Annotated in this window: 57 protein-coding genes, 1 tRNA gene and 1 pseudogene (1 of these 59 running past the window's edge); 44 read left to right on the top strand and 15 right to left on the bottom strand. The window is 38.8% G+C overall.

The window, feature by feature from the left end:
• The 4 genes in view from FKZ43_RS07635 to FKZ43_RS07620 are tightly spaced (at most 19 nt apart) and all read left to right on the top strand, a layout consistent with a single transcriptional unit that may run on beyond the window.
• Positions 1-631 carry the 3' portion of a DUF2279 domain-containing protein gene (locus FKZ43_RS07635; protein ID WP_140945289.1) on the top strand. 221 nt of this gene lie to the left of the window's left edge, so only the last 631 of its 852 coding nucleotides appear in the window; its start codon lies off the left edge, out of view; its stop codon occupies positions 629-631.
• Positions 632-638: 7 nt separating this feature from the next.
• Positions 639-1,385, top strand: coding sequence for a sulfite exporter TauE/SafE family protein (locus tag FKZ43_RS07630; RefSeq protein ID WP_140945288.1), 747 nt, complete (start codon positions 639-641; stop codon positions 1,383-1,385).
• A gap of 19 nt (positions 1,386-1,404) precedes the next feature.
• On the top strand, positions 1,405-2,208 hold the full coding sequence (locus FKZ43_RS07625) for a PorV/PorQ family protein (RefSeq protein WP_140945287.1): 804 nt from the start codon (positions 1,405-1,407) through the stop codon (positions 2,206-2,208).
• Complete coding sequence (locus tag FKZ43_RS07620) at positions 2,205-4,061, top strand: ComEA family DNA-binding protein (RefSeq protein WP_140945286.1); 1,857 nt, start codon at positions 2,205-2,207, stop codon at positions 4,059-4,061. The genes FKZ43_RS07625 and FKZ43_RS07620 overlap by 4 nt, the downstream gene beginning before the upstream one ends.
• Here the strand turns inward: FKZ43_RS07620 and FKZ43_RS07615 are convergent.
• The 4 genes from FKZ43_RS07615 to FKZ43_RS07600 form a co-directional block, all read right to left on the bottom strand.
• Positions 4,058-4,651: a D-sedoheptulose-7-phosphate isomerase gene (locus tag FKZ43_RS07615; protein ID WP_140945285.1), complete on the bottom strand. Its 594-nt coding sequence runs from the start codon at positions 4,649-4,651 to the stop codon at positions 4,058-4,060. The genes FKZ43_RS07620 and FKZ43_RS07615 overlap by 4 nt on opposite strands.
• Before the next feature lie 13 nt (positions 4,652-4,664).
• Positions 4,665-5,450 carry a phosphoglycerol geranylgeranyltransferase gene (locus FKZ43_RS07610; RefSeq protein WP_235894719.1) on the bottom strand — a complete coding sequence of 262 codons (786 nt, stop codon included), beginning with the start codon at positions 5,448-5,450 and terminating at the stop codon, positions 4,665-4,667.
• A 13-nt stretch (positions 5,451-5,463) separates the two neighbouring features.
• A complete protein-coding gene (gene alaS, locus FKZ43_RS07605; protein WP_140945284.1) occupies positions 5,464-8,124 on the bottom strand; it encodes an alanine--tRNA ligase in 2,661 nt (886 codons plus the stop codon).
• Positions 8,125-8,196: 72 nt separating this feature from the next.
• Positions 8,197-8,274, bottom strand: a tRNA-Val gene (locus FKZ43_RS07600).
• Between the two features lie 128 nt (positions 8,275-8,402).
• Here FKZ43_RS07600 and FKZ43_RS07595 point away from each other — a divergent pair.
• The 15 genes from FKZ43_RS07595 (at position 8,403) to FKZ43_RS07525 (ending at position 21,370) form a co-directional block, all read left to right on the top strand.
• Positions 8,403-8,894 (top strand): cytochrome P460 family protein, encoded by a 492-nt coding sequence (locus tag FKZ43_RS07595; protein ID WP_140945283.1) that lies wholly within the window; start codon positions 8,403-8,405, stop codon positions 8,892-8,894.
• Between the two features lie 62 nt (positions 8,895-8,956).
• Positions 8,957-9,583 (top strand): MarR family winged helix-turn-helix transcriptional regulator, encoded by a 627-nt coding sequence (locus tag FKZ43_RS07590; RefSeq protein WP_140945282.1) that lies wholly within the window; start codon positions 8,957-8,959, stop codon positions 9,581-9,583.
• A gap of 59 nt (positions 9,584-9,642) precedes the next feature.
• The gene (locus FKZ43_RS07585; RefSeq protein WP_140945281.1) at positions 9,643-11,814 is read left to right on the top strand and encodes a S9 family peptidase; all 2,172 of its coding nucleotides are present in this window, start codon (positions 9,643-9,645) and stop codon (positions 11,812-11,814) included.
• 62 nt (positions 11,815-11,876) lie between these two features.
• Positions 11,877-12,986: a CAF17-like 4Fe-4S cluster assembly/insertion protein YgfZ gene (gene ygfZ, locus FKZ43_RS07580; RefSeq protein WP_140945280.1), complete on the top strand. Its 1,110-nt coding sequence runs from the start codon at positions 11,877-11,879 to the stop codon at positions 12,984-12,986.
• Positions 12,987-13,007: 21 nt separating this feature from the next.
• Positions 13,008-13,487, top strand: coding sequence for a free L-methionine (R)-S-oxide reductase MsrC (gene msrC / locus FKZ43_RS07575; protein WP_140945279.1), 480 nt, complete (start codon positions 13,008-13,010; stop codon positions 13,485-13,487).
• An 18-nt stretch (positions 13,488-13,505) separates the two neighbouring features.
• A complete protein-coding gene (locus FKZ43_RS07570; protein WP_140945278.1) occupies positions 13,506-14,237 on the top strand; it encodes an SDR family NAD(P)-dependent oxidoreductase in 732 nt (243 codons plus the stop codon).
• Entirely contained in the window at positions 14,234-15,124 is an 891-nt protein-coding gene (locus FKZ43_RS07565; protein WP_235894718.1) for an LOG family protein, read from the top strand. The genes FKZ43_RS07570 and FKZ43_RS07565 overlap by 4 nt, the downstream gene beginning before the upstream one ends.
• Entirely contained in the window at positions 15,121-15,981 is an 861-nt protein-coding gene (locus FKZ43_RS07560; protein WP_140945277.1) for a SirB1 family protein, read from the top strand. The genes FKZ43_RS07565 and FKZ43_RS07560 overlap by 4 nt, the downstream gene beginning before the upstream one ends.
• Positions 15,956-16,498, top strand: coding sequence for a cob(I)yrinic acid a,c-diamide adenosyltransferase (locus FKZ43_RS07555; RefSeq protein ID WP_140945276.1), 543 nt, complete (start codon positions 15,956-15,958; stop codon positions 16,496-16,498). Before FKZ43_RS07560 ends, FKZ43_RS07555 begins: the two co-directional genes overlap by 26 nt.
• Before the next feature lie 3 nt (positions 16,499-16,501).
• Positions 16,502-17,335 carry a 4-(cytidine 5'-diphospho)-2-C-methyl-D-erythritol kinase gene (gene ispE / locus FKZ43_RS07550; RefSeq protein WP_140945275.1) on the top strand — a complete coding sequence of 278 codons (834 nt, stop codon included), beginning with the start codon at positions 16,502-16,504 and terminating at the stop codon, positions 17,333-17,335.
• Between the two features lie 71 nt (positions 17,336-17,406).
• Entirely contained in the window at positions 17,407-17,982 is a 576-nt protein-coding gene (gene amrA / locus FKZ43_RS07545; protein WP_140945274.1) for an AmmeMemoRadiSam system protein A, read from the top strand.
• A complete protein-coding gene (amrB, locus tag FKZ43_RS07540; RefSeq protein ID WP_140945273.1) occupies positions 17,979-18,836 on the top strand; it encodes an AmmeMemoRadiSam system protein B in 858 nt (285 codons plus the stop codon). Before amrA ends, amrB begins: the two co-directional genes overlap by 4 nt.
• Positions 18,833-19,735, top strand: coding sequence for a Rossmann-like and DUF2520 domain-containing protein (locus FKZ43_RS07535; protein ID WP_140945272.1), 903 nt, complete (start codon positions 18,833-18,835; stop codon positions 19,733-19,735). The genes amrB and FKZ43_RS07535 overlap by 4 nt, the downstream gene beginning before the upstream one ends.
• 5 nt (positions 19,736-19,740) lie before the next feature.
• The gene (locus FKZ43_RS07530; protein ID WP_140945271.1) at positions 19,741-20,535 is read left to right on the top strand and encodes a histidinol-phosphatase; all 795 of its coding nucleotides are present in this window, start codon (positions 19,741-19,743) and stop codon (positions 20,533-20,535) included.
• A gap of 4 nt (positions 20,536-20,539) precedes the next feature.
• On the top strand, positions 20,540-21,370 hold the full coding sequence (locus FKZ43_RS07525; protein WP_140945270.1) for an ABC transporter substrate-binding protein: 831 nt from the start codon (positions 20,540-20,542) through the stop codon (positions 21,368-21,370).
• Here the strand turns inward: FKZ43_RS07525 and uvrA are convergent.
• From uvrA to kdsA, 3 genes and pseudogenes are all read right to left on the bottom strand, one after another.
• Positions 21,367-24,194 (bottom strand): annotated as a pseudogene (gene uvrA / locus FKZ43_RS07520) (excinuclease ABC subunit UvrA). The gene FKZ43_RS07525 and the pseudogene uvrA sit on opposite strands and share 4 nt — an antisense overlap.
• 16 nt (positions 24,195-24,210) lie before the next feature.
• Positions 24,211-24,717, bottom strand: coding sequence for a KdsC family phosphatase (locus FKZ43_RS07515; protein ID WP_235894717.1), 507 nt, complete (start codon positions 24,715-24,717; stop codon positions 24,211-24,213).
• Complete coding sequence (gene kdsA, locus FKZ43_RS07510; protein ID WP_140945269.1) at positions 24,714-25,565, bottom strand: 3-deoxy-8-phosphooctulonate synthase; 852 nt, start codon at positions 25,563-25,565, stop codon at positions 24,714-24,716. The genes FKZ43_RS07515 and kdsA overlap by 4 nt, the downstream gene beginning before the upstream one ends.
• 139 nt (positions 25,566-25,704) lie before the next feature.
• Here kdsA and FKZ43_RS07505 point away from each other — a divergent pair, with 139 nt between their 5' ends.
• Genes FKZ43_RS07505 through FKZ43_RS07495 form a run of 3 tightly spaced genes read left to right on the top strand, consistent with a single transcriptional unit; the run spans position 25,705 to position 29,066 of the window.
• Positions 25,705-27,471 carry a two-component system sensor histidine kinase NtrB gene (locus FKZ43_RS07505; protein ID WP_140945268.1) on the top strand — a complete coding sequence of 589 codons (1,767 nt, stop codon included), beginning with the start codon at positions 25,705-25,707 and terminating at the stop codon, positions 27,469-27,471.
• Complete coding sequence (locus FKZ43_RS07500) at positions 27,449-27,997, top strand: hypothetical protein (protein WP_140945267.1); 549 nt, start codon at positions 27,449-27,451, stop codon at positions 27,995-27,997. The genes FKZ43_RS07505 and FKZ43_RS07500 overlap by 23 nt, the downstream gene beginning before the upstream one ends.
• 4 nt (positions 27,998-28,001) lie before the next feature.
• Entirely contained in the window at positions 28,002-29,066 is a 1,065-nt protein-coding gene (locus FKZ43_RS07495; RefSeq protein ID WP_140945266.1) for an ATP-binding response regulator, read from the top strand.
• Here FKZ43_RS07495 and FKZ43_RS07490 read toward each other — a convergent pair.
• From FKZ43_RS07490 to FKZ43_RS07465, 6 genes are read right to left on the bottom strand one after another with little or no spacing between them, the layout of a single operon-like run.
• Positions 29,053-30,207 (bottom strand): MFS transporter, encoded by a 1,155-nt coding sequence (locus tag FKZ43_RS07490; RefSeq protein WP_140945265.1) that lies wholly within the window; start codon positions 30,205-30,207, stop codon positions 29,053-29,055. The two genes, FKZ43_RS07495 and FKZ43_RS07490, sit on opposite strands and share 14 nt — an antisense overlap.
• Positions 30,194-31,210 (bottom strand): DUF1028 domain-containing protein, encoded by a 1,017-nt coding sequence (locus tag FKZ43_RS07485; protein WP_235894716.1) that lies wholly within the window; start codon positions 31,208-31,210, stop codon positions 30,194-30,196. The genes FKZ43_RS07490 and FKZ43_RS07485 overlap by 14 nt, the downstream gene beginning before the upstream one ends.
• Positions 31,211-31,212: 2 nt before the next feature.
• Positions 31,213-32,799 carry a M14 family metallopeptidase gene (locus FKZ43_RS07480; protein ID WP_140945264.1) on the bottom strand — a complete coding sequence of 529 codons (1,587 nt, stop codon included), beginning with the start codon at positions 32,797-32,799 and terminating at the stop codon, positions 31,213-31,215.
• A gap of 16 nt (positions 32,800-32,815) precedes the next feature.
• Positions 32,816-33,742 (bottom strand): CdaR family protein, encoded by a 927-nt coding sequence (locus FKZ43_RS07475; RefSeq protein ID WP_140945263.1) that lies wholly within the window; start codon positions 33,740-33,742, stop codon positions 32,816-32,818.
• Positions 33,743-33,747: 5 nt separating this feature from the next.
• Positions 33,748-34,242 carry a BMC domain-containing protein gene (locus FKZ43_RS11690; protein WP_140945262.1) on the bottom strand — a complete coding sequence of 165 codons (495 nt, stop codon included), beginning with the start codon at positions 34,240-34,242 and terminating at the stop codon, positions 33,748-33,750.
• Between the two features lie 19 nt (positions 34,243-34,261).
• Entirely contained in the window at positions 34,262-34,555 is a 294-nt protein-coding gene (locus FKZ43_RS07465) for a BMC domain-containing protein (protein WP_047134258.1), read from the bottom strand.
• 148 nt (positions 34,556-34,703) lie between these two features.
• Between FKZ43_RS07465 and FKZ43_RS07460 the strand changes: the two genes are divergently transcribed.
• The 6 genes from FKZ43_RS07460 to hypF are packed head-to-tail and all read left to right on the top strand — an operon-like array spanning position 34,704 to position 41,539.
• A complete protein-coding gene (locus tag FKZ43_RS07460) occupies positions 34,704-35,978 on the top strand; it encodes a two-component system sensor histidine kinase NtrB (RefSeq protein ID WP_140945261.1) in 1,275 nt (424 codons plus the stop codon).
• Positions 35,953-37,359 carry a sigma-54-dependent transcriptional regulator gene (locus FKZ43_RS07455; RefSeq protein ID WP_140945260.1) on the top strand — a complete coding sequence of 469 codons (1,407 nt, stop codon included), beginning with the start codon at positions 35,953-35,955 and terminating at the stop codon, positions 37,357-37,359. Before FKZ43_RS07460 ends, FKZ43_RS07455 begins: the two co-directional genes overlap by 26 nt.
• Entirely contained in the window at positions 37,349-38,218 is an 870-nt protein-coding gene (locus FKZ43_RS07450) for a UbiA-like polyprenyltransferase (RefSeq protein ID WP_140945259.1), read from the top strand. Before FKZ43_RS07455 ends, FKZ43_RS07450 begins: the two co-directional genes overlap by 11 nt.
• Positions 38,219-38,250: 32 nt before the next feature.
• Positions 38,251-38,583, top strand: a complete 333-nt coding sequence (gene hypA / locus FKZ43_RS07445) for a hydrogenase maturation nickel metallochaperone HypA (RefSeq protein WP_181180305.1) — start codon at positions 38,251-38,253, stop codon at positions 38,581-38,583.
• Between the two features lie 18 nt (positions 38,584-38,601).
• Entirely contained in the window at positions 38,602-39,288 is a 687-nt protein-coding gene (gene hypB / locus FKZ43_RS07440; protein ID WP_140945257.1) for a hydrogenase nickel incorporation protein HypB, read from the top strand.
• Positions 39,260-41,539 carry a carbamoyltransferase HypF gene (gene hypF, locus FKZ43_RS07435; RefSeq protein ID WP_140945256.1) on the top strand — a complete coding sequence of 760 codons (2,280 nt, stop codon included), beginning with the start codon at positions 39,260-39,262 and terminating at the stop codon, positions 41,537-41,539. The genes hypB and hypF overlap by 29 nt, the downstream gene beginning before the upstream one ends.
• Here the strand turns inward: hypF and FKZ43_RS07430 are convergent.
• Both FKZ43_RS07430 and FKZ43_RS07425 read right to left on the bottom strand, forming a co-directional pair.
• Positions 41,536-42,294: a c-type cytochrome gene (locus tag FKZ43_RS07430; protein ID WP_140945255.1), complete on the bottom strand. Its 759-nt coding sequence runs from the start codon at positions 42,292-42,294 to the stop codon at positions 41,536-41,538. The genes hypF and FKZ43_RS07430 overlap by 4 nt on opposite strands.
• A 59-nt stretch (positions 42,295-42,353) precedes the next feature.
• Complete coding sequence (locus FKZ43_RS07425) at positions 42,354-42,737, bottom strand: hypothetical protein (protein ID WP_140945254.1); 384 nt, start codon at positions 42,735-42,737, stop codon at positions 42,354-42,356.
• Positions 42,738-42,975: 238 nt separating this feature from the next.
• Between FKZ43_RS07425 and FKZ43_RS07420 the strand changes: the two genes are divergently transcribed.
• The 16 genes from FKZ43_RS07420 to FKZ43_RS07345 all read left to right on the top strand — a co-directional run.
• Positions 42,976-43,353 (top strand): response regulator, encoded by a 378-nt coding sequence (locus tag FKZ43_RS07420; protein WP_140945253.1) that lies wholly within the window; start codon positions 42,976-42,978, stop codon positions 43,351-43,353.
• 9 nt (positions 43,354-43,362) lie between these two features.
• Positions 43,363-43,881, top strand: coding sequence for a type 1 periplasmic-binding domain-containing protein (locus FKZ43_RS07415; RefSeq protein WP_140945252.1), 519 nt, complete (start codon positions 43,363-43,365; stop codon positions 43,879-43,881).
• Complete coding sequence (locus FKZ43_RS07410) at positions 43,868-45,745, top strand: methyl-accepting chemotaxis protein (RefSeq protein WP_140945251.1); 1,878 nt, start codon at positions 43,868-43,870, stop codon at positions 45,743-45,745. The genes FKZ43_RS07415 and FKZ43_RS07410 overlap by 14 nt, the downstream gene beginning before the upstream one ends.
• 48 nt (positions 45,746-45,793) lie before the next feature.
• Complete coding sequence (locus FKZ43_RS07405) at positions 45,794-46,300, top strand: chemotaxis protein CheW (RefSeq protein WP_140945250.1); 507 nt, start codon at positions 45,794-45,796, stop codon at positions 46,298-46,300.
• Positions 46,290-47,615 carry a flagellar assembly protein A gene (locus tag FKZ43_RS07400; RefSeq protein WP_140945249.1) on the top strand — a complete coding sequence of 442 codons (1,326 nt, stop codon included), beginning with the start codon at positions 46,290-46,292 and terminating at the stop codon, positions 47,613-47,615. The genes FKZ43_RS07405 and FKZ43_RS07400 overlap by 11 nt, the downstream gene beginning before the upstream one ends.
• Entirely contained in the window at positions 47,612-48,907 is a 1,296-nt protein-coding gene (locus FKZ43_RS07395) for a HEAT repeat domain-containing protein (protein ID WP_140945248.1), read from the top strand. Before FKZ43_RS07400 ends, FKZ43_RS07395 begins: the two co-directional genes overlap by 4 nt.
• Positions 48,907-49,797: a CheR family methyltransferase gene (locus FKZ43_RS07390; protein ID WP_140945247.1), complete on the top strand. Its 891-nt coding sequence runs from the start codon at positions 48,907-48,909 to the stop codon at positions 49,795-49,797. The genes FKZ43_RS07395 and FKZ43_RS07390 overlap by 1 nt, the downstream gene beginning before the upstream one ends.
• 10 nt (positions 49,798-49,807) lie before the next feature.
• Complete coding sequence (locus FKZ43_RS07385) at positions 49,808-50,176, top strand: response regulator (protein ID WP_140945246.1); 369 nt, start codon at positions 49,808-49,810, stop codon at positions 50,174-50,176.
• Between the two features lie 16 nt (positions 50,177-50,192).
• The gene (locus tag FKZ43_RS07380; RefSeq protein WP_181180304.1) at positions 50,193-50,576 is read left to right on the top strand and encodes a chemotaxis response regulator CheY; all 384 of its coding nucleotides are present in this window, start codon (positions 50,193-50,195) and stop codon (positions 50,574-50,576) included.
• A gap of 13 nt (positions 50,577-50,589) precedes the next feature.
• Positions 50,590-51,429, top strand: a complete 840-nt coding sequence (locus FKZ43_RS07375; protein WP_140945245.1) for a protein phosphatase CheZ — start codon at positions 50,590-50,592, stop codon at positions 51,427-51,429.
• Positions 51,407-53,086: a chemotaxis protein CheA gene (locus tag FKZ43_RS07370; protein ID WP_140945244.1), complete on the top strand. Its 1,680-nt coding sequence runs from the start codon at positions 51,407-51,409 to the stop codon at positions 53,084-53,086. The genes FKZ43_RS07375 and FKZ43_RS07370 overlap by 23 nt, the downstream gene beginning before the upstream one ends.
• Before the next feature lie 12 nt (positions 53,087-53,098).
• Entirely contained in the window at positions 53,099-54,157 is a 1,059-nt protein-coding gene (locus tag FKZ43_RS07365) for a protein-glutamate methylesterase/protein-glutamine glutaminase (protein WP_140945243.1), read from the top strand.
• A 67-nt stretch (positions 54,158-54,224) separates the two neighbouring features.
• A complete protein-coding gene (asnS, locus tag FKZ43_RS07360) occupies positions 54,225-55,523 on the top strand; it encodes an asparagine--tRNA ligase (protein ID WP_140945242.1) in 1,299 nt (432 codons plus the stop codon).
• A 7-nt stretch (positions 55,524-55,530) separates the two neighbouring features.
• Entirely contained in the window at positions 55,531-56,439 is a 909-nt protein-coding gene (locus FKZ43_RS07355) for an ABC transporter ATP-binding protein (RefSeq protein ID WP_140945241.1), read from the top strand.
• Between the two features lie 84 nt (positions 56,440-56,523).
• Complete coding sequence (gene htpX / locus FKZ43_RS07350) at positions 56,524-57,387, top strand: zinc metalloprotease HtpX (RefSeq protein ID WP_140945240.1); 864 nt, start codon at positions 56,524-56,526, stop codon at positions 57,385-57,387.
• Positions 57,388-57,401: 14 nt separating this feature from the next.
• The coding region (locus FKZ43_RS07345) for a hypothetical protein (protein WP_140945239.1) at positions 57,402-57,671 on the top strand (270 nt) is incomplete at its 3' end.

The raw sequence follows: 57,671 nt of genomic DNA, 5'->3' as shown, positions 1-57,671 counted from the left end.
CATTGACAAGATTGGACATTTTTATGGGGCGAATTTGATTTCAAATTTGTTTTCGTCTTCCCTCCAATGGGCTGGGGTTGAAAAAGGGAAGTCAATGATTTATGGTGCTTTGCTTGGTTCAATTTTTGGATTATATGTTGAATTTGAAGATGGCTTTGCAACGGACTGGGGATTTAGCCCAGGAGATGCAGGAGCAAATATATTGGGGGCTTGGTATCCAGTTGCGCAGAGTTATTTCCCGGTCTTGAAAAATTTTAATTTCAAGTGGAGCTATATCCCAACAAGTCAACTTAAAAGTGGACAAAAGAAAATTTTCATTGACGACCACGAGGGACAAACTATGTGGCTTTCTATATCAGTTGTTAATTTCTTGCCCGAGAAAATTAAAAAATCTTATCCCAGTTTTTTAAACCTAGCTGTTGGATATGGTGTAAGGGACCTTGATGGAAGGGGAGGCGGAATAAGGGAATTTTATATTTCACTTGACTATGACCTTGAAAAATTACCCGGGGATGGATGGCTGTGGGGATTGATAAAGAAAAATTTGAATTACATTCACCTACCAGCTCCTGCAGTTAGATTGACACCAAGGTTTGCCTTTTTCGGACTTTTCTTTTCAAAGAAAATTTGACATTTAAATGTTTAACTTGTTAGAGGAAGTTTTAACGGGGATTCTTATCGGTTTTCTCTCCGGGATGTTCGGTCTTGGTGGGAGTAGTATCGCAACCCCTCTCCTTAGAACGATTATCGGGGTCAAACCAACATTTGCGCTCGCAACACCACTACCAGTTGTTATACCCTCAGCGGTTTCTGCTTCGCTTGTTTATCATAAGAGGGGTTTAATAAACTTCAATGTAGCAAAAGTTACGATAATTTTCGGTTTCCCTTTCGTTCTCATTGGCGCAATTTTAACCAGGTTGGTCAGTGGTAAATTTTTGATGCTTTCAACAGCTGTTTTTGTTTTTACAGTTGGTTTGAGTTTTCTTTTTAGGAAGGATGTGTTTAAAACGGAAGCGGAGGGGAAGGTTAATAGATTTGTTTTAATCTCTCTTAGTGGGCTTATTGGGTTGATTTCTGGTTTCCTTGCAAATGGTGGTGGAGTTATGCTTGTCCCATTCTATGTTAAAGCTTTAAAGATGGATATCAAAAGCGCATTTGCGACTTCTCTTTTCGTGATTCCATTTTTTGCGATACCTGGAACTGTGGTTCATTTTTTGCTCGGACATATTGATTTAAAGCTTCTTTTGGTGCTTGTTTTAACTTCAATCCCATTTGCAAATTTTGGAGCAAAGCTGGCAGTTAGGCTAAAGAACGAAACACTTGAAATTGCTTATGGTATTTTCCTTGTCGTGTTTTCAATTTTTTTCTTTGTTAGGGAAGTTTAAAATCAAAATTCGTTTATTTATGAGATTGAAAATTTTGATTGTGTTTTTTCTATTCCAAGGGCTTTCTCTTTCACAAGAAATTATCGGCGCGAGGGCTTTCGCTTTGAAAAGCTATGTCGCTGTCGCAAACGACCCATGGACGATTTTCTATAACCCAGCTGGTATATCAAGTTTAAGAACAAGGGAAGTAGCATTTTCGTATATACCTGCACAATTTGAGCTTGCTGAACTTTCACAAAAAGGTATAGCCTATTATGAACCCTTGCTTCCCGTCAAATTCGGTTTGGGGGCAAGAATTTTTGGGTTTGAACTTTATCGCGAATTCATCCTTAAATTGGCATTCGCAAGGGAGTTTAAGTTTTTCTCCATCGGTGGAAGTTTGAGCTACAATTTAATATCAATAAAAAATTATGGGGGTGACGGTGGGCTTGGTTTTGATTTAGGTCTTATATCAAACCCAGTAAAGTTTCTACGTTTCGGTTTTGTGTTAAGAAATGTGATCTCCGAAAGGATTGGCAAAGCAAAAGAAAAATTGCCGAGCGTTCTTGAAATAGGATTGGCGTTTGTTCCTTACGAAAATTTGACCGTTTCTTCATCCGTTGAAAAGGTATTTGCGTTGCGTGAAAGCTTTAAATATGGCGTTGAATATATAGTGGAGAAATGGCTTTGTTTGAGAATCGGTCTTTTGAATTTCCCAACAAGGTTTTCAGCTGGGATCGGGATAAAATACTTTATCTTTAACCTTGACTATTCAATTGACAAACATCAAATACTTGGATTAACACATCAAATTACAATTGCATTAAGATTGGGTGAAAAATGAAATGGGCGGTTTTAATCCTCATTTTAAATACGGCATTTCTTTTTTCACAAGAGGCTAAAATTGACACGCTTGAAGATGTTGGAGAAGGGCTTTTTGAAAATGTTGAAGAAGATTCACAACTTGATGAAATAATTGAACAAATTGAATTTATCAGAATTGAACTTAACAGAGCTGAGGTTGACGATCTAACTGAAATACCGTTTATATCAAGAGAGGATGCTTTAAAGATAGTTGAGTATAGAGATAAAATTGGCGGGTTTAAGAGAAAAGAGCAGGTCTTTGATATACCGGGGATTGACGAGAGGGTGAAATTTTTGCTTTACAGAAACAGTCACATTCAAAGGGAAAGGTTTGGTGTTCGCTTAAGGGGCAGGGTCGTGAACAAAGGCGGATTTAGAAATGTCAAGGGGAATTTTATCAACGATTTTAAAACATATCAACTTGGCTTTCTTGCATATTCAAATTTTTCCAGTGGATTTGTGATTGAGAAGGATTATGGGGAGAGAAGGATAGATGAACTTGTGAACTTTTATTTTGATTACAAGGGGGGAAGGATTTTGAGAAGGTTTATAGTTGGAAATTACATTCTTCAATTTGGGCAGGGGATTTTATTTTGGCGACCTGTTGGGCTCGGAAAGGGAACAGATGCGATTTCACCAGTTCAAAGAAGCGTTGAAAACTACGCAGAAAGGTATATATCAACCGATGAGGTTAAACCGTTCCTCGGAGCGGTGGCTGTAACCAAGTTTAAAAATTTTGACTTAACGGTTTTTTATTCAAGTAGAAAAATACCCGCTTCACTTGACTCAACTGGACTTGTTAGATACATTGATTTTTCAGGCATAAACAAGGGGCAAAGGGATATTTTGAAAAGGGATGTCTATGGCTTTTTCGGTGTGTATGGTAGGAGAAATTTCGTAACGGGTGTTTCTTTCGCTTACCAAAAATTTGATAAAGATTTCTCAAGTTCAATATCAAGACCATATGGTGGAGGGGGAATTTATTCAAGTTTTATGTGGGATTTCTTGTTTAAGAGATTGAACTTTTTCGGCGAGTTTGCGACACTATCCGGGCTTTACTTCAGCGCCGTCTCTGGAGTTGCCTTTGACTTTGAAAATTTAAAACTCGCCTTTCAATATAGAAATTTGAACCCTAATTTCACCTCAATAAATGGAAACACATTTGGCGAGAGATATGGCGAGTCGTGGAACGAAGAAGGATTTTATTCAAGTGTTAAGTTTAAGTTAAGCCGTTTTTACATTTGGGGTTATTATGATATTTTTACATTTCCTGTGACAGAGATTGACGACGCAAAAAAAGGATATGACTATAGACTTGAACTTGGCATTTTTGTTTCAAGAAATATGAGAGCAAAGATTCTAATCCGAGAGAAATCTGTTTCAAAAGGGATCAAGGTTTATGATGAGTTTGAGAGGAGAATTTTGAGCGAAGGGAATGAAAGGAGAAAAAACTTCAGGATTGAGATTGAGAACAAATTTCAGAGTATTACATTCAGAAGTCGGATTGAAGTTTTAAAGATGAGTTTTACCAGTGAGGGGACGGGCTTTGTTATTTATCAGGGAGTTAAGGTGAAAGTTTTCAATGGATTGACATTTTATGCTCGGATAGCGCATTTCAGAAGCAATTCTTATTCATCAAGAATTTATGTATATGAAGATGATCTTGATGGTGTTGTTTCTTTGATTCCGCTTTACGGTCAAGGATTGAGGTGGTATTTCGTTTTGAAATATAGTTATTGGAAGTTTCTTTCAATTCAGCTTAAATACGCAGAGTCGTTGTTTTTTGAGAATGTGAAAGCCAGCGCTGGTTTACAAGTTGAGATAAAGATTTAATCCTTCGGCTCGCCATAAAGTTCAATTTCAACAAGCTCGCTTATTATGTGTCCGATTGTTATGTGTCCTTCTTGGATTCTCTGCGTGTTGTTTGAAGGAACGACTATCGCTATATCGCAAAGTTCTTTCATTCTTCCACCGTCTTTACCAAGTAATCCAATAACTGTCATGTTTTTTTCTTTTGCTGTTTTGATGGCTCTTATCACATTTTCCGAGTTTCCGCTTGTACTTATCCCGATTAGCACATCTCCTTCATTACCGAGCGCTTCAACAGTTCTTGCGAATGTATTTTCAAAGCCGATATCGTTTCCGCCAGCTGTTAAATTAGATGTATCTGTTGTGATTGCAATTGCTGGCAACCCTGGGCGCTTTATTTTGGGGTTTAATCTTATCACAAATTCAGTTGCGATATGTTGTGAATCAGCAGCGCTACCACCATTTCCACAAAGCAAAACCTTTTTCCCATTTTTAAAGGCAGTTGAGATAACCTCAACAGCTTTTAGAATTTGCTCAGTGCAGTGAGAAAGAATTTTTTTCTTTACCTCAGCGCTTTCGTTTAACGATGATTCTATGAATTTAATCTTGTCCATTTCTTGATGTTTTTTATTTTCTATGTATTGCTCTCACAAAATCCGATATCAAACCTTTTATCTTTGTGGGCGGTGTGTCCTCAAGTATGTTTCCTGTTACTATTATCCCCGCTCCTGAATTGGCTTTTTCATAGGCGTTTTCCGGATTTTTTATCCCACCGCCGACGATTAATGGGGTTTCAACAGTTGACTTTATCGCTTTTATCAGTTCGTTCGGAACGCTGTTGTCAGCTCCACTGCCTGCTTCAAGGTAAATCAATTTCATCCCGAGATATTGGGCTGTTAATGCATAAGCGATTGCAATTTCTGGCTTATCTCTTGGTATTGGCTTGCTTTGACTTATAAAAGTGGCTGATGTCATCTTGCCTGATTCAATTAAAAGGTAAGCTGTTGAAATCGGTTCAATGCGATATTTGAAAATTATGGGGGAGGCGATCGTTTGTTGTCCAATGATAAATTCGGTGTTTGTGCTCGTTAAAACCGAAAGGAAAAGAATCGCATCGGCAAATTTTGAAATCTGATAAATGCTCCCTGGGAAGATGATGACCGGCTTATCGGTATTTTCTTTTGTGATTTTAACGCATCTTTCAAAATTTTGGGATAGCAACAGGCTACTTCCGATGAAAAAACCATCAACCCCGCATTCCGTCGCAATGCGTACAAATTTTTTTAAATTTGAATTGGTTTTGTCCGGGTCAATCAAAATAAAATATAAAGACCCGTGCTGGGCAATTTGATTTAGGATGTAGTCGTATGTCTTGCCCAGCCGAGCCGAGCTATCTTTGCGTTCCTTTTCCAAATTTTGCCCCTTTTTATTGTGTTAATTCTTTAATTATCTTCGGGAAAATTTTCAGTACCTCGTCAAGCTTTGAAATGTCCTTTCCACCAGCGGTTGCCATATTGGGTTTTCCACCGCCACCGCCTCCGGTTATCTTTGCGACCTCTCGCACGATTTTCCCAGCGTCAAGCCCTTTTTCCTTAACAAGGTCATCCGTTACAATGCAAACGAAATTAATTTTATTCTCGCTGATGCTTGCAAGAAGCCCAACCCCTCTGCCGATCTTACCCCTCAAAACATCCCCAAGCTGTTTTAATTGTTCAATATCGCTTGCTTCAACTTTCATCGCAACGACTTTGAATCCATCAATCTTGGGAACATCTGAAGAATTCACGACTTTTTCAATTTCATCCGAGATTAATTTCATCTTCACCCTTGCGAGTTCCCTTTCAAGTTTTTGCTTCTCTTCAAGGATTTGATCAACCTTTTCATTCAATCTCAAAATTTCTTCTTCTTTCTCCTTCAGGTATTTCTCAAGCGCTTTTCCAGTTATCGCCTCAACCCTTCTTATCCCGCTTGCTATGCTTCCCTCGTAAATTATCTTAAAGTATCCCGTTTCAATTGTCCTGTCAAGATGAGTTCCTCCACAAAGTTCGTAGCTGAAATCGCCAATTCTTACAGTTCTGACTATATCACCGTATTTATCTCCGAAAAATGCAAGTGCGCCTTCTTCAAGCGCCTGCTTTAACGGTTTGTATTCCTTTACAAGTTCAATGTCTTCAAAAATTACGGAGTTTACAAGGTGTTCAATCTTTTCAATTTCTTCTTTGCTTAATTTCTTCGGATGAGTGAAATCAAACCTTAATCTATCTGGCGCAACAAGTGAACCGGCTTGTTGGACATGCGTGCCGAGGATTTTCCTCAAAGCCGAATGTAAAAGATGCGTCGCAGAGTGATTTTTCATTATTGACTTTCGCCTTTCAACATCTATTCTCGCAACGAATTTCCCACCACTTTTGATGAACTTTTCAATCTCTTTGGCTTCTTTGCTATCTTTTTTCATTTTTGGGATGAAATGAACGATCAAGTCGTCTATCCTTTGCGTATCAATTATTTCAATTTCGCCATCAGGATAAATTAACTTCCCAGTATCGCCGACTTGTCCACCCGATTCGGGATAAAATATCGTTTTCTTTGAGAATAGGATTTGATCAATATTTTCATCGTCGCTTGAAAGTAAAATCACTTTGTTTGTTTCGTCGTTGACCTCCATTTCGTATTGTTTAAGGTCAGGGTTGAATTCTGTCTTCAGAACATCACCTTTTCTTAAAAGAACCTCAACTTTGTCAGCAATGCCGATTTTACCCTCCGTGAAAATCTTTTTCGTTGCCTCCCTTGATCTTGTCCTTTGTTTTTCCATTAGCTTTTCAAATTCAGCGATGTCAACTTTAAGTCCTCTTTCCTCAGCCATTAAATTTGTCAAATCAATTGGAAAACCATAGGTATCGTAGAGTTTGAAGGCTTCTTTCCCAGGGAAAATTTTGCTTCCGCTTGCCTCAAGCTTTGAGGCAACTTCTTCAAAAATTTCAATCCCACGGTCAAGTGTCTGATTAAAGTTTTCTTCCTCTGATTTTATCACATCTTTGACATATTCTTTTTTAGGTTCAATCTCAGGGTAAGCATCGCCCATAATTTCAACAACTTTATCAACAAGTTTATAGATGAACGGTTCGTGCATGTCAAGATTTCTCGCATACCTTGAAGCTCGCCTCAAAATTCTTCTCAAAACATAACCTCTTCCCTCATTTGATGGGACAGCACCGTCTGTTATGGCAAATGTCAACATCCTAATATGGTCTGCGATGACCCTCATTGCGATTTGATTTTTATCACCGACGTATTCTTTCCCAGTAAGGTTTGATATTTCATCAATTATCGGCTTGAAAAGATCAGTATCGTAATTTGAATTTTTCCCTTGAAGAACAGCGACGATTCTTTCAAGACCCATCCCGGTGTCAACATGCTTTGCAGGTAGTGGTTCAAGCACCCCTTTTTCATTTCTATTAAACTGAATAAAAACGAGGTTCCAAAGTTCAATAAATCTTGAACAGCCGTCAACATTGACGCCACAGATATGATTTTTATTGCATGTTCCCTCGCCGAGGTCAATGTGAATTTCAGAGCACGGACCGCACGGACCTGTTTCACCCATTTCCCAGAAATTTGATTTCTCGTCAAAGCGTAAAATTCTATTGTGCGATATGTCTGTCACTTTTTTCCAGAGTTCTTCCGCTTCGTCATCATCTTTGAAGACAGTCGCATATAATTTATCTTTTGGCAATCCCCATTCCTTTGTAAGGAGTTCCCAAGCCCATTCAATCGCCTCTTTTTTATAATAGTCGCCGAATGACCAATTGCCAAGCATTTCAAAAAATGTATGGTGATAAGTGTCTTTTCCGACTTCTTCAAGGTCATTATGTTTTCCACTTACGCGAATACATTTTTGATAATTGACAGCTCTTTTGTATGGTCTTGTTCCAGTGCCTAGGAATACATCCTTAAATTGGTTCATCCCGGCGTTTGTGAAAAGTAATGTTGGATCATCAAAAGGTATAACCGGGGAGCTCGGAACGAATGTATGTCCTTTTTGTTCAAAGAATTTAACAAAAGAAGTCCTTACATCTTGCGCTTTCATTTTTCTATGTGAGAAATTTTGTTTTCCTTGGTAAAAATCTAATAAAAGGGTTAAACTCTTGCAAATAAAACATGGTGGGCGCTGCAGGATTCGAACCTGCGACCTCTACCGTGTGAAGGTAGCGCTCTGGACCAACTGAGCTAAGCGCCCGTTTTCCGGTTTAAATTTAAGAATCAAAGTTGTCAAATTCAAGCAAGGGGGTATTGACTTTTTTGTTTTGATTTATTATATTAGTTAGGAATCCTAACATATTTTAAAACAAAATCAAAGGTGCCATCATGGTTAAAAAATCTGTCATCTTTTTCGGGATTATCTCTATCGCTTTAGCACTATTTGTTTTAAGTTTATCCGGTCAGGGGAAGTCACAAGTTCCGTATCCCGAAGGATACAGAAATTGGGTTCATGTTAAGTCAATGCTTATACTCCCAGGGCATCCGCTTTATGAGGCGTTTGGTGGAATTCATCATATTTATGCAAACGATAAAGCCCTGCGTGGGTATAGAACGGGTAAATTCCCGGATGGCTCGGTTATCATATTTGATTTGCTCGAGGCAAAGGAAGAAAACAATACATATGTTGAGGGTCCAAGGAAGGTTGTTGGCGTGATGTATAAAGATTCAAAGAAGTTCAAAGATACCGGTGGCTGGGGATTTGAAGCTTTTAAAGGCGATACCAAAGAGAGGGTCGTGAAAGATGCAGAGCAAGAATGTTTCTCTTGTCATGCGTCTCAGGAGAAGGAGGATTTTGTTTTTAGCAAGTTCAGGAAGTAAATTTATTTGAGAAGGCGGGGGGATTATTTCCCCCGCAAGTTAAAATTTTATCTTTTCTTTTTATGTCATCAATCTTTGATCCAAAGGAACAAGAGAGAAATATAGATGCTAAAATTGTCGCAGGGCTTGAGAGAATATCAAGGGTTTTCAAACTTTTGCTATGGGATGTTGCAAAAGAGGAAAATTTAAGCCCGATTCAAATTCAATTTCTCGTTTATCTTGCCTATAACCGAGCTTCAAGGTCTCGTATAACTGATATCGCAAATGAGTTTGCTCTGACGAAGGCAACTGTGAGCGATGCTATCTCATCCCTTGAGGAGAAAGGACTTGTCAAAAGGGTTGAAAATAGAGAGGATAGAAGAAATTACTTTCTAAAATTGACTCAAAAAGGGAAAAAAGTAGCCGAAGATGTTTCAAATTGGGCGGATGTTTTAAAAAGCGAGTTAAAAAATTTTAGCGTTAAAGAAAAGGAGATGTTTCTTTCTTTTATTTTGAATTTAATAGGTGCGCTTTACGATGCGGGAATTATAACTATTCAAAGGATGTGTTTTTCCTGCATTTACTTTCAAAAAAATGTCCATCCCGATTCAAAATCACCACACCATTGTGGACTTCTTGATAAGCCACTTTCAATCGTTGAGATACGACTTGATTGTGAGGACTATGAACCCGCCGTAAAATCCGCTTGAACTTTTCAAAATTTTCAATTAACATATTAACGAGATTTAAAAACAAAAATTTTTCTGCTATGAGAAAGGCGAAAGCATACTTCTTTTTGATCATTTTATTTACCTTCACAGTTTATGGACAAAAGAAACTAACACTTGATGACATCTTTAGGTCCGCGAAGTTTAGGATCAATTTTCTCTCAATGCAATGGTTACCTGGTGAGGATGCTTATACGACGATTAAATATGATTCGCTTTCCCGGTCAATGGCGATTTACAGATACGATTTGAGAACAGGTAAAGAAACGCTTATAGTCAATTATGCTCGTCTTGATTCTCAAGTTTCAGGTTTTTCAAAGGATGTAAGTGCCTATTTCTTTTCGCCGGATAAGAGGTATATACTTTTCACTGGTAGTTTGCCAGCAAGGAAATTGAAGACGGGTGGGAATTTTTACCTGTATGATATCAAGACGGGGACGCTTAAGAAGATAACGGATACAGAAGAAACGCAAGCGATAATTAAATTTTCACCAAACGGTAGATTTATAAGTTTTGTCAGAAGCAACAATATATATGTTTATGAAATTGCGACGGGAAATTTCAAACAGCTTACATTTGATGGTTCGGAGACGATAATCAATGGGAATTTTGATTGGGTTTATGAAGAGGAGTTCAGCATAATAGATGGATATGAGTGGTCTCCGGATGGGAAATTTATTGCTTTTTGGCGACTTGATCAGTCGGATGTTCCTGTTTTTAAGTTGATTGATTATGAACCGACATATTTGAAAGTCGTTGATCAGCGTTATCCATATGCTGGTTATCCAAATTCAAAAGTAAAGATAGGTGTCGTTGATGTTGAAACGGGTGAGACGAAGTGGATTGATTTTGGGGAAGAAGATATTTACATTCCGAGGATTAACTGGACGAAGACGCCTGGTGTTTTATCGTATCAGAAGTTGAATCGGCTTCAAAATCAGCTTGAACTTATATTTTATGATGTTAAAACAAGTGAGCAGAAAGTTATACTTAAAGAGGTTTCAAAGACCTGGATTGATGTCCATGACTATTTGACCTTTTTGAACGATGGAAAGCATTTCATTTGGGCGAGTGAAAGGGATGGTTGGTTGCATTTATATCTTTATAGGATTGATGGGAAACTTGTTAATCAGATAACTGTTGGGGAATTTGAGGTTGATCAACTCTGTTTTGTTGATGAGAGAAACAGGAAGGTCTATTATACATCTACTGAGGTATCGCCACTTGAGAGACATCTATATGTAATTGATTTTAACGGTCGCAATAAGAGAAAATTGACCGCTGAATCCGGTTGGCATAGTGTTAATTTTTCACCTACTGGTGTTTATTACATTGACAATCATTCAACTATTTCAAAACCGCCTAAGTGGAAACTCTTTGATTATCGTGGTAGATTTATACGAACGCTTGTTGACAATCCAGATGATGTCCTCGCTGGTTATGAAAAAGGGGAAATAACTTTTGAAGTTGTTGAGACATCTGATGGCGTTAAGTTAAATGCCTGGATGTTGAAACCGGCAAATTTTGATTCAACAAAGAAATATCCTGTTCTCTTTTATGTTTATGGAGGTCCGGGAAGCCAAACAGTTAGGAATGCGTATCTTGGGAATTATCTTTGGTATCAATATCTGGCGCAGAACGGATATATAATTTTCAGCGTTGACGGGCGTGGGACTGGCGCAAGGGGTAAAGCGTTTAAAGATGTGATTTACAAAAATTTGGGTTATTATGAGTCAAAAGACCAGGCAGAAGCAGCTCTTTACCTTGTGAGAAAATACAGGTTTGTTGATAGCGCTCGCATAGGCATCTGGGGTTGGAGCTACGGTGGTTATATGTCAAGTTTAACTCTATTCAAATTCGGTGATATTTTTAAGCTTGCAGTTGCGGTAGCTCCTGTTACGACCTGGCGACTTTACGATACCATATACACCGAAAGGTATATGCAAACCCCGGAATTAAATCCAGAGGGATACGAGAATAGTTCGGTTTTAAAGTATGTTGATGGTTTGAAGGGGAAATATCTCGTCATTCACGGGACAACAGATGATAATGTTCATTGGCAAAACACAATACAACTTGTTGATAAGTTGCAAAAAGCGGGGAAACAATTTTGGACGATGTTCTATCCAAACAAGGATCATAGCATCGCTGGGCGTGACACAAGGTATCATCTTTTTACGCTTATAACGAATTTTATCCTTGAGAATCTGTAATTTGACTGAATTTCTCAAAATTGTTATTTTTCTCTAAATTTTAAAAACAAGAGTTTCGCTTTGTGAAAAAGTCGCCTTTATATGAAATACACCTTGACCTTGGAGCGGTTTTCGGCGATTATTTCGGTTGGATGATGCCAAAGCATTATGTGAATCCGATTGAGGAATATAAGTTCGCTAAAACATCAAGCGTAATGATTGACAGGGCTAATGTTGGGAAGTTACGCCTTTGGGGTAAGGATGTAATTGATTTTATGAATAGAATTTCAACAAACGATTTAAGGGGATTGACACCAGGGACAGGGGCTGTCACTGTCTTAACAGATGAGAAGGGGAAGATGATTGATGTTGTTAACCTTTGCCTTTTGAAAGTTGAAAATGGTCATCAAGAAGCAATTTTATTTTTAAGCCCCGGGTCGGTTGAAGATGTTAAATCCTGGTTTGATAAATTGATAATTATTGACGATGTAAAATACGAAGACATAACCGACGATTATGTAATCATCTCCGTCTACGGATATGGTGCGAATGAGGTTATCTCCTCTGAATTTAAAGTTGATCACAAGCATTTCCTTGACATTTCAAAGATGCCTCTTTATAACTTCGTCCGTGGTTTTATAATTGGAAATGAAGTTTTCATAGTGAGGGTTGATGAATTTTCATCTTTGGGATATAATCTTGTTTGCAGGCGCGATGACGCTGTTGCAATTTGGAAATTGTTGCAAAGCAAAGGTTTAATGGCGGTTGGACACGAGGTTTTTAATGTGTTAAGGGTTGAAGCTGGTATTCCATCTTTCGGTAGGGAGATAACCAAGGATTACAATCCTCTTGAAGCAAACCTGATCAAATTCGTTAGTTTTTCAAAGGGATGTTACATCGGGCAGGAAGTTTTGGCAAGGATTGATTCATATAATAAATTGCAGAAACGCCTTGTTGGCTTTATAATTGAAGATAAGAAAGGAAAGTTAAAATTTGACAAAGATGCGATCGTTTTTTCAGATGATGAAGAAGTTGGAAAGGTGACAAGCGTTGTGTATTCGTATGGTTTTCAAAAGTATATTGCTTTGGGATATTTAAAGGTAAAGTTTGCAGTTCAAGGGGAGAAAGTTAAGATTGAGTTTGGAGGCGATAGATATGATGCGGTTGTAATATTACCTCCGTTTTCAGTTTAAAACTAAGGGAATTAATTGGCAATGGAGCAGATAATTGTAAAAGGGCAGACAAAGGACGAAATATATACTGAACTTTTACCGCAGATAAAATCACTTGTTGAGGATGAGAGCGATTTAATTGCCAATCTTGCCAATGTGACATCTGCTTTAAAGCAAGCGTTTCCATCTTTTTCATGGGTTGGCTTTTATTTGATGAAAGATGGTGAGCTTGTCCTTGGACCATTTCAGGGGAAACTTGCGTGCACGCGGATTAAAGTTGGAAGCGGTGTTTGTGGGACAGCCGTTTTAAGAAAGGAAACGATAATTGTCCCTGATGTTGAAAAATTCCCTGGGCATATTTATTGCGACCCCGATTCAAGGTCTGAGATAGTTGTCCCGATAATAAAGGATGGAGAGGTTCTTGGAGTTCTTGACATTGACAGTTATGAATTGGATAATTTTGACGAGGTGGATAAGTTTTATCTTGAAAAGCTTGTTGAAATTCTTTTGGAGAAATTTTAAAGAAAATTTTTTAGGAGGATGGGAAAGAAAGTTGCGCTTGTTACTGGTTCTGGGAGACGGCTTGGGCGTCAGATTGCGATTGCTTTAGCTGAGGCTGGATTTGATATAGTTGTGAATTATAATCAGTCAAAGGATGAAGCGAAAAAAACACTGCGGAAGATAGAAGAATTCGGTCGTGAGGCGATAGCCATAAAGGCGGATATAACCAACAGCGGGCAAGTCAAGAAGATGGTTGAAAAGGCGATTGAAAAGTTTGGTCAAATAGATGTCCTTGTGAATAATGCAGCAATTTTCCCAAAGCCAGTTAAATTTTGGGAGATAACAGATGAGTTATGGGATCGTGTGATTGATACTAATTTAAAAGGTCAGTTTCTTTGTTCAAGGGAAGTTGTTAAGTATATGTTGGAAAGGAAGAAAGGCAAGATTATAAACATCGCTTCGCTTGGTGGTTTACAGGTTTGGACGGAGCACATCGCATATAATGTTGCTAAGGCGGGTTTGATAATGTTGACGAAGGCAATGGCTAAGGCACTTGCTCCTTATATCACTGTTAACGCAATTGCCCCAGGGACTATAATAATTCCGGGTGAGGAAACGGGTGAAATAAAGCATATACCTGAGCGTAAAATTCCGCTTAAAAGATATGGCAAGCCGTCAGATATAACTGATGTTGTTGTTTTTTTGGCGACGAAAGGGGATTACATAACTGGTCAAGTTATAGCTGTTGACGGTGGGAGGTCAATTTTATGATAAACAAAAATTTGAACGAGATGTCAAAAGAGGAAGTCAAGGAAGCATTAAATTCAAACAAACAACCGATCAAGGCGTATAAGAATTTAAAATTTTTAAACAGCCCTGATGCAAGGGCTTTGAGGATTTTGGCTGAGTATCTTGAGCCACTCTCAAGGTTTAAGAGATATCAAATTGTTGATACGATTGTTTTCTTTGGTTCGGCAAGAACGAAACCGATGAAAGAGGTGAGAGCAAAACTTAAAGAGATTGAAAACAGGATAAAAGAATTTGAGACAAAGGGAAAGGATGTTCCTCTGTCGTTGCTTGAAGAGAGAAAGAAAGCAGAAGTTGAACTTTATATGTCAAGGTATTATGAAGATGCTGTTGAACTTGCCAGATTGATAACCGAGTGGTCAAAAGGACTTGGCGATGCAAACGGTCGGCGTTTTGTGGTCTGTTCTGGTGGTGGTCCAGGGATTATGGAAGCAGCAAATAGGGGGGCAGCAAAGGCAAAGGGTATAAGTATAGGTCTTAACATAAGTTTGCCATATGAGCAAAAGATAAACCCGTATATCACGAATGAATTGATCTTTGAGTTTCATTATTTCTTTATGAGAAAATTCTGGTTTGTTTATCTTGCAAAGGCGCTTGTTATTTTCCCTGGCGGATATGGAACGCTTGATGAATTATTTGAGGTTTTGACACTTCTTCAGACGGGCAAGATAAAGAAAAAACTTCTTGTTTTAGTTTACGGGACAGAGTATTGGCGTAAAATTGTAAATTTTGATGCGATGGTTGAATATGGTGTCATTGATAAGGATGATTTGAAACTTTTTAAATTCGTTGATTCGCCAGTTGAAGCTTTTGAATATCTTAAAAATGAATTGACGAAGCATTATCTTTGATCTCTGAAAGATACATAGTTTCGCTTATAAAACTCCTTGATGATGAAGATTCTTTCGTCGCAAAAACGGCTTATGAAAAATTGATGTGTCTTGACCCCAGCCATGCCCAGTTGATAAGCAAGTATAGGGAAAATGCAAATCCGAGGTTGAAGATTTTACTTGATGAAGTTATTGATTCGTTGCGTTATAAAGGATACATTGATGCGGTTGTGGATTATTTTAAAAATGATGGTGAAGATTTTGAACGGGGTGCTTTTCTTGTCGCAAAGTTTGCGTATCCGGATGTGAATTTCAAAAGTTATTCTGAAATTCTTGACCTTATGGCCGTTGATTTGAGAAAGCGACTTTATACAAAGGAAGATGTGCTTGATGTGATTGATGCTGTAAATAAGTTTTTCTTTTTTGAGAAAGGTTTCAGGGGCAATTTTGAAAATTATTATGAGCCGGATAACTCTTACATAAATCGTGTCATTGACAGGAAAATAGGCATACCGATCACATTATCGCTTGTTTACATTCTTGTTGGCAGAAGGATTAACCTGCCTGTTTATGGAATTGGAATGCCAGGGCATTTTATAGTGAAGTATGAGTCAAATGGTTTTGAAATTTTCATTGATCCATTTAACGGTGGGAGGTTGATGTCAAGGTTGGAATGTGAGAGGTTGCTTTCTCAACTCGGGTATGTTCCAAAGGATGATTACTTTAGGCGGGCAACCGCAAGGGAAGTGGTGAAAAGGATGTTTGGAAATCTCGTTCTCGCTTATAGAAACAATGGTTATGTTGAGAAGGCGAACAAATTGATTGAGATAATAAAATTGGTTGAAAGTTTTGATGAAAATCTACACGCGCACAGGTGATGATGGCACAACATCACTGTTCGGTGGAGCAAGGGTGAAGAAAAACAATGTTAGAGTTGAAGCTTACGGGACGGTTGATGAACTTAACGCTGTGCTTGGTATTGTGAGATCTATTTCAAGGGATGAAAAGATAAATGAGATAGTTCAAACGGTTCAAAATCTTTTGTTTACGCTTGGAGCTGACCTTGCCACCCCATTTGATGTTAAGAGCCCGAAGTTGAAAAGGATAGGCGAAGAAGATGTTAAACTTGTTGAGAATTTTATTGATGAACTGGAAGCAGAGCTTGAACAGTTAAAAAATTTTATACTTCCTGGTGGGAGTTTTCTCTCATCCGTTTTGCACCTCGCAAGGGCTGTTTGTAGGAGAGCTGAAAGGAGGATAATTTCTCTTTCTGAAGTTGAAAAGATAAATGAAAAAGTAATCCCTTTTGTGAATCGCCTATCTGATTTATTTTTTGTCCTTGCAAGATATGCGAATAAAATTGAAGGTGTTGATGATATAAAATGGGGTGTTTGAGATATGGAAAGTGTCAAGGTTTTATCGCCCGCAAAGATAAACATTGGGTTGAGGGTTCTGAGAAAACGTCCAGACGGGTATCACGATATTGAGACGATTTTTCACGAGGTCAAGCTTTTTGATGAGATTGAAGTTGAAGTTTCAGATAGGATTGAGTTTGAGACAGATTCAAGCGAAGTCCCGTTGGATTTTGAAAATTTGTGTTTGAGGTCAGCGAGGATTTTTATTGAAAGTTTTGGGATACATTCTGGGGTGAGGATTTTTTTGAAGAAGGTAATTCCAGTTGGAGCTGGGCTTGGGGGTGGGAGTAGTGATGCTGCCGGTGTTTTGAAAGCACTTAACATTCTGTTTGAGACAGGAGCTGATGGGGATTTCCTCTGCGAGCTTGCTGGATTGATCGGTTCTGATGTTCCTTTCTTCATAAGGGGAGGGACGGCTTATGCCACCGGTCGTGGTGAGGTGATTGAACCGCTACAAGTTGATTTCCCTTATAAAATTGTTTTAGTGTATCCGAACATAAAAATTTCAACCGCCTGGGCTTATGGAAATTTGAAACTGCGAGACCATGCCGGAAAGAGAAGTTTGAAGGAAATTTTCATTCAGTATATCAATTCGCCTGAAAATTTGAAGATGGAGATTGAGAACGATTTTGAGGAGCTTGTTTTTTCGCACTATCCTGAGGTAGGGAAGATAAAGGCAAAACTTTATGAGCTTGGGGCTTTGTTCTCGCTTATGTCGGGGAGCGGTTCAACTGTATTTGGCTTTTTTGATGAGATAAGGAATGAGGAGGAAATTCTTTCGGCGTTTGGCGGTTATCGTGTTTTCATTTTGAGGTGATGTTTGTTGGACTTGAAAAATTTTGTAATTTTAATTAGTTTATTGTTGGAAAATTTAATTTTGAGGATCCGATGAACCTCACCGATGAAGAGAAAATTGAACTTTTGCGGATTGCCCGCCGATCAATAACAAGCGTCGTAAATGGGGGAGAACTTCCCGAAGTTATGCCGAGCACTGAAAATTTGAAAACACCATGTGGTGCTTTCGTGACGATAACCATTAACGATAATTTGCGTGGTTGTATTGGATATGTTGAGGCTGTAAAACCACTAGCTGAGACGGTCAACGAAGTTGCAGCAAAAGCAGCTCTTGAGGACCCGCGATTTCCACCGGTTGAACCGTATGAGGTTGAAAATCTTGAGATAGAGATTTCGGTTTTGTCGCCATTGAGACCTGTTAAGTCGGTTGATGAGATAAAAATTGGTGAGCATGGGATAATGATAAAGAAGGGGTGGAGGCGTGGGCTTCTTTTACCTCAGGTTGCAATTGAGCATAACTTAACAAGAGATGAATTCCTTGAGCACACCTGTTTGAAGGCGGGCTTACCTCCGGATTGTTGGAAAAGCGAAGGGACGGAAATTTATATTTTCTCTGCGATAATTTTCAAAGAGAGCGATTTCAAACAAAAAATGAGCGAAAAATTATGATCAAAGAAAAAGTCAGACCACCAGCTGTTGCTGGATTATTCTACCCGGATGTCCCATCAATTTTAAACGCAGAAATTGAAAAGATGTTTGAAAGGTCGGTTGATATAGTAGGTGATAAGAAAATCAACGGTGAAATTAAAGGTATAATAGCACCTCATGCAGGCTATATGTATTCGGGTCAAACAGCCGCTGTTGCTTATTCTTTGCTTCGTGGTAAAAGTTTTGATACTGTCGTCGTTGTTTCGCCAAGTCATAGGGAATATTTTGATGGCATTTCGGTTTATGATGGAAGGGCATACAAAACACCACTAGGGGAAATAGAAATTGATGTTGATTTAGCCGAATTGATAGTTGAAAGGGGCAATGGTTTGATTGAATTTTCAGCTTACGGGCACAGACAAGAACACGCCATAGAAGTTCATTTGCCATTTCTTCAGAAGTCGCTTGGATATTTTAAACTAATTCCAATTGTTATGGGTGATCAAAAAGCGGATTATTGTTTTCGGCTTGGCGATATACTTGGAGAGGTTTTGAAAGATAGAAATGTCCTTCTTGTTGCGAGCACAGATCTATCACATTATTATCCTTATGATATCGCATTGAAGTTTGATAAGATCGTGATTGATGATGTCGCGGAATTTAGCCCCGAGAAACTTATGGACGACCTTGAACAGCAAAGATGTGAAGCATGTGGTGGTGGACCAACGGTTGCTGTTATGAGTGCAGCTAAAAAACTCGGCGCTGATAAATCTGAAATACTTCATTATTGTAACTCTGGCGATGTCACGGGAGATAGAACTGGCGTTGTGGGTTATCTTTCAGCTGTCTTATTTAAACAGGTTGGTGTGAATTGACTTTCAAGGTCTTCAACATAGCGATTTTAGGTGCTGGGAGAGTTGGGACTTTGATTGGGAAATTTTTATCTGAGATAATCGGACACAAAATTGTAGCTGTTATCAGCAGAAGCGATGAATCGTTGAGAAGGTTTCAAGAAAGGGTTAAAGTTGAATTTTCAGGGAAATTTATCGGTGATTTGCCAGGAAGTGTTGAAGTTGTGTTTATAACAACGCCAGATTCAGCAATTGAAAGTGTCGCTTGTGAAATCTCAGAATTAAAAAACTTAAACTTTAAAAATCTCGTCGTTTATCATACTTCCGGGGTTATGTCAAGTGATGTCCTTTATAAAGTTAGGAACCGAGGTGCTGAGGTTGGCTCCTTGCATCCAATTTACTCTGTTTCCCATTTTGACCACTCTTTGGATGAAATAAAAAAGATAAGGTTTACGCTTGAGGGTAGCGAGAGAATTTATGACATAACAAGGTGGATTTTTTACGGCTTTGATAAGAACATAGTTTTGATAGAGAAATCGCAAAAGGTTCTTTATCATATCGCTTGTGTTTTCGCTTCAAATTATTTGGTGTCTTTGTTAAATGCCGTTGATGAAATTTTTGAAAGGGCTGGTATAGGTTTTGACCATAAATTTTTATTCCCTTTGATTGATGCATCGTTGAAAAACGCAGGTGCATTTGGACCGATTAAGGCGCTAACTGGACCTATTGAAAGGGGTGACATTGAGACAGTGAAATCGCATCTTGAAGAATTAAAAAGTAGGTTCCCGGAAATCCTTCCGCTTTATTCGTCGCTTGCGATTGAGACGATAAGAGTTGCTTTTAAGAAGGGTAGTATATCGGCTAAACGGGCGTCCGAATTTCTTGACCTTGTAAGTTCATATATCGGAAAGAAAGTATTTTGAGCGCTATGGTAGATTACCATACTCATACAAAACTTTGCAACCACGCAAAAGGTGAACCAAGGGATTATGTTTTAAGCGCGATTTCAAAAAATTTATCCGAGATTGGGCTTTCTGATCATATGCCTTTACCTGGCGATTTTGACCCTGACCATAGGATGAAGGTTGAGGAATTTGAAATTTACAGAAGCTGGTACCGAGAAGTCGTTGAGGAGTTTGGGGATAAAATTAAAATCAGGTTTGGGATTGAGGCGGAGTTCATTGAGAGTGAAATTAGCTTCATCAGCGATTTTATTAAGTATGGGGATTTTGATTATGTCATCGGTTCTATTCATTTCATCGGTGAATGGAACATAGCAAGTCACAAGCAGTCGTGGAAATGGGAGGGGCAGGATGTCAACGCTGTGTATGAAAGTTATTATCAAATTATGAAAAAGCTTGTTAGTTCGGGGTTGTTTGATGTGATTGGTCATTTTGATTTGATAAAGAAGTTCGGGCATAAGGCGAACGATGATTTTGAGGATTTGATCAGGGAGATTTTTTCTATGATAAAGCGAAATGGTTTGTGCGTTGAGATTAACATATCGGGGTTAAGACATAAGGTTGCAGAAATTTATCCATCGTTTAAGATACTTGAACTTGTCAAAGAGTATGGTATTCCGATTACGCTTGGTTCCGATGCGCACGACCCAGGGGATGTTGGGCGCGATTTCAGCATGGCTTATGAGTTGGTTGAAAGATATGCGGATGGGAAGATTTCGGTTTTTGATAAGAGGGAAAGGAAGGAAATAAAAATCAGGTAAATGTTTGAGAAAGGTTTATTGCGAGTTAACACATAAAGAACTTTTTCTCCCCGAGAGATGCGAAAGGATAGTTAGTTTCAGCCCAGCTGTCACGGAGGCGCTTTTTCAAATGGGTCTTGGGGATTTTGTCGTTGGAGTGAGCGTTTATTGCGTAAGACCGGAATCAGCAAGAAAGAAAAACATTGTTGGAAGCTATAACTCGTTCAAGGAAGATAAACTAAAAGAACTTATGCCAGATATAATTTTCACTACGACCGGGTATCAACTTGAACTCATTGAGAAGCTGAACGATAAGTTCAATGTTTATCCCGTTCGTCTTCCGCCATCTGTTTCTGAGATAATCGCTACCTGTTTTGAAGTTGGAGCTGTCACCGGCTATGTTTCAAGGGCAAGGGAAATTGAGAGAAAATTGACAACGGAGCTTGGTAATTTGATTTCAAGTGCGAGAAAGGAAGTTAAACCGAGGGTTTATGTTGAAATTGACCTCGGAGGACCTGTGACATTTGGTGCTTATAGTTATATAACTGATGCAATTGAACTTCTTGGAGGCGTAAATATATTTGGGGAATTCCCTGCAGAATGGCTTAAGTCCGATGATGAAAAGGTTAAGGATTTGAACCCCGATTTGATTATTTATGAGCCGAAGATGTTTTCAAAGCGAAGGGAGAGAGAAAGGATTTTAAGTATGTTCAATGCGAGGTTTGGAGATATCAAGGCAGTGAAGGAGGGCAAGATTTTTATAACACCTGGGATTTACGATTTCCTTGCACATCATGGTCCGAGCTTCATAACGGAAGCAATGCCTTGGCTTAAGAGTATAATTGATTCATTTTAAATTCCAAGTTCCTTCTTTAAGAATTTTCCTGTATAGGACTTTGGATTTAGGCGATTTCCTCAGGAGTTCCTTCAGCGACGATATAACCACCGTCATCACCGCCTTCGGGACCAAGGTCAATTATCCAGTCAGCAACTTTAATAACTTCAAGGTTATGTTCAATCACTATAACCGTGTTCCCTTTATCAACAAGTTTATTCAGGACATCAAGTAGCATTTTCACATCTTCAAAGTGAAGACCTGTTGTTGGTTCGTCAAGTATGTAAAGTGTTTTACCTGTTGCAACTTTTGAAAGTTCTGTTGCAAGTTTAACCCTTTGTGCTTCACCACCTGAGAGGGTTGTGGCTGGCTGACCAAGTTTTATGTACCCAAGTCCGACATCGTAGAGAGTTTGGAGTTTCCTTTTTATGTTCGGGATATCCTTAAAAAATTCAAGCGCTTCGGAGACAGTCATATTAAGGACATCGCTTATTGATTTCCCCTTGTATTTAATTTCAAGTGTTTCCTTGTTGTATCTCTTTCCCTTGCAGACATCGCAAGTCACATAAACATCTGGTAGGAAGTGCATTTCTATCTTTTTTACCCCTGAACCCTCACAAGCATCGCATCTACCACCCTTGACATTGAAGCTAAACCTGCCTGGTTTATAACCGCGAAGGCGAGATTCCGGAAGCTGTGAAAAAAGTTCTCTTATAAATGTGAAAACCCCGGTGTATGTGGCCGGGTTTGAGCGCGGAGTTCTTCCAATTGGCGATTGATCTATTTCAATCACCTTGTCTATGTTTTCAATCCCCTCAATTGAGGTGTAAGGTAATGGTTCTTCATTTGAATTGTAGAAGTGTTTGGCAAGTATTCTGTAGAGCGTTTCATTTATCAGCGTTGATTTACCAGAGCCACTTACGCCAGTCACGCAGATGAATTTTCCAAGTGGAAATTTCACATTTATATTTTTCAGGTTATTTCCACGAGCTCCCCTCAAAATAAGGTATTTGCCATTTCCTTCCCTCCTTTTTTTCGGGACTTCAATTTTCTTTTTTCCTTTAAGGTATTGTGCTGTTATAGAGTTGTTGTCAAGTTCGTTTGGTTTTCCCATGGCTATGACATATCCGCCATGTTCACCAGCCCCAGGTCCAAGGTCAATGACAAAGTCAGCGTTTTCTATGGTTTCTTTGTCATGTTCAACGACTATCACTGTGTTCCCGAGGTCTCTCAAATTTTTCAATGATTGGATCAAACGCAGGTTATCCCTTTGGTGTAAACCTATGCTTGGTTCGTCAAGGACATAAAGTACACCGGAAAGTTGTGAGCCAATTTGCGTAGCAAGACGAATCCGTTGCGATTCACCTCCAGAAAGTGTTCTTGCAGGTCTGTTAAGCGTTAAATAGTCAAGTCCAACATCAAGTAAAAATTTCAACCTTGATTTTATCTCTTTAAGGATTTGATTCGCTATTAAAAATTCCCTCTCCGAAAGATTTAAGTTCTCAAAAAAATCATACGCAGATTTAATTGACATTTCAACGATCTCATCTATCCCGGTTTTTTCACCGGTTTTGGCGTCAACGAGTTTTACCGCAAGTGATGATTTTTTGAGTCGCTTGCCGTTGCATAACTTACACGGTTGAGCTCTCATAAAACTTTCCACCCATTCACGAATGCTTTCAGATGTCGTATTGTAGTATATTTGCTTGAGGTTATTTATCACGCCTTCAAATTTATGTAAATATGTCGCTACATATCCATCTGAGTAGGTGTATTTCACCTGAAATTTTTCATCCCCTGCGCCATAAAGTAGGATGTTAAGTTTCTCCTTTGAAAGTTCTTTTATGGGCTTGTTGAGATCAATTTTGTATTTTTTTGCGACGGATTTTAAAAGTGACCATTCCCAAGTATCCCTTTCTTTTCCATATGGCGCTATAGCTCCGTCGGAAATTGAAATTGAATCATCTGGAATTATCAATTTCACATCAATTTCCATTTTTTCTCCGAGCCCATCGCATTCGGGACAAGCGCCGTAAGGTGAATTAAAAGAAAATGAATTCGGGGAAAGTTCCTCATAACTTATTCCACAATCAACACAAGCGAGATGCTTGCTGAAAAATAAATCTTCAGAACCATCATTGACTATTACTGAATCATTCCCATAATCAAGGGCGAGTTCAACCGCCTCATAAATCCTTCTCCTTGCGTTTTCGGAAACCGTCAGTTTGTCTATTAAAATTTCAATGTTGTGCGTTTTATATCTATCAACTTGCATCCCAGGGGTTATCTCAAGCACCTTCCCGTCAACCCTTACTCTCAGAAAACCGTCTTTTAATATTTTTTCAAATAGTTCCCTGTAATGACCTTTTCTACCTCTTACGACAGGCGCAAAAATTTCAATCCTTTTCCCATTGCCTATTTTCAAGATGTTTTCAACGATTTGATCTGTTGATTGCTTTTGAACCCTTTTCCCACAGTTATAACAAAATTGGATACCTACCCTTGCGAAGAGAAGACGCAGATAATCATAAATTTCTGTCACCGTTCCAACAGTTGACCTCGGATTGTGGCTTACTGATTTTTGGTCAATTGAAATCGCTGGACTTAGACCATCAATCAAATCAACATCTGGTTTTTCCATTATATCAAGAAATTGTCTCGCATAGGACGAAAGCGACTCAACATATCTTCTTTGTCCCTCGGCGTAGATGGTGTCAAAAGCAAGTGAAGATTTTCCCGAACCGGATACACCTGTGATGACGATTAATTTTTCCCTTGGGATTTCAAGATTTATGTTTTTTAAGTTGTGTTGTCTTGCTCCGCGGATTATTATCTTTTCAAGCATCTTAGATTTAAGGGACTCAAATTTTTTTCTGCGCTTTCAGGATGAAGTCAATTATTTCCCTTACAGCGCCATTTCCTCCAGAAGATGAGGCGATATAGTCAACAATTCTTTTAACCTCGGTCCTTGCGTTTGAAGGAGCTGCGCTGAATCCAACCTTTTTTAAAAGTGGGATGTCAAGTATATCATCCCCAACATAGCAAAACTCTTCTTTGTCAAGTCCATATTTTTTTGATAGCTCTTCAAACGGTTTGACCTTGTCAATCGCATTTTGAATTAAATCAGATATTCCAAGTTCGTTTGCTCTTCTTTTTATTATCTCAGATTCACGCCCAGTTATAATGCCAACTTTCAATCCAAGTTCAATCGCCCTGACAATCCCGTAGCCATCTTGAGCATTGAAGACTTTAATCTCGCCACAATTTGATGAATAAATTATGCTTCCATTTGTTAGGACACCGTCAACATCAAGCAAAATCATTTTAACTTTCTTTGCTTTTTCAAGTGCGTTTTTTCTTACTTTCACCGCACATCCTGATTTATTGTGAATTCGTCAAACTTTTTCACAAGTTCATCAATCTGTTTTACCTGATAAAGGAGTTCATATAAAAAGTCCAATTTGAGTTGACTTGCTGAATCGCTCAATGCTTTTGACGGTTCAGGATGTGTTTCAAGGAAAATTGCATCAACACCAACAGCAACAGCTGCCCTTGCTATATGGAAAATGAATTCCGGTCTACCTCCTGATTTTTCCCCAACACTTGGGAGTTGTAAAGAGTGGGTTGCATCTATTACCACTGGATAGCCAGTTGACCTCATTATTGGAATTGAACGCATATCAACGACGAGATTGTGATATCCAAATGTGGTTCCTCTTTCTGTAAGCAAAATTTTTTCATTTCCTGTTGAGGCGACCTTTTCAGCAGCGTATTTCATATCTTCTGGAGCCATGAATTGACCTTTTTTTATATTAACAGCTTTTCCTGTCCTTCCAGCAGCTATTAAAAGTTCAGTTTGTCTGCAAAGGAAAGCAGGTATTTGAAGGACATCAACATATTCAGCAGCCATTTCCGCCTCTGGTTCGGAGTGTATGTCAGTTAAAACTGGGATATCAAGTTCTTTTCTTATTTGCGCCAAAATTTCAAGGGCTAACTTTTCCCCAATCGTTGAAAAACCCTTTAAACTTGTTCGGTTTGCCTTTTTATAGCTTGACTTGAAAATAAATGGCATCCCAAGTTCAGTTGTTATCTCCTTTGCCCTTTTTGCCGTTTGATATGTGATTTCATAATTTTCAACGACGCACGGACCGGCTATCACAGCGATTGGATTTCCACCGCCGATTTTTATCCCTTTAACTTCAACTATTTTCGTCATAAAAGTCACCACATTTTTTATCAAAATTAAAAAACAAGCAATTTAATTCAAAATGAGCACTTTGAAAGCCCTCGGTTTGATTAATTCTTAAAAATTGTTAATTTTAAATGTTAAAATTTATAAAAAAGTGAGGTGTCTAGTGCACTCACTTGGAGAAGTTAATTTCCTCATTGAGTTAGTGGGTTTCACAGTTGATTTGGTCATTCTTGGCATAATTCTTTATGCTTACCTCAGGGAAAAAGAAAAAGAGAAATATCTGCTTTTTTGGGTTATCGCTTATCTACTTCTCATCGCTTCTGTTTTTTTAACCCTCGTTTTTGAAAGCAAAATAATACCTCGTTTGATTTTTCTTAAACAAGTTTTTTCAATTTCAGCCGGTGTTGTTTTTCTGTGGGGTGCGCTTGGTTTAAAATGGGGTGAAAAATTTAAACATAAAAGTGAATTCCTCACTCTGATAACATTTGCGGTATTTGTATCGGTGTTAAGTGATTTCATTTTTAGTGAAAAATGGAGGTATATAGTTTCGCTTCTTTTTATCCTTCTCTTTTTCCTTATCGCTGGGGTCAGAGTTATCTTACATGCGAGGACTGCTAAAATGCCCTCATATCGTTTGTTTGGGCTATCATTGATACTTTTCGGTCTTACAACTGTGGCTAATTTCATTAGTGCTATCTCACCGGAATTTGTGCGTTTATCTTTATTCTTTGAACAAGTTCTGCTTACATTACTTGGCGTTTCAATTCTTGTTATAATCCTTGATAAGTATATGGTGAGGACAATACAAGTAGAAAAGCTTTATCGCACCGTAGTTGATGTTATGAATGAAGCACTTGTATTGCTTGACACTAAACTTAAAATAACTTACATTAACAATAGATTCGGCGAGTTGATGAAGTGTAGAAGCTTTGATGATTTAATCGGCAGAAAATTTATTGATTTTATCCCGGATAGATTTCATGAGATTGTCCTTGAAAAGGAAAAGTCTATTGAAGCTGGTTTGTGTTCTACATATGAGATTGAAATTAAAGATATGGAAGGTAATATCCACAGTGTGATTGTAAGTTCAGCGCCTTTTGCTGGAGAAGAAGGAGTTTTTAAAGGAAGCGTCAACATTATACTTGATATAACCGAGAGAAGAAAGCTTGAGATTCAACTTCAACTTGCGAGTCGGCTTGCTGAAATAGGTGAACTTAGCGCTGGTGTTGCTCATAACATAAAAAATCCATTACAAGGAATAATTTTTGCAGCGGAGATTTTAAAAAAGAAAAATGTTGAACCAAACATTGTTGATATTATTATGAAGCAAGCGCAGAGGATAAATGACATAATAAATAACCTCCAGTTTAAAGCGATTATGGATAGTCGCACCGATTTTCAACTTTTTGATCTTAATCTTCTTTTGAGAGAGGAGCTAACATTTTTACAGGCGCATAGATTTTTCAAGCATGAAATTGACAAGAATTTTAACTTTTGTAACGAGCCGTTGTATGTAAAAGGGCTTTACAGTGATTTTTCCCAAATTTTTACAAATATAATTAAAAATGCAATAGATGCCATGTACCGCACGGAGAGAAAGGTCTTAACCGTTAAAACGCAAAAGGACAACGGTTTTGCGATAGTTGAAATCACCGACACTGGGACAGGTATACCTGACGATATTTTGCCCAAAATTTGGGATATGTTCTTTACGACGAAGCCGACGATTTACACCCGTAGTGATACAAGTGAGCCAGTTGGCACTGGTATTGGACTTGCTACTGTGAAAAGATTGGCTGAGAAATATAATATCCAAATTGATGTAAAGACGAGAGTCGGCGAAGGAACGAGTTTTATACTTAAAATTCCACTTGCAGAAGAGCAAACAAAAGATGGAGGTAGTCATAATGATAAGAAAAATTTGGCGTGAGTTTGTTGATGACTTTGTCTTGAAACATCCCGCCCTTTTTTCTGCTTTGATAATTTACCTTTACTATCTTTTCACAACGCTTGATCTTTTTAGAAAAATCAGGGAAGGTTTTGTGTCTTTTTCTGATATATTTACACATTTTGATTCACTTCTGTGGATATGGGGTTTGTCTTATCTTTTTGTAAAGCTTATCAATTTGAAGGAGCAACAACACCGCGAGGAAAAACTTCGGCTTGAACAGATCAGACAATATGAAACGCAAATAGCGAAGTTGAAAATGGTAAAAGATTTCACATTTTCCCTCAGGGATTTGATTTATAATCCGCTGACTATAATCATGAGCGCATCGGCAAGGATTGAGAGACGTTTCCCCTACGACAATGAAACTATAAGAGATGTCAGGGCAATTGAACAAGGATGCAGGAGGATTGAGCGTCTTTTGATGGAGGTGAAGGAGTTTGAAGAAAAGCTTGTAATTGAAGAGATAAAAGAGGAAACAAACGAAGTTAAAACAGAAAAAGCTTAATCTTATGACGATACTTGTGGTTGATGATGAAAAGGAGCTAAGGGAGACCCTTAAAAACGCACTTGAACTTGAAGGTTATGATGTCATATTGGCCGAAAATGGTCTTGTTGGGTTTACACTTGCGCAAGAAAAGAAGCCGGATTTGATTTTGCTTGATATAAGTATGCCTGTTATGGACGGCTTCACAACTTTATTTAAATTAAAACAGAACCCTTCAACAAAAGATATACCTGTGATAATTCTTACTGGGCAGTATGTTGATGAGGAAAACCTTGAACGCGGTTTTAACCTTGGTGCGATTGAATATCTTTACAAACCGATAAAGTTGGCTGAATTGACCGCACGTGTTAGGTCAGTTTTAAGGATGAAAATACTTGAACTTGAAGCGAAGAAAGCACAAACGGGCACAGCGAAATTTTTTATAAACGAGATAAAGAGGATTTTTTCAACGCTTAAAGGAGTGATGGAAATTTTGATATTGAGCGAGGGGATAAGTTATGAATTTAAAGCTAGCATTTCAGAAGACCTGAAGAAGTTGAAAAAGTGGTTTGAGATCGTGGATTATTACACCATTATAAACGATATAGTTGCTGGCGTTGAAAAAATGGATATGAGAATTGTTGATTTGAGCGCATTGCTGAAAAATTTAATTGAGGAAGTTAAGGGGAAATACGAAAATGTGAAGTTTGAACTTAACCTAGCAAGGGAGGCGATAATTCAAGGGGATGATAACTTATTGAGGGTGGGATTTAAAATTTTCATTGATTTGGTCTCGGAAGCAATGCCCTCAGGTGGAGCAATATCAATAACTCAAACGATAAGGTCTGGCAAGGATGGAAGATTTGTATTTGTCGTGGTTCGTGACGAGGCGCCTAAGCTCCCGCTTGAGTTCGCAAAAATTTTGTTCAATCCATACGCACTTTCAAATTTTGAGTTCACACCCCCATATAACCTTCTCGGTTTAAAAGTTTTCCAGATGTTGATTGAACTACATGGCGGTTTTGTCCTAGTTGAACCCTCAGAGCTGACCTCGGGAAATAAGTTTATCATACAGGTTAGGTCCGCTTGAGCTGTAAAAAGGTTATAAGTGAGAGAGCTTGAAGTAAGAGAGAGAATGTTATAAGTAGATAAATTGAGACCTCGTATAACAAGCCCATCACAAAACTTCCAGCAAACCAAGCAAATCCATATAATCCGTGGAAAATTCCAAATGCTCTAGCTCTTTTTTCTGGATGGATTATATCCGCAATTGCCGATTTCATAATTGTCTCTTGAAGTCCCATTGTTGAACCCCAGAGAAAAATTGAGAACATTACGGGAAGTATTTTGTCAAATGCAAATGCGAAAACGGAAATAGGAGCTGAAACGAGCGGAATTAGAAATAGGATATTTGATCTGAAACGATCAAAAATCGGACCGATTATCAAAGCTACAATTGCATCAACTCCCATGGCGAAGGCAAACATAAGAGGTATGACTTCGTCGCTTACAAGTTGTATTTTTTTGAGGTGAAAAGATAGAATTTGAAAATGTGGAAAGCCACAGATAGTAAAGGCGCTAAATAAAAGATAAAGGTAAAAGGTTTTGCTGAAATGGTTTGCATTTTGCGTTTTATTATCTTCTGATTCAAATCTTTCCGGTTTCGGATAAATTGCTGAGGTGATTAAAAGGAAAATTAGGGAGATAGCAGCTGGAATTCCAAGTATGAGAAATGCATTTGAATAACTTTTGCTTGTTGAAATTGCACCTGCAACGATAAGGGGTCCAGCGATTGCTCCAATTTGGTCAAGCGCCTCGTGAAGCCCGAATCCCTTTCCAAAGCCAATTTTTGAAGAAGCGTAGGACAAAATTGTATCCCTTGCTGGTGTCCTTATCGCTTTTCCAAATCTTTCTGCAACAATTAAAATTGAAGCTATCTCCCATCTTCCAGCGAAGGCAAGCAAAGGCACAGAGACGAGGTTTATGAAGTAACCCAAAATTGTTATCGCCCAGTATTTTCTTGTTTTGTCAGCGACATATCCAGCTACAAGGCGAAATCCATAGCCAAACAACTCTCCAACACCACTGACTAATCCGACAAACCCAGCTGTAGCGCCAAGCGTGTAAAGAAATGGTCCAGTTACACCGCGAGCCCCTTCATAAGTTACATCAGCAAATAAACTTACAAGACCGAGCAAAGTTATGATTACAAGTGCTTTATTTTTTGCCATATTTAGCTTTCCATTGTTCATAATTTTTTCTTATGTCCTGCAAAACTTCAATATCAATCAAGTCATCCTCTCTTATCCTCACATCATAATTTTCCCATCCCATGAAGTCCTGTAATGCTTTCTTGGTTTTCGCATCAAAAATTCCGTTGACGGGTCCATCGTAAAATCCGCGGTCTTTCATTATCTGTTGAAGTTCCCGACAAATTTTTTCGTCAATTTTTACAAGGTTCTTCGGATCGCTTTTGAAGAAGTAAAGTTTATGAAGATTGTAAAGTCGTTGAAGTTCTTCAAGTGGCTTTGGATGATCGTAGATGCTTATGTCAATGTAGTTATCCATGGTGCTATCATATCCAGCGCCCTTTTTGACGACAAGCAAAGCTGCTGATTGTTCGCCTCTTCTATCGCCCCCGGCTTTCCCACCTGCAACGAGAGCCGAGACGAGTTTGTCTGCCAATGTTCCCTTTGTTTCTTCAAATGCTTTTGCCATCGCTTCAACAGTTCTTTGATCAACAAGTATATTCCCTTGAACGGCGTAATATCTTCCTGTGATGATTTGACCCTTTCCGCCGTATTTTTTCCCCTCACCATAACCAACTATTCCACCAGCCCAATCAAAGCATTCATTTCCAGTCCAACTTGCAGAATTTCCCTTGAAATCAACTATTCCAACTTGTCTTATTTCTTTCTTTGGGTCGTTTTGTAGCAAAATTTGTAATGCTTGCTCAGCGGTTGCACCGTTTTCAAGTAGCGCAAGTCCAACTGGTCCGTAGCTGACATTTGCAAAACTTTGAGTTGCTATTGCTCCGACTTCCGCCTTTGCCCAAGGGACTATAGGTCTGACATTAGGGAATTTTGACTGTACTGCAACGCCAACTTCCCTTGCCTCAGGGTCAAAGGCAACTATTGAAAAAGTCGCACTTATCTTTGGCTCAACGAAGTTTGAAGGAAAATTGAACAGAAACAAAATCATAACTGCAATTGAAAAAACCGCCACTGTTTTCATTTTTACCTCCTCAATTTATTTTTGATTTTATAAACCGGATAAATCGCCTTGCCTTTGTCTTTTAATTCAGCAATTAAAAACTCATCAAAAAAATTCCAATTTGCAAAACCATCATCACTTTCCGGTTCAAGGAGATAGAAAATCAAACCAAGTTTTTCCTGTTGCGTTTGAACATAATAATAACCGCTGTCTATCTCAACCTCCATTTCTTCAAAACGACCAAATAGTTCCGTTTCGTTATGCCCTTGAAATTTTCTTTCGGATCGCTTCAAACTATCAACTATGAAAACATCCGCCTTCGCTTTAAACTTTCCTTTAACTTTTTCTATCTTTATTCCGTGCTGCTTTAATTTCTCCGCTACGACCTCAAAATTCCCTGGGAAAACATATGCGTCTGGCACACTTCTTTTTTTAACGGTTTTGAATTCGCCGAAGTTTGTTGTTTTAAAGAGTTCAATCTTGTCGCTAACCTTTCTTTTCTTCTCCCCGGTCAATGAGTCAATGTATTCAATTGTTTTATATCCCCAAATTTCAGCTGGTTTTCCCGCGATTTGAAATTTTATCCCAAGCGAATCAATTTTCCCACTTGAAGTTTCGCTGTCAACTTGTTTTATAAGTTTCAGCATCTTTTTACGGTTTTTTGATGCGAACATTAAAATTTCCTCTATGAATTTCTCCGTGGCGTCAATCCTTGTCTTGAAATCGGCATATGCGTAAGCTTCACTTAACACTGAAAAGCGATTTATCAAACCAAAGTAATTGGTCCCGAACCTCGGTCTGTGGTCAAATGTGATCCAACCTTTTGAAGGGTCAAGCGGGTCAATGAAATTTCCGTAAAAGAATGTCCTGTAGCCATATTTTTTAAACATCTTCTCAGTGACCTCTGGGAGAAGTTCATCCCTGATAAATGAGGCTATCCTCTCGTCGCCGTTTGGATTTAAATTTGTCGCATAGGTCAAAACATATCCGTGATATGAACCGTTTGTTGTGTGACAGTCAATCAAAAGATGTGGCTTCCATTTGTTGAAGACATTCATCACAAGAGAGGTTATCTCCGGGGTTTCAAGTTTCGTGAAGTCCCTGTTCAAATCAAGCCCTTGGGAGTTTTCTCTGATACCGACACCTCCGATTGGTCCTTTCTGATGTGGTCTATTCGCAGTGCTTATCTTTTCATTTCCATCGGCATTTAAAATTGGGATTGCAAGGATGATGAGTTCGTTGAGAAGTTTTTTGAATTTTTCATCGCTGTGGAATTTTCTTATGGTGTGAAGAATCGCCTCCTTTCCTTCAACTTCGCCTGCGTGTATGTTCCCGAGAAGTAAAACTATCAATTTACCACTTGAATGAGCTTCCTGCGGGCTGGTAATCTTCGGCTTTGATAAAACGACAAGGGGAAGGTCTCTGCCTTCAAAACTTTTCCCGAAAACGGTTGAATTTATGATTTCGCTTTGTTTAGAAATTCCTTCAATGAAAGTGATTACATCGGAATATGTTGATGTCTCTGTGAAGTTTGAAATCTCCGCTCTTGTTTTCGGAAGTTCGCTGATTTGGAAAAGTTGAAATAGAAAAGCAAAAAGTAAACCAAGCATCGCGTCAATTTAAATTTTACTTTTGCCTTATGATATAACTTAAGCCCTCAGGGCTGAAACTTATGAGTTTAAAGTTTTCTGGAACTATCACCTGTGGTTTTACAAGACCTGTTTTATCGCTTACCACATCTCGGTAATCAACGAATGCTTTTAAGTTCTTATCCTGTTCGTTGGGTTTATATTCAAGTTCAACAAGCGATGAAAGGGCACCTCTTAACACAACTTTTATCTCGGGCGGGAAAAGAATGACTTCTTTATCTTGTGGCAAATTTATGACTTGAACTGGGAGATTGAATTCCCTCTCGGCAATTTGATCTACCGAGTAGATGACTTCAACTGTTTCATTGCTTAAGGTAATTAATCGTTTGTTCGGATTTACAAGCGGGAGTTTAACAATTTCGTACTTTTGTTCTTTTTCAATTATGATTTTCCCCGTTTTGATGTTTTGTATTTTTTCAAGGATTGATTCAGCTCCTGTGATTGTGACGCTGTCAGGGTTTAACCTTGGAGGATATGCGAAGTCATATCCATTTTTTTTGATTTCAAAGTCAAGCACGATCGGAACTTTCTTCGTTGCTTTTTTATCAAGTTCAATGCTCAATGTCTCCGGCTCAACGCTTACTACTTTGACGCCACTTGGAAGTATGAACATAACGCGGTGATTGTTAACGAGACGGATGTTTAAATTTTTTTGAATGTTTGCAAGGTCAATTATAATTTTAGGGTGATAAAAAAAATAAATGGGCAGGATTTTCCAGCCCTGCCCTTTGACTTTTAGATTTATATTTTCAGGATAGTCGCTTTTAAGAGATTTTTCCGTAGGGATGTTTTTGACTAAAATTTCAGCTTTGAAATTTTCTTCATACTCGCCGTTTAAGTTTACGACCAACCATAGAATAAAGGCGAAGGAGAAGGAGACAAGGAGTGAGACATAATTTTTCATTTAGTTCAACCGAATTTCACTTTGATAATTCTTTCAATTAATTCCTCTTTTGTTGCTTTTGAGATCTCGCGACCGGATAGACCTATTCCTTCAATTTTCCTTGCTATTGAGCGTAGATTCATCACGGTTAGATTTTCAAGCTGGGAGCGAAGTTCTTCTGGCGATTGCGCCTCGGGAAGTTCAGCTGGGTCAACGGAGATTTCACCACCTGAGATTTCGGATGGCTTTTCGGGATAGATGAGCATTTCAAGGTCATCAATCGGTCTTGGGATGACATGAACCGAGACGAGTTCGCCGACGCGTTGAGCTGCTGCTGCTCCGGCGTCAACAGCTGCTTTTACTGCGGCGACCTCACCGATTATTTTGATCGTCACATAACCTCCACCTATATATTCTTTCCCGACGAGTTTAACATTAGCAGCTTTACAGGCTGCGTCAGCTGCTTCAATTGCAGCTACAAGTCCTCTTGTCTCTATTAAGCCGAGTGCATATTCAATCATAGTTTGAAACCCTTTTAATTTACTTTCCCTCGGGTCGCTTCGGTAGAATTAGTTCAACATCGGCATGCGGTCTTGGTATCACATGGACTGAGACGAGTTCGCCGACGCGTTGAGCTGCTGCTGCTCCGGCGTCAACTGCTGCTTTTACCGCTCCGACATCTCCCCGAACCATTACAGTCACATATCCACCGCCAATTACTTCTTTTCCAATTAGCGTGACTTTTGCAGCTTTGCACATCGCATCGGCTGCTTCAATTGCTCCGACTAAACCCTTTGTTTCAATCATTCCAAGGGCGTCAAGTGTTTCCGCCATGTGTTTATCCTTTTTTTGTTTATTTTAAATTCAAACTCTTCAAAAATATAATCAGTTGTTTTCAAATTATCAAGTTTGCAGGATTTCAAAATTGATTTTTAAGGTGCTTATTCGTAACTTTATCCTGAAAAATCAAAACTTTTCCATTATGGAACGCAGAATTTTGAACAAGCTTGATGAAATTTTAGACGAGATAGATAAATCATTGAAGGAGGAACTTTCCGAGAATTTCACCCATCTTAAAAAAGAAGATGTTGAAAAGATTCACGGGATTTTCGTAAGGTATGTGAATCGCATTATTGAACTTGCCAAGAAAGGGCGTTCTATCCACGAGAGGGTTTTGCATTCAATAATTCAAAATTATTCCGATGCTGTTATAGCACTTGATAACGATTACAAAATTTTTTTCTGGAACAAGGGCGCTGAAAGAATTTTCGGCTATAGCGCCGATGAAATGCTCGGTAAAACTGTAGACCCGATAATTCCAGAAGAACTTAAAAAGAAGGGGGAGCTTGAGTGGCTTTTTCAAGAAACTTTAAGGAAGGGCTATATTGAAAATTACGAGACGGAAAGGGTCACAAAAGATGGAAGGAGAATAATGGTAAATTTATCGCGAAGCTTAATAAAAGATGAAAGCGGTGAAATCCTTGGAAGCATCGCAATAGTTAAAGATATTACCAAGGTTAAAGAACTGGAAAAACAGATTCAGCACTCGGATAAACTTGCTTTGATTGGTCAAATTGCCTCTGGTATAGCTCATGAAATTGGGACACCGTTAAATGTCATCTCCGGTAATGCAGAGTATTTGATCATGGAGATGGGGGAGGACAATCCTTACAGGGAGGAACTTGAGACGATAATTTCGCAAGCGGAAAGGATAGCAAATCTTATAAAACAACTCCTTGAATTTGCACGCCCACGCAAGCCAAATTATACAAAGGTAAATGTCAACAAAGAAATAGCCCATGTCGTAGAACTTTTGAAACATCAATTTGAAAAGTCAAGGATAAAATTAAATTTGAAATTTAGCGAAAGTATACCTTGTATATATGCCGATTGTTCTCAAATACATCAGGTCTTCTTGAACGTAATTGTCAACGCAATCCAAGCTATAAATGAGAACGGCGTCATTGAAATAGAAACATTTTCTAAGGATGGTTATGTGAATATAAAGTTCAAAGATAATGGTATTGGAATTGCGCCTGAAAATCTTAACAGGATTTTTGAGCCGTTTTTCACGACAAAAGAGGCAGGGAAAGGGACGGGGCTTGGACTTGCTGTCAGCAAGAGGATAATGGATGAGCATAATGGTAAAATTGAAGTTGAAAGCACGCCAGGCAAAGGCACTACATTTACATTGAAGTTCCCATCATTGACAACCAATTGCGATGAAAGAGATGACACAGCAGAGTCAGATATCTAACGAGGTTAAGATTCTCATCATTGATGACGATGTAAAAATGCTTGAACTTTTGAAAAAGGTTTTAACAAAGCGTGGATTTGTTGTTGAAACATCGTCAAAGCCAAGAGAGGCGATTGAGAAATTCCAAAGCGATGGTTTTGATATAGTCGTGACCGATATAAACATGCCTGAGATAAATGGGCTTGAAATTTTGAAGCAAATCAAGTCGCTTTCATCTGATGTCATCGTGATAATGATAACTGCGTTTGCGACTGTGAGTTCTGCTGTTGAGTCAATGAAGCTTGGGGCGTATGATTATATTGTCAAGCCGTTCAATATGGAGGAGTTTGCTTTGATAATTGAGCGTGCTTCTGAGAGGATTCATTTGAAAAAGGAAGTTGAATTTTTGCGTAGGGAGGTTTGGCAGAGATATTCTTTCGGGAACATAATTGGTAAAAGCCCGCAGATGCAGAAAGTTTTTCAACTTATAAAACAGGTTGCAAACACGAATAGCAATGTTATAATTTACGGTAAGAGTGGGACTGGGAAGGAGCTTGTTGCGAGGGCGATCCATTATAATAGTCCCAGGAAAGATAAGCCATTTATAGCTGTAAATTGTAGCGCTATCCCTGAGAGTTTGCTTGAGTCGGAACTTTTTGGTCATGAAAAAGGCGCTTTTACAGGTGCAGTTGCCAGCAGAAAGGGTTTATTTGAGGAAGCAAACGGTGGAACTATTTTCCTTGACGAAGTTGGGGATATGTCCCTTGCTATGCAGGCAAAACTTCTGCGTGTTATTGAGGATAAAGAAATAAGAGCTGTCGGAAGCGACAAACCGAAAAAAATTGATGTGAGGATCATCGCAGCGACACATAAAGACCTTGAAAAAGCGGTCAAGGAAGGAAATTTCAGGGAGGACTTGTTCTATCGGCTCAATGTTATACCGATTTATTTACCTGAATTAAGAGAGAGAACGGAAGATATCCCACTTCTTGTTGAGCATTTTTTGAAGAAATATGGCAGTGAAGCAGGAAGACCAAACATCAGGATTTCTCGTGAGGCGTTGTCCTGTTTGATGAAGTATTCGTGGCCTGGAAATGTAAGGGAACTTGAAAATTTAATTGAACGGCTTGTTGTTTTATCAGTAGATGATGAAATAAAAGTTGATGATCTCCCACCTTATATAAGGGTGTGCAAGGTTGATACGATCATTGATGAATTAACGCTTGGGGAAAGGATAACGCTTAACGAGCTTGAAAAAAGGTATATACTTAAAGTTTTAAAGGAAACGGGATGGCACAAGTCAAACGCAGCGAAAATCCTTGGCATTGATAGAAGAACCCTATACAGAAAATTGCAAGAATATGGAATTGAAGAACCTAAAGGAGCAAAGGATGAGAGTTGAGGGTCTGATTGATAAAATTTTAACTTATGGGAAGATGATAAAATTTTCACATACTATTTTTGCTCTTCCTTTTGCGCTTTCAAGCGTTGTTTTCTCGTCAATTTTTTACAAAGTTACACTGGAAAAATTGTTTTGGATTCTTGTCGCTATGGTCAGCGCTAGAAGTTCAGCAATGGGGTTTAATCGTGTCGTTGACAAAGACATTGACGCTTTAAATCCGAGGACGAAGGATAGAGAACTGCCATCTGGGAAAATATCAATCGCTGAAGCAGTGATTTTTATATCTATTTCATCCGTTTTATTCATATTTTCTGCTTATAAACTTAACAAACTTTGCTTTTATCTTTCCCCTGTCGCGTTAGCTGTGATTTTCTTTTATTCATTTACGAAAAGATTTACTTGGTTTTCTCATCTATTTCTTGGCATTTCACTTGGTCTTGCTCCCGTTGGGGCATGGCTTGCTATAGCTGGAAAATTTGAACTACCGCCAATCGTCCTTGGATTTGCTGTTTTAACTTGGATTTCCGCCTCCGATATAATCTACTCGTGTCAAGATTATGAATTTGACAAAAAATTTGGGCTTTATTCCATACCTCAAAAATTCGGGATTAAAAACGCACTTAAAATTTCATCACTCATTCACGCTGTTGCATTTGTTTTATTCCTTTCGCTGAAATTTCTTTTAAACCTTGGGGGAATTTATACGGTTGGACTTTTCATAATAGCGATTTTTCTGATTTACCAGCATTTGATAGTCAAGCCGAATGACCTATCAAGGATAAACTTCGCTTTCAACAATATGAACGCGCTTGTCAGCACGACTTATTTTGCCTTTTCAGCTTTTGAAGTGATGTTTTAAATGAAAATCAAAGTTACAAATTTATGCATGAGATGGCGATAGCACAGAGTATAATTGAGATAGTTGAGCGTGAGGCGAGGAAGCATAATTCAAGTGGTGTTAGAAAAGTGAAAGTTCAAATAGGTGAGTTCAGCGGTGTTGTGAAAGAGGCGCTTGAGTTTTCATTTGAAATAGCAAAGAGTGGAACTGTTGCTGAAAATGCCGAACTTGAAATTGAGATAGTTGAGTTCAAGGCAAGATGTAAGGTCTGTGGTTTTGAAATTAACGGTGTGGATGATTTCAATTTGTTTTGCTCAAGGTGTGGAGACCCGATGGAAATTGTATCGGGAAGGGAGATGAGGGTTGAATATATTGAAATTGAATAATAAAGATTGGAGGTTCAAATGCACAAAATTGACATAGGAACGAAGATTCTTCAGGCGAATGAGGAAATTGCCTTTGAAAACAAGGAAATTTTCAGAAGGTATGGGATTTTCACAGTTAATGTTATGTCAGCCCCTGGGGCGGGTAAGACATCTTTACTTGAGGAAACGATAAAGCGATTGAAAAATGACTTTTCCATCGCGGTGATTGAAGGAGACCTTCAAACTAGCGTTGACTCCGAAAGGATAAAAGCGCTTGGTGTCCCAGCTTATCAAATAACTACGGGGAATGTCTGTCATCTTGATGCTCGTATGATCCACAATGCGTTGCATGAGTTTAAACTTGATGGTTTTGATATCCTATTCATTGAAAATGTTGGAAATCTTGTTTGTCCAGCGGAATTTTATCTTGGCGAGGATTTGAAAGTTATGGTTTATAGTGTTGTTGAAGGGGTTGAAAAGCCAAAGAAATATCCCCTTATGTTTCACGAGGTTGAAGTCGTCTTGTTGAACAAAATTGATCTTTTGCCGTATTCAGGGGTGGAATTGAGCGAAGTTGAAAAAAATGTTCGTGAGGTGAATCCGACGGCAAAAATTTTTCCGATATCTTGTAAGACTGGGATTGGACTTGATGAATGGGTGAGTTGGTTTAGAAACAGAGTTGCAAAGTTCAGGGAAAATGTTAAGAGCGAAAAAAATTTACATTGAAGGTATAGTTCAAGGTGTTGGCTTCAGACCGTTTGTTTTCAAACTCGCCAGTGAACTTGGTTTGAAAGGGTATATTTACAACGACACAAATGGGGTTTATATAGAGGTTGAAGGGGAGGAGGGGTTAATAGATGAATTTATAAAATCTATCCCAAAGAAGGCGCCACCGCTTGCGCTCGTTGAGAGGATATTTACAGAGGAAACGCAGGTTAAGGGTTATTCTGAATTTTTCATTGAAAAAAGCAAGGGGGGAGAGGAGAAGTTTGTTTTAATTTCACCCGATGTTTCTACCTGTGATGATTGCCTAAGGGAACTATTTGACCCGTCCGATAGAAGGTATAGGTATCCATTTATAAATTGCACAAATTGCGGTCCGAGGTTTACAATCATAGTTGATGTCCCTTATGATAGGGCCAAGACGACAATGGCTGTGTTCAAGATGTGTCAGGAATGTGAGAGTGAATATCATGATCCATCAAATAGAAGATTTCATGCTCAACCGAATGCGTGTCCCGTTTGTGGTCCATCACTTAAACTTTTTGACAATAAGTTAAATGAAATTAATTGTGAAGACCCGATAAAAGAGGTTTCAAAAATTTTAAAAAATGGGTTTATAGTTGCCATCAAAGGACTTGGTGGTTATCATCTCGCTTGCGATGCTTTAAATAATAATGCTGTTGCTGAATTAAGGAAACGGAAGATGAGAATTGAAAAGCCGTTTGCGATTATGATTCCAGATGTTGATTGGCTTGATAAAATCTGTAATTATGATGAGGTTGAATTAGAGCTTTTGACATCAATTCAGCGACCCATTGTTTTGATCAAGAAAAGGCGAGATTGTCCGATTGCTTATGAAGTTGCTCCACGAAATTCCTATCTTGGAGTTATGTTGCCTTATACCCCATTGCATCATCTTTTGATGCGGGAGGTAAATTTACCTCTTGTGATGACGAGTGGAAATTTAACTGAAGAACCGATTGCTTACAAAGATGATGATGCGTTTGAAAGATTGGGCAAGATAGCGGATTTTTTCCTTGTGCATAATCGTGAAATTCATATGCGTTGTGATGATTCCGTGAGCGCAGTCATTGCTGGGAAACCAGTTGTGTTTAGGCGTTCTCGTGGGTATGTTCCTTATCCGGTGAAACTTCAATTTGAGGCGAAAAAACAAGTCCTCGCCGTTGGGGGTCATCTTAAAAATACTTTTTGTTTTTTGAAGGGAAGATATGCTTTTTTAAGTCATCACATAGGTGACCTTGAAAATTGGGCGACTTTGAAGTCGTTAATTGAAGGGGTTGAGCATTTCAAGAAACTTTTTGACTTGAAACCCGAGGTTCTCGCTTACGATATGCACCCGGAATATCTCTCAACCAAGTTTGCGCTTGAACTTGACATCCCGGTAAAAGTTCCAGTGCAACACCATCACGCTCATGTTGTCAGCTGTATGGCTGAGAATGGATTGTCTGGACCTGTAATCGGGGTTGCATTTGATGGAACTGGCTACGGAACGGATGGGAAAATTTGGGGCGGGGAATTCCTAATAACGGAACTGGCAAGGTTTGAAAGAATTGCACATTTTGACTATGTCCCTTTGCCGGGCGGAGAAATTGCTATAAAAGAACCCTGGAGGATGGCGCTTTCCTATCTTGTGTATTCTTTCGGTGATCATTTCCAATTAATTGAGATTCCGTTTGTTAAGTTTTTGAAGGAAAATTGGAGCAAGGTTAAAATTCTACTTAAAATGATTGACAAAGGCATAAACTCACCGATGACCTCAGCTGTGGGAAGATTGTTTGATGCGGTATCAGCGATTTGTTCAGTGAGGTTGAAGGTTAATTATGAGGCACAAGCTGCAATGGAATTTCAAATGGTAGCTGATGAAGATGAATCCGGGGTATATGAATTTGAAATTATTGATTCTATGAAGCCATGGCGGATAAGTTTCAAACAGGGGATAAGGGGAGTGGTTCAAGATATTGAGAGCGGTCTTGATGTTTCAAAGATAGCGGGTAAATTTCACAACACTATCGCAAGGATAATCTGCGAGGTCGCACAGAAAATAAAATCCGAAACAGGGATAAACGATGTTGTGTTAAGCGGTGGAGTTTTTCAAAATGCTTTGCTTGTCAAAAAGACGATTTCAGAGCTTGAAAAGGCGGGGTTTAAAGTTTATACTCATTCAAAAGTTCCTCCCAATGATGGTGGGATATCGCTTGGTCAAGCGGTTGTTGCTCTTTTCAATGCGGTTTAAAATTTTTGCCCCCTTAACCATTTTATGTAGTAAATTATCTCCTCAACTTCTTCATCTGTCAAGACATCTTTGTATGCTGGCATTTTTACGATTTGTTGCTCAATGAATCTTTTTGCGAATTTATTCTTTTTGAGCCGTTCTATTATTCCATTTGTTATCCATTCTTTAAGCTCATCATCATTTTTGACGAGTTTCGCAAAGTCGGGGCCATCCCAGCCTGGGATGTATCCTTTAAGTGATTTCGGATTTGGCATTCCACCCATTCCATATGGACCATGGCAACCGAAACAGCCGTTTTTCTTTGCGATTTCAAAACCAATTTTAGCTTTTTCATCGTTTATTTGAATTAAGCCCATGACCGCTTTTAGATAAATTGTTAAGTTTTTTAGCTCCTTTTCCGAGATTACTTTCTCATAGGCTGGCATCTTGATTAAACCGCCATGATCAATTTTTTCTAATCGTTTTGGTTTCCCGTAAAGTATCCATTCCTTTATATCATTTTCATCAACGATGAACATCATTGCGGTCTCACCTTGCCAGGAGGGGACTTCGCCATATTTATAATTTGGATTTTTCATTCCCCCTTGACCTTCAAAGCCGTGACAATTGAAACATCCGTATTTGTTGGCGATTTCTCTCCCTTTCCAAACGGGGGTATACTCCGGAAGGCGAATTGATAAATAGACAAGCAGGACATTGATAGATATGACGACGAAGAAAAAGATAACCCAGGGATAAATTTGGTTTTTCCCCATGGCGTTTAAGCGGGGGATTTATTTTAGAAAGAGGGCGGGGTTTAGCCCGCCCTTTTATTTTACTTTGAAGGTTCAACTGATTCAACGACAACACCTGCTAATCCACCCCGTTGATATAGCGAGCCCGTCACTGTAACTTTTTCAGCGGCGAATTCCTTGCATTTCTCATATGGTTCTGGCTTCTGGTGATTTTCAACAAGAAGATAAACCTTGCCGTCATCGGTTAAAATTCCAATTGGAGCGCCACCCTTGATACACATCTCTGCGCATTTCTTATGCTCTGCTCCCTTCTTTTCCCCAGCCACATAACAAGCAAGGTCTAATATCTCGCCCTTTAGGGTGACTTTCTTAGCAGTTGCTCCTTTTGAACCCTGCGAAATAACCGCTGATGCGGAGAAGAAAAGAAGCATTAAAACGAAGGCAAAAAATTTTATGGTCTTCATCTTTGTTCTCCAAATTTTGTTTTGAAAAGATTTTCAAAATTTTCAACAAATCCGTCATGGATATAGTTTCATTTTATTGCGATTTCCCGTTGCTCAATTTTATTCAAAATTTTTAGACGATTGCTCAATATTAGCCAGGGGATTGGACATCGCTTTTAAAATTTTTGAAAATTTCAATAATTCCAAATGGCACATCTTTTGAGGCGTTTAATTGTCGTAGAAAAAACATAGAAATTAAATGCCAAAGCGAATTCTTCTTGTTGATGACGATGAACTTGTCCGTGTGACTTTGAAGGAATTTCTAACGATCCTTGGGCTTGAGGTTGTGGAAGCAGGTAATGGTTCGGAAGGAATTAAAAAAGCTCAACAGGTTGAGTTTCAAATTTTAATCACTGATTATAAGATGCCTGATATGACTGGGATTGAGATGATAAGGGAAATTTTGAAGTTCAAGCGTGATTTTAAAATCGTGATTTTAAGTGGATATGTTGGCGAGATAACGAATGAAAAACTTGAAGGGATTGAAGTAACAGCGATTTTGCAGAAGCCAGCTGACCTTGGTGTCCTTGAGAGAATTATAACTCAAATTCTTGCTGATTTAAACAAAACAAATTGAGGTTGAAGTATGAGGAAAATTTTATTTTTCTTTGTTTTGTTTCATTTCGTTGCCTTTTCTCAGAAGGCGACGCCACTTCAATATCTTTTTATGATGAAATCGTTCAAGCCAGATATGCAGAAAGTCGGTTTGCTTTGTGATTTGAGCAAAAATCCGGGATTAGTTGAAAAACTTCAAAAGGCGGGTTTTTCAGCAGGGGTGAAAATTGTAATTGGGGATGTGAGAGAGTTGAAGGACATTGCTCAGAGATTTAATGAAGTTATAAAGGGCGGTGTTGATTTCTTATGGATTTTTGATGTGCAAGATGTTTCTGCTCATCCAATAGCAAGAGAATATATTTTAAAGAACTCGCTTTTGAACAAGATTCCGGTTGCTGTTCCAAGCGTTGAGATGGTTAAAGAGGGTGGGCTTTTTACACTTGAAGCGGGTGAAGATTTAAAAATTTTTGTCAACGATAAAATTACGAATGCTCTTAACTTGACAATTCCAGAAAACTATAAGGAGAGGGTGCAATATGTGGCTAATTAAAAAATTCAACAACTTGAAGTGGCGTTATAAAACTTTCATAGGGATTGAAATTATGGTTCTTTTTATCGCTATTGCTGTATCCCTGATTTATTCAACGATCCTTGGAAGAGAGATTGAGAGACAATTTATCAAAAGGGTTAAAAGTGTGAGCGAATTGCTCTCGCATGAATCAGTTTATTTGATCTTGCTTCAAGATGTGAATCAACTCAAGCAAGTCATTGAGAATTTTTATCAGAATGAGTTAGTGAGATTCCGTTATATTGTGATTTACGGGGTTGATGGCAAGGTCTTGGCTGAGAAAAATCTTGATTATTTAGGGGGCGAAATGGGAGGTTTAAGAAAATTTTCAGAGGATGTAAGTTATGTTGATTTGAATGTCAGGGGTGAGGATATCCTTGATGTCCAAGCGAAGGTTTATCGTGATAGTGAGGTTGTTGGATATGTTAGATTTGGTGCTTCAAAGGTTACAATCAAAGAGGTGTTATCAGGGGCGCATTTGCTTAATTTGGGATTTATTGTGTTTGCTTTATTGCTTGGGCTTGTGTTTAGTTATATCGTGGTCGCTTGGTTTGTCAAACCGGTTGAGAGCGTTCAGAGAGCTGCTGAGACTGTGGCCAATGGTGATGTGAATGTTGAGATAAAGGAATGGGTTGATCGTGGTGATGAGATAGGTGTTCTTGTCAGGTCATTTAACAAGATGGTTGAGAGCATAAGGGAATCAATTGAGGAGATTTCATCGCAGAGGGAGTTAGCAGAGAGATTAAGGGTTGAGGCGGAGCAGGCGAAGGGGAGAATACAACAGCAACAGGAATATCTTGAAGTTCAGATAAGGAAAATTTTTGATATAATTGAGGCGGTTTCAAATGGGGATTTAACTAAGGAAGGAATCCCTGAAAAAGATGATGAGGTTGGGGCTTTGATTATGAAGTTGAACAAGATGATAGTTGATTTGAGGGGTTTAATAAAAGAGATAATTGATGCAAGCAATGCTGTTGCGAATGCGACATCCCAGATCAGTAGTTCAACTGAGGAGATGTCAACTGCTGTTCAGGATCAAGCAAGGCAAATAGCTGAGGTTGTTTCTGCTATTGAAGAGATGTCAAGGACTGTGATTGAAAATGCGCGCGGGGCTGAAAGGGCAGCTGAACTTGCTCAGGCGAATAGTTCCTTTGCAAATGAAGGGAGCAAAGCAGTCATAGCCACGATTGAGCAGATGCGTCGCCTTGCGGATGTTGTTAGAAATTCAGCTCAAAGCGTTCAAGTTCTCGGTAAAAGCAGCAGTCAAATCGGGGAGATAATAGATGTGATTGAGGATATTGCTGATCAGACGAATTTACTCGCTTTGAACGCCGCTATTGAAGCAGCTCGTGCAGGTGAGCAGGGGCGTGGTTTTGCAGTTGTTGCAGATGAGGTCAGAAAACTTGCTGAAAGAACAATGAAGGCTACAAAGGAAATAAGCAAAATGATAAAGCAAATACAATCTGATACAGACGAAGTAGTTAAAATTATGGAATCTGGGGTTGAGGTAGCTGAGGCGGGAATTAAACTTGCAGACAATGCAAATCTTGCCTTAAAACAAATAGTTCAAAATGCAAATGATGTAGCTAATTTAATCTCTGAAATTTCTCGTGCGAACACCGAACAATCAAAAGTCAGTGAGGAGATAAGTAAATCGGTTGAATCAATAAGTTCAATTGCTGAGCAAACATCTGCAGGGGTTCATCAAATCGCAAAGGCGGTTGACGATTTAAGTGGATTGACTGAAAAATTGAGACAAATGGTTATGAGATTTAATATCGGTCAGGTTATTGAGAGGGCGGAATACGGGAAGAAATTTATAGGGGTTGGAGGCAATGGAGTTTAAGAAATTTTTGAAATATTCCGATAAAAATTAAAAAAAGGAGACACAAAGATGAATTTACAGGATGTTGTTAGCGCTGAAAATTACAAGGAAGTTTTGCAGTTGGTGAGTTTTAAAATTGGGAATGAGGAGTTTGGAGTTGACATCCTTCAAGTTCAGGAGATAAATCGCCTCGTTGAAGTAACGCGTGTCCCGAATGCTCCTGATTTTGTTGAAGGTGTGATGAATTTGCGCGGAAGGATTGTCCCAGTTGTGAATTTAAGGAGGAGATTAGGTCTTGGCAGAAAAGAAAACGATAAAGATACGAGAATAGTTGTGGTTGAGATTGATGACAAGACTATCGGTTTCATAGTTGATAGTGTGAGTGAGGTGTTGAGGGTTCCGAAAAGCGTTGTTGAGCCACCACCGGAGCTCATCAGTGGGATTGATAGCGAATACATAATCGGAATAGCAAAGCTTGAAAATCGTCTTTTAATTTTGCTTGACCTCAAAAAGGTCCTAAATGTTGAGGAAAGAGAAACTTTAAAAGAAGTTTTCAGCCATAGCGATGAAAATTGAGATAGCGTCAGATAAGTTAAAGGCATATTTAATCATTGAATCAAAAGAAGAGCTTGAAGGTAAATGCGTTGATGACATTGTGAATTTTGCTAAGTCGTCTGGTGTTGTCTACGGGATAAAGATGGTTGAGATAGAAAAGCTCATTGAAAATCCAAGTGAAGGTAAATTTTTAATTGCTGAGGGCAGTCCGCCTGTTGATGGTAGGGATGGCTATATTTCGTTTGAGTTTGATATGAGCAGGAGGACATTGATAAGGAATGTGAAAGCTGGTGAGAGGATAGCGGTAGTTTATCCGCCTACATCAGGTGTTGATGGTGTTGCTGTGACGGGTGAGATTTTAAAGGCGAGAGTTGGGAGAAAGGCAAATCATATATTTTTGGGAGAAAATGTGTCTTTTTCAGAACAAGATAACTCTGTCATAGTTGCGAGTGCGGATGGTAATCTTATTTTAAACGATGATGGGACTATTGAGGTCTCCCCAATTTTAACGATAGATGGGAATGTTGATGTAAGCTTTGGTGAGGTGAATTTCATTGGGACATTGATCGTCAAGGGGGATATAAAGTCGGGTTCAAGGGTTAAAGTTGGTAAAAATCTTGAAGTTTACGGGAACATTGAGGATGCTGAAGTTGAAGTGGAGGGAAATGCTTTAATTGGCGGTGGGTTTATAGGTTATGGCAGGGGTAAGCTTTATGTTCACGGGGATGTTTCGTTGAGATATATAACGAATCAAAATCTCGTTGCTGATGGGAATGTTGTGATAAAAAGGGAAGCTGTAAATGCAAACATAGTTTGTGGAGGGAGGTTAATCGCAAAGGATGCTGTGATAATTGGCGGTGTGGTAATGAGCAAGGGTGAGGTTGAGGTGAAGACGCTTGGTGGTGCGGAATATTCAAGGACGGTTGTCATAATTGGCAGGCGTGATGTTCAAGTTGAGAAGCTTAAAAAAGTTACGGCTGAAATAAGGCGACTTGAATCGTATCTTGAGGGTGTTAAGTCAGAAATTTACGCACTTGCAAGGTTAAAAATTGATTGGGGCGAGTTGCCAGAAGATCAAGAGCGACAATTTCAGAATTTGATCAGATGGCGGGATGAGATACCAAAGCGAATAAAACAGCTTGAAATTGTAAGGAACAATTTACTTGAGGATATGAGAAAAGCTGGGAAAGCGCGGCTTATCGTCTATGGAACAATTTACAAGAACACTTATCTTGAGATAAATGGAGCGAGGGAGGAGATAAGCTTTGATATGAAAAATTCAATTTTTGAGGAGGATTTAGGCATAATTGTTAGAACAAAAATTCGGGAGGTATGAGGGCTTTTGATGTGATTTTAAAAGGTCTTGACTCTTTTGACCCAGATGAGCGAAGGGCATCTGTTGAGGCGATAGTTAAATTTGGCGATAGGGAGGGAGTTATTGAAAAGTTGATCGGGCTTTTGAGGGATAAAGATAAAGGCGTGAGAGATGCAGTTGCGCAATCGCTTTTGTCAATAGCCAGTGATTTTGAAGGTATGAAAAAGAAAATCGTTGAAAGTGTATGTGAGTTGATGTGCTTTGATGATATTGGCTTAAAAAACCTTTCCTCTGAACTTCTCGTTAAGCTTGGGGAAGATGCTGTTCCCTCGCTTTTGAGTTTGGCAAATCATGAGGACAAAGATATAAGAAAAATGGCAATTGATGTTTTGGGATTGATAGGAGATGAGAAAACGGAGGATTTTTTGATTGGGAAACTAAACGATCCAGATCCAAATGTTGTGGTCTCGGTTATTGAAGCGCTTGGAAATGTCGGCGGTGGGAAAACGGTTGAGTTTTTAATTGATTCATTTGAGAAGTTTGAGTTTGCGCAAATTCAAATCGTTGAGTCGCTTGGTAAAATAGCTGAGAGATTTCACGGGAGTGAGTTTTTAAAATTGATCCATGAATTTCTCATCAACTTGTTTGACCAAGTTGATGACCCGATACTTAAAGGTGCAATTATTGAATCGCTCGGGAAGGTCGGGGATAAATCGTTGGTTGATTTTTTAATCAATCTCGTCAATGATGAGAACAAGGCGATTCAAAAGATGGCAGTGATATCAATTGTTAAGATTTGTTCTCGTGACGGATGCAATTTTAAGTCAAACAGACATTTCTTCAAGTTTTTCTTCCAAAGGGCGAAGGAAATTTTTTACAACAGCGATGACACAAGTTTTAAAATTGACCTTTTGAAGTTTTTGTCAAAGTGGTGTGATTTTGATGAGGTGAAGGGCTTTTTAATCAATGTCTCCTTGACATCTTTTGATGAGGTTTCTTCAGTTGCCTTTGATATAATAAAGTCGGATGCGGAGAAATTTATAAGTTATGCGTTAAATGATAGTTCAATTACAGGTGATAAATTTGTAAAGTTAATCGGTGAGATTTTTTATGCTAAGAGGGAGATTTTGATTGATTTGGGGGAGGAAATCAAAAATGTCATCGCCGAGAGAATTCTTTCCGTTTTTGACTTGGTAAGTCCTAATGAAAAGGTGTTGATTTTTGAAGTTCTGCCGTTTTTAAGCCCGGATGCATTTGCCAAGGCGTTGCCTTATTTTCAGAAAGACCCAGTTGTAAGGATTTATTTAACTTAATGAGAAAGCTTTTTGTGATGACATCGCAATTTACAAATAGGACATCTTCCTCAGATGTTGTTCTCAGGGATGATGAATTTTTTGAATTGCGGGGGTTCATTTTGCGCGTCTCTGGTATATTCTTTCCTGATAGCAAAAGATATTTTATAGAGTCACGGCTTAAAAAGAGAGTTGAGCAGTTAGGTTTGTCCTCGTTTAGGGAGTATATTGATTTTTTGAGGTTTTCACCGTATAGGGGTAAAGAACTTGATATTTTGTTCGGGTTGATAACCGTCAACGAGACATATTTTTTCAGGGATGAGTTGCAATTAAAAGCAATTGAAGAGAACATTTTGCCCGAGTTGATAAATTCAAAGCCGAGGAATGGTTTTAGGCGTTTGAGGATATGGAGTGCGGGTTGCTCAACGGGTGAAGAGCCCTATACGATAGCGATGATTTTTCTTGAGAAGATCCAGCCGAAATTTCCAGATGTTGTGGTTGAAATAATTGGAACTGACATCAATGGTTCTGTCCTTGAGGTTGCGAAGATAGGAGTATATGGAAATTATTCGGTTAGGTTCGTCCCAGAAAATTATCTGAGTAGATTCTTTGAGATCAAGGGGGATAAATTTTATTTGAGGGATGAGGTTAAACGGCTTGTTCGTTTTGAGCGGGTTAATTTGGTTGATAAGTTTCAGATGCTGGGGATGAAGGGTTTTGACCTTGTGCTATTGCGAAATGTTTTGATTTATTTTGATGAAGGTGCAAGAAGAGAAGTTGTCTCTTTAATTTACGATTCGCTCAATAGAGGTGGTTATCTTATGGTTGGGTATTCTGAAAGTTTGAGAAATGTGACAAAGGCGTTTAAAGTGGTTTATTTTGAAAAAGCAGTAGCATATAAAAAAGAGTGAGGTGATAAAAATGGCAAGAACAATCCTTGTTGTTGATGATTCACCCACGATAAGAAAATTTGTTTCACTTGCGCTTGAAAATATGGGATACAATGTCATCACTGCTTCAGATGGGATGGAGGTCTTTGAGGTTCTTGGAAGGGTTGATAATGTTGATCTGATAATAACCGATCTTAACATGCCAAATCTTGATGGTTTTGAACTTATAAAAACGCTTCGTTCGGATGAAAGGTTTAAGGATATACCGATAATCATACTTTCGTCACTTTCGGATGGTAAAAGTATTGATATGGGTTTAAAGCTTGGCGCAAATTCTTACCTTGTTAAACCGTTCAATGCAAAGCGAGTTCAATATGAGGTTTCAAAATATCTAAACTAAAAAGGGGTGAGGAGTTATGGAAGAGGGGAAGATAAGATTTCTTGTTGTTGACGATTCACCCACGATGAGAAGGATAGTGATCAACGCCTTGAAGAACATTGGTTACACTGATATTGTTGAGGCAGAAGATGGAAAGGATGCGCTTGCGAAGTTATATTCGGAGAGAATTGATTTCATAATAACCGACTGGAATATGCCAAATATGACCGGTCTTGAGCTTACAAGAGCTGTTAGGTCGGATCCAAATTTTGCAAATATCCCCATTCTCATGGTGACAACTCGTGGTATGAAACAGGATGTCATTGAGGCACTTGAAGCGAGGGTGAATAACTACATAGTCAAGCCATTTACTCCGCAAGTGTTGAAGGAAAAGATAGAACAAATCTTGAAAACAGTTTAAAAGGAGGTGATGTATGGTGAATGGTGAAACAAAATTAGTGAAGCAAGTTGATTCAATTTTGCGGGAGATAGAAGAGTTAAAGGCGATATTTATCCTCGGTCAGAAGGTTATACCTTTTCTTGAGGAGTTGTTCAATTTCGTCCGAGAGGTTGGTCCGATGCTTGATGAGATAAACAAGTCGCTTGAAGAGAGCTCAAATAAGATTCCTCGGGCATCAAATCAACTTAACACGGTTACGAAAACGACGGAGGTTGCGACGACGGAAATTCTTGATGCACTTGACCAGATGAGCTTGAAATTTGGCGAGATGAGGGGTTTTATAAATGCCATGAGGCAATCTTACGAAAAGCAGAAAAAAATTGCGGGGAGGATTGGGAGATACATTGAGAGAGGTGAATTTGATAAAGTTTCTCAAAATTGGGTTAAGTTTTATACGGCGTTTAAATCGTTCAATGGGTTTGATGATATACTTGAAAAGCTTTCAGATGTGAAGAGGGATGCTGATAACATAATGGTTGCTTTGCAGTTTCAGGACATAACGGCTCAACAAATATCAGCAATAAATCATCTTATAGAGTCAGTTCAAGAGAGATTGAATCATCTGCTTGGGAAACTCGGTAATCTTGATATTAAAAAGGATTCTTCCGTCTCGGGTAGGAATGTCACTTCTTTTAACCCTAATGCTGAATATGATAGGACCGGGGCAAAGCAGAAAGCGATTGATAAGATTTTAAATGGTATCATTGAAAGAGATGAGGGGGATAGGGCATCCCAAGAGGAAATAGATAAACTTTTCAATAAGAGCGAGAAAATAAAAAGCGGTGAGGGAGATGTCAACCCCGGCAATTTTTGATGATGAAATGAAAGAGATAGTTGAAAGTTTTATCGTTGAGACAAAGGAACTTCTGGATAAACTTGACAATGATTTGATTGAGCTTGAGAAAAGACAAAACGATGTTGAGCTTTTAAATGCGATCTTTCGTTATGTTCATACTATTAAAGGAACTTCTTCGTTTATCGGTTTTGAGCAGATGAGCGAGTTGACCCATAAGTTTGAGGATGTGTTGAACAAATTGCGAAGGTTTGAATTGAAGTTGAACCCTGAGATAATGGATGTGATTCTTGAGGCGCAGGATTTGATGAAGATTTTACTTTCAAAGCTTGAGGCAAATGATTTAAGCCCGATTGATATAAGCGGTGTTGTTTCAAAACTTGAAAGAATAAGTCGTGGTGAATTTTTAATTGAAGAAGATATTGAGAAAGCTTCGGTTGACAATACATCGCAGAGATTGCAATCAAAGGTTATTGACAAGACGGTGAGAATTGATGTTGAACGGCTTGACGAGTTGATGAACCTTGTAGGCGAGCTCGTTCTTGGGAGAAACAGGTTATCGCAGATAGTTTCTGGGGTTGTTGAGAGATTTGAGGGTGAGTCGCTTGCCCGTGAGCTTATGGATACGGTAGCTCAGGTTGATTATTTAACTTCCGAGCTTCAAGCTGTTGTAATGCGTGCAAGGATGATGCCAATTGCGAAAGTTTTCAGTAAGTTCCCGCGCATTGTCAGAGACCTTTCAAGGGATTTGAATAAGGAGGTGGATCTTTTAATTTATGGTGAAGAAACTGAGGTTGACAAATCTGTTATAGAGTTCATACACGATCCACTTGTTCATTTGATAAGGAATGCAATTGACCATGGAATTGAAACGCCACAGGAGAGAAAAGCGATCGGGAAACCGGAGAAGGGTAAAGTTATTTTGAGAGCTGAACACGAGGGAAATTTCATCGTTATAACAGTTGAAGACGATGGTCGTGGCATAGACCCTGAAAGGGTTAGAAGAAAAGCGGTTGAAAAAAAGATTATAACAGAGCAAGAGGCAAGTTCAATAAGTGATAGGGATGCTTTGAATTTGATTTTTTTGCCTGGGTTTAGCACAGCAAGCAAAGTGACAAATGTTTCAGGTCGCGGTGTTGGGCTTGATGTTGTAAAGGCGAATATAACGAAATTGAATGGGATGATTGATGTTCAATCAACCTTGGGTCAAGGGACAAAATTTATACTGAAATTGCCTCTTACGCTTGCCATAATTCAAGGTCTGCTTGTTGATGTCTGTGGTGAAATTTTTATAATACCGCTTTCATCTGTAATTGAAGTTGTTAGAATCCCACAAATACAGGTTCATTCAATCAAAGGTAAGGAGATAATAAGATTGAGGGATTCGGTTCTTCCGCTTATTAGATTGGCGAATGTTTTCAATTTGAGTTCAAATGGTGATTATAAAGAGAATCTTTATGTTGTCGTTGTTGGTCTTGCCGAAAAGAAGCTCGGAATAGTGGTTGATGGATTGGTCGGTCAAAAAGAAGTGGTTATAAAATCGCTCGGTTCGTATCTTAATAATGTAAGGGGAATAGCTGGGGCGACGATCCTTGGTGATGGGACAGTTAGGATGATCGTTGATGTGGCTCAAATTTTCAAAATGTCGGCTGAAAACTCGTATAGTTTCATAGTTTAAATCGGAGGGGAGATGTCGGAGAGAAAAATAAAAGTTCTGGTCGTTGATGACTCCGCCTTTATGAGGAAAGCTATTTCAATGATGCTTGAGTCGGACCCTGAGATAGAAGTTGTCGCAACCGCAAGAGATGGGTCTGAAGCAATTGACAGGATAAAAGCACTTAAACCTGACATTGTCACCCTTGATGTGGAGATGCCAAGGATGGATGGATTAACGGCTTTGAAAATTATAATGAAGGAATGCCCACTTCCAGTTCTCATGGTCAGCTCACTTACAACAGAGGGTGCAAGGGTGACGCTTGAGGCACTTAAACTCGGGGCAGTTGATTTCATACCAAAACAACTTTCTTATGTCTCGCTTGACATAGTGAAAATTAAAGACGAATTGATTCAAAAAGTAAAATCCATAGTAAACAGCAAATTCATCCGAAGGAAAATTTACAAATACGAGGTTGAAAGTATCAGAAAGGAAAAATTTAGACCTGTTAAAAGAGAGTTTGAGCTTGTCGCTATTGGTGTATCAACAGGAGGTCCTGTTGCGCTTCAGGAGGTTTTGTCAAAGATACCGGCTGACTTTCCAGTTGGGATTGTAATAGCACAGCATATGCCTCCTAATTTTACAAGATTACTTGCCGAAAGGTTAAACTCAATAAGTAAGATTGAAGTTCGTGAAGCAAGTGACGGTGATGTTGTAAGGTCTAGACTTGCTCTTGTTGCACAAGGTGGAAGAAATTTAGTTTTTGAAAAAAACGGCGGGAATAAAATAGTTCGGATAGTTGATTTTCCAGATACACTTTACAAACCGTCGGTTGATTTGATGATGAGTTCAGCTTCGGATGTTTTCGGGGATAAAGTTTTGGGAGTGATAATGACTGGGATGGGTAAAGATGGGCTTGAAGGTTTGAGAAAGGTTAAAGAGAAAGGGGGATATGTCATAGCGCAGGATGAGGAGACATCCGTTGTTTGGGGTATGCCGAAAGCGGTCGTTGATGCCGGGCTTGCAGATAGCATCCTACCTTTGGAGAAAATTGGGGAAGCCATATCAAAGGTTGTTTTAAAAATGGGGGATTAATTGTTTTTTCAAGCCCATTTTTTTAATTTTCAGCTAAAGTGTTTAAAACAAAGTTAAAGAGCGAGGAATGCTTCCAGAGGTGTATATTGAAAATTTATCGCAGTATGTGGGAAAAGAGGTAAAAATTTATGGCTGGGTTTATAATAAAAGGTCAAGCGGTAAAATTCGCTTTGTTCTTGTTCGCGATGGGACAGGGATTTTGCAGTGTGTTATGGCAAAGGGTGAAACTCCGGATGAGGTTTTTGATAAGTATGATGTTTTAACCCAAGAGACATCTTTAATAGTTAGCGGGATAGTCAATGAGGATAAAAGAGCGCCTGGTGGTTATGAGCTTCACATAAAGGATATTCAAGTGATACATATAGCGCAGGATTATCCTATAACTCCGAAGGAACATGGGATTGATTTTTTAATGGATCATCGCCATTTGTGGCTTCGTTCAAGAAGACCTCATGCTGTTTTGAAGATAAGGCATCGTCTCGTTAAAGCAATCAGGGATTTTTTTGATTCAAGAGGTTTCGTTTTGATTGATGCGCCGATTTTGACTCCAGCAAGTTGTGAGGGGACAACCACACTTTTTGAAACGGATTACTTTGACCTTGGCAAGGCGTATCTTTCTCAATCGGGTCAGCTTTATGTTGAAGCTGCTGCAATGGCCTTTGGGAAGGTTTATTGTTTCGGTCCGACTTTTAGAGCGGAAAAATCAAAAACGAGAAGACATTTGACTGAATTTTGGATGGTTGAACCTGAGGTTGCTTTCTATGAGCTTGAAGAAATAATGAACCTTGCGGAGGAATTTGTTGAATATATAGTTGCGCGTGTCCTTGAAACAAGTAAAAGGGAATTTGAGGTGCTTGAAAGAAATACCGAACCGCTTGAAAAGATAATTAGACCTTTCCCGAGGATTTCATACAACGATGCGGTTGAAATTTTAAAGAAAAATGGAATTAATTTTCAATGGGGAAATGATTTTGGCAACACTGATGAAACTGTCATCTCACAACAGTTTGAGAAACCAGTTATAGTTCATCGTTATCCAGCCGCTGTTAAGGCATTTTATATGAAAAGAGACCCGCAAGATGAAACATATGCTCTTTCTTTTGACATGCTTGCCCCAGAAGGATATGGTGAAATAATCGGAGGAAGTCAGAGGGAGGATGATTACGAGACATTGTTGAAAAGAATTAAAGAGCATAATTTACCTATAGATGCTTTTGATTGGTATCTTGACCTGAGGAAATACGGCAGTGTCCCGCATTCCGGTTTTGGGCTTGGAGTTGAAAGAACGCTTGCTTGGATTTGTGGACTTGATCATGTTAGAGAGACAATTCCTTTCCCGAGGATGATCTACAGAATAAAACCATAGAAAATCTATGCTTAAGGTTGAAAACCTAAGAAAAGAATTTTCAAATATCGTTGCTGTTGATGGGGTTTCATTTGAAGTAAAAAGAGGTCAAATTTTTGGCTTGCTTGGTCCAAACGGTGCAGGTAAGACAACCACTATAAGAATGATACTTGACATAATTAAACCTGATTCCGGAAGGATAACATTTGATGGTGAGTTAATCAACGAGAAAATAAAAAGTAAAATTGGTTATCTTCCCGAGGAACGTGGACTTTACAGAAAGACACGTGTATTGGAAACAATACTTTATTTTGCGCAATTGAAGGGCATTGATAAAGGTAAGGCAAATGAAAGAGCGAGATATCTGCTTTCAAGGTTTGGTCTAAGCGATAGGGTAAATAGTAGGATTGAAGAACTTTCAAAGGGGAATCAGCAAAAGGTTCAGATAATAATAGCCGTTCTTCACGATCCGGAGCTCATCATTCTTGATGAGCCGTTTGCAGGTCTTGACCCAGTAAATCAGGAACTGTTAAAGGAAATTATACTTGAGTTGAAGTCGCAAAATAAGGCGATTATTTTTTCAACTCATCAAATGGAACAAGTTGAAAAGCTTTGTGATGAAATTTGTCTTATAAACAGAGGAAAACCTGTGCTCTCGGGAGCCCTTGAGAAGATCAAGGGGGAATTCGGAAGGGATACAATTCATATTGAATTTTCCGGGGATGGCGAAGATTTAAAGTGGATCAATGGTGTTAAAAAAGTTGAACTTTATCCAAATTATGCGGAATTGACGGTTGAGCCGGGTGCAAATGTCGGTGAGATTTTGAAAAAAATTGTTGAACTTGTTGATTTGAAGAAGTTTGAGGTTAAATCGCCATCTTTGTATTCAATTTTCATTGATGTTGTAAGCGATGGTTTCGGTGAGAAAAGTTTGTAAAATTTTGGCTTTTTTGATAAATTTGAGAGTAAAAATGATGAGATGAAAAAACACGAAAAATAAAAAAACAGGGGTGATAGAGCTATGAGCAATACTTTGAAAACTGTCTTTTTGATGACATTAATGATGGTTTTATTTCTTGCGGTTGGAAGTGCGATTGGTGGAAAATCAGGTCTTATAATTGCATTTGTTTTTTCGTTGATGATGAATTTCTTTGCTTATTGGTTTTCCGATAAGATTGTTCTGGCGATGTATGGTGCAAGACAAGTCACGGAAGCGGAAGCGCCGGAGTTGTATTCAATTATTAGACGCTTAGTCACAAAAGCAGGTATGCCTATGCCGAAGGTTTATATAATTCCGACCTTAACACCAAACGCCTTTGCAACTGGGAGAAACCCGCAAAATGCAGCTGTTGCTGTTACTGAGGGAATTTTGAGAATTTTAGATAGAGATGAGCTTGAGGGTGTTCTTGGGCACGAGTTGGCGCATATTAAGAATAGGGATATTTTAACGGCTACGATTGTTGCTACTATGGTTGGTGCTATAACATTTCTTGCTCGCATGGCTCAGTGGTCTTTGTTTTTCTTTGGTGGTGGAAGGGACAGAGAAAATAATGCAAGTTGGATTGCGGAGCTTGTTTTGATAATTGTCGCTCCTATTGCAGCAGTTTTAATTCAGCTTGCTATTTCTCGTGCGAGGGAATTTGCAGCTGATGAGGGTGGAGCGAGGATTTCCGGTAAACCGCTTGCACTTGCAAGTGCGTTAAAGAAACTTGCAAAAGGAGTTGAAGTAGTGCCAATGGATGCAAAACCTGAAACCGCACATATGTTCATTGTTAATCCTCTTCGCGGTGAGGGGATACTTAAACTTTTCTCAACCCATCCGCCGATAAGTGAGAGAGTCAAGCGACTTGAGAAGCTTGCACGTAAGATGGGAGTTTATTATTAAATAAGTTTAACAAGATGCTTGGAATTTCAGAGTTAAGAAATAAATTAACGCAAGTTTTTAGCGAGAACCAAGCTGAGGTTTTATTTGAGCTTGTTGCTCTTATATATGAGCAAGTTATGAAAGCGATGGACCTTAGCGAAGTTAAAGCGGTTATAAAAGAGCTTGCTGAGGCACAGCGAAGAACTGAGGAGAGATTGATTTCATTTGAGAGAGCAACTGATGAGAATTTTAATAAAGTTTGGACTGCTATTGGTGAGTTGACGAATAAAGTTAACCAGTTAGCT

The organism is Candidatus Thermokryptus mobilis, from assembly GCF_900070205.1.
GTDB classification, from domain to species: Bacteria; Bacteroidota; Ignavibacteria; order Kryptoniales; family Kryptoniaceae; genus Kryptonium; species Kryptonium mobile.
This window is presented reverse-complemented; position numbering and strand designations above follow the sequence as displayed.

Coding starts and splice junctions, on each gene's coding strand:
- FKZ43_RS07630 (WP_140945288.1), top strand. CDS start 639: ATGTTTAACTTGTTAGAGGAAGTTTTAACGGGGATTCTTATCGGTTTT.
- FKZ43_RS07625 (WP_140945287.1), top strand. CDS start 1,405: ATGAGATTGAAAATTTTGATTGTGTTTTTTCTATTCCAAGGGCTTTCT.
- FKZ43_RS07620 (WP_140945286.1), top strand. CDS start 2,205: ATGAAATGGGCGGTTTTAATCCTCATTTTAAATACGGCATTTCTTTTT.
- FKZ43_RS07615 (WP_140945285.1), bottom strand. CDS start 4,651: ATGGACAAGATTAAATTCATAGAATCATCGTTAAACGAAAGCGCTGAG.
- alaS (WP_140945284.1), bottom strand. CDS start 8,124: ATGAAAGCGCAAGATGTAAGGACTTCTTTTGTTAAATTCTTTGAACAA.
- FKZ43_RS07595 (WP_140945283.1), top strand. CDS start 8,403: ATGGTTAAAAAATCTGTCATCTTTTTCGGGATTATCTCTATCGCTTTA.
- FKZ43_RS07590 (WP_140945282.1), top strand. CDS start 8,957: ATGTCATCAATCTTTGATCCAAAGGAACAAGAGAGAAATATAGATGCT.
- FKZ43_RS07585 (WP_140945281.1), top strand. CDS start 9,643: ATGAGAAAGGCGAAAGCATACTTCTTTTTGATCATTTTATTTACCTTC.
- msrC (WP_140945279.1), top strand. CDS start 13,008: ATGGAGCAGATAATTGTAAAAGGGCAGACAAAGGACGAAATATATACT.
- FKZ43_RS07570 (WP_140945278.1), top strand. CDS start 13,506: ATGGGAAAGAAAGTTGCGCTTGTTACTGGTTCTGGGAGACGGCTTGGG.
- FKZ43_RS07565 (WP_235894718.1), top strand. CDS start 14,234: ATGATAAACAAAAATTTGAACGAGATGTCAAAAGAGGAAGTCAAGGAA.
- FKZ43_RS07555 (WP_140945276.1), top strand. CDS start 15,956: ATGAAAATCTACACGCGCACAGGTGATGATGGCACAACATCACTGTTC.
- ispE (WP_140945275.1), top strand. CDS start 16,502: ATGGAAAGTGTCAAGGTTTTATCGCCCGCAAAGATAAACATTGGGTTG.
- amrA (WP_140945274.1), top strand. CDS start 17,407: ATGAACCTCACCGATGAAGAGAAAATTGAACTTTTGCGGATTGCCCGC.
- amrB (WP_140945273.1), top strand. CDS start 17,979: ATGATCAAAGAAAAAGTCAGACCACCAGCTGTTGCTGGATTATTCTAC.
- FKZ43_RS07530 (WP_140945271.1), top strand. CDS start 19,741: ATGGTAGATTACCATACTCATACAAAACTTTGCAACCACGCAAAAGGT.
- kdsA (WP_140945269.1), bottom strand. CDS start 25,565: ATGACGAAAATAGTTGAAGTTAAAGGGATAAAAATCGGCGGTGGAAAT.
- FKZ43_RS07500 (WP_140945267.1), top strand. CDS start 27,449: ATGATAAGAAAAATTTGGCGTGAGTTTGTTGATGACTTTGTCTTGAAA.
- FKZ43_RS07495 (WP_140945266.1), top strand. CDS start 28,002: ATGACGATACTTGTGGTTGATGATGAAAAGGAGCTAAGGGAGACCCTT.
- FKZ43_RS07490 (WP_140945265.1), bottom strand. CDS start 30,207: ATGGCAAAAAATAAAGCACTTGTAATCATAACTTTGCTCGGTCTTGTA.
- FKZ43_RS07485 (WP_235894716.1), bottom strand. CDS start 31,210: ATGAAAACAGTGGCGGTTTTTTCAATTGCAGTTATGATTTTGTTTCTG.
- FKZ43_RS07480 (WP_140945264.1), bottom strand. CDS start 32,799: ATGCTTGGTTTACTTTTTGCTTTTCTATTTCAACTTTTCCAAATCAGC.
- FKZ43_RS07475 (WP_140945263.1), bottom strand. CDS start 33,742: ATGAAAAATTATGTCTCACTCCTTGTCTCCTTCTCCTTCGCCTTTATT.
- FKZ43_RS11690 (WP_140945262.1), bottom strand. CDS start 34,242: ATGATTGAATATGCACTCGGCTTAATAGAGACAAGAGGACTTGTAGCT.
- FKZ43_RS07465 (WP_047134258.1), bottom strand. CDS start 34,555: ATGGCGGAAACACTTGACGCCCTTGGAATGATTGAAACAAAGGGTTTA.
- FKZ43_RS07460 (WP_140945261.1), top strand. CDS start 34,704: ATGGAACGCAGAATTTTGAACAAGCTTGATGAAATTTTAGACGAGATA.
- FKZ43_RS07455 (WP_140945260.1), top strand. CDS start 35,953: ATGACACAGCAGAGTCAGATATCTAACGAGGTTAAGATTCTCATCATT.
- FKZ43_RS07450 (WP_140945259.1), top strand. CDS start 37,349: ATGAGAGTTGAGGGTCTGATTGATAAAATTTTAACTTATGGGAAGATG.
- hypA (WP_181180305.1), top strand. CDS start 38,251: ATGGCGATAGCACAGAGTATAATTGAGATAGTTGAGCGTGAGGCGAGG.
- hypB (WP_140945257.1), top strand. CDS start 38,602: ATGCACAAAATTGACATAGGAACGAAGATTCTTCAGGCGAATGAGGAA.
- hypF (WP_140945256.1), top strand. CDS start 39,260: ATGTTAAGAGCGAAAAAAATTTACATTGAAGGTATAGTTCAAGGTGTT.
- FKZ43_RS07430 (WP_140945255.1), bottom strand. CDS start 42,294: ATGGGGAAAAACCAAATTTATCCCTGGGTTATCTTTTTCTTCGTCGTC.
- FKZ43_RS07425 (WP_140945254.1), bottom strand. CDS start 42,737: ATGAAGACCATAAAATTTTTTGCCTTCGTTTTAATGCTTCTTTTCTTC.
- FKZ43_RS07420 (WP_140945253.1), top strand. CDS start 42,976: ATGCCAAAGCGAATTCTTCTTGTTGATGACGATGAACTTGTCCGTGTG.
- FKZ43_RS07415 (WP_140945252.1), top strand. CDS start 43,363: ATGAGGAAAATTTTATTTTTCTTTGTTTTGTTTCATTTCGTTGCCTTT.
- FKZ43_RS07410 (WP_140945251.1), top strand. CDS start 43,868: ATGTGGCTAATTAAAAAATTCAACAACTTGAAGTGGCGTTATAAAACT.
- FKZ43_RS07405 (WP_140945250.1), top strand. CDS start 45,794: ATGAATTTACAGGATGTTGTTAGCGCTGAAAATTACAAGGAAGTTTTG.
- FKZ43_RS07400 (WP_140945249.1), top strand. CDS start 46,290: ATGAAAATTGAGATAGCGTCAGATAAGTTAAAGGCATATTTAATCATT.
- FKZ43_RS07395 (WP_140945248.1), top strand. CDS start 47,612: ATGAGGGCTTTTGATGTGATTTTAAAAGGTCTTGACTCTTTTGACCCA.
- FKZ43_RS07390 (WP_140945247.1), top strand. CDS start 48,907: ATGAGAAAGCTTTTTGTGATGACATCGCAATTTACAAATAGGACATCT.
- FKZ43_RS07385 (WP_140945246.1), top strand. CDS start 49,808: ATGGCAAGAACAATCCTTGTTGTTGATGATTCACCCACGATAAGAAAA.
- FKZ43_RS07380 (WP_181180304.1), top strand. CDS start 50,193: ATGGAAGAGGGGAAGATAAGATTTCTTGTTGTTGACGATTCACCCACG.
- FKZ43_RS07375 (WP_140945245.1), top strand. CDS start 50,590: ATGGTGAATGGTGAAACAAAATTAGTGAAGCAAGTTGATTCAATTTTG.
- FKZ43_RS07370 (WP_140945244.1), top strand. CDS start 51,407: ATGTCAACCCCGGCAATTTTTGATGATGAAATGAAAGAGATAGTTGAA.
- FKZ43_RS07365 (WP_140945243.1), top strand. CDS start 53,099: ATGTCGGAGAGAAAAATAAAAGTTCTGGTCGTTGATGACTCCGCCTTT.
- asnS (WP_140945242.1), top strand. CDS start 54,225: ATGCTTCCAGAGGTGTATATTGAAAATTTATCGCAGTATGTGGGAAAA.
- FKZ43_RS07355 (WP_140945241.1), top strand. CDS start 55,531: ATGCTTAAGGTTGAAAACCTAAGAAAAGAATTTTCAAATATCGTTGCT.
- htpX (WP_140945240.1), top strand. CDS start 56,524: ATGAGCAATACTTTGAAAACTGTCTTTTTGATGACATTAATGATGGTT.